Origin of the sequence: Pseudidiomarina insulisalsae (assembly GCF_003987065.1) — a bacterium.
Taxonomy (GTDB): domain Bacteria; phylum Pseudomonadota; class Gammaproteobacteria; order Enterobacterales; family Alteromonadaceae; genus Pseudidiomarina; species Pseudidiomarina insulisalsae.
Window position 1 is genome coordinate 1 of sequence record NZ_PIPY01000011.1, and the last position, 57671, is coordinate 57671.

Genomic DNA, 57671 nt, shown 5'->3' on the forward strand with positions numbered 1-57671 from the left:
GATCTCGGGGAGCACTTCATCCTACCAATGAGGAGAACCGAACGAATTTATCCACGAGAAGTGCGATCCAAGCAGGTCAAATACCCCGTAAAAAAAATGCCAGTCAGCTCTTAACTGACTGGCATTACGCTACTGCGGGTTTTTTTTGTTATTCATCTCGTTCAATCTTAGTCTTTGCTGCGCGGACGCATGTGCGGGAACAACAGCACGTCACGGATCGAAGGTGAGTCGGTTAACAGCATGACCAGGCGGTCAATGCCAATTCCTTCGCCGGCAGTTGGTGGCAGGCCGTGCTCAAGCGCTGTAATGTAATCTTCGTCAAAGAACATCGCCTCATCGTCACCGGCTTCTTTTTGCTCCACCTGATGCTGGAAGCGTTCTGCCTGATCTTCTGCGTCGTTTAGCTCCGAGAAGCCATTTGCCAGCTCACGGCCGCCGACGAAAAACTCGAAACGATCGGTCACGAAAGGATCTTCATCGTTACGACGGGCCAGTGGCGAAACTTCTGCCGGATAGGCTGTAATGAAGGTTGGCTGAATGAGTCGATGTTCCGCCACTTCTTCAAAAATTTCAATTTGTACCTTACCCAGTCCCCAGCTTGGCTTGACTTTGATGCCCAGGCTTTCTGCCAGTGCCGTGGCGGCTTCAAGTGTGGCCAGTTGCTCAGCGGTTGCCTCTGGTAAGTATTTCAGAATCGCTTCGTTCACGCTCATGCGCGTAAATGGCTGGCTGAAGTCGTAGTCAACGCCCTCGCTCTGAAAGGTGCTGGAACCCAGAATCTCCTGGGTCATGCCGCGTAACATATCTTCGGTCAAATCCATCAGATCACGATAGTCCGCATAAGCCCAGTAGAACTCAAGCATGGTGAACTCTGGGTTGTGCCGGGTCGACAGGCCCTCGTTACGGAAGTTACGGTTAATTTCAAAGACTTTCTCAAAACCACCGACAACCAGGCGTTTCAGATAAAGCTCCGGCGCGATACGCAAATACAATTCCATATCCAACGCGTTATGATGAGTGACAAACGGCCGTGCCGCAGCGCCGCCTGGAATGGTTTGCATCATCGGCGTTTCAACTTCCAGAAACTGCTTTTCAGTCAGGTAACGACGGATGTAATCAACCACTTTCGAGCGCACAATAAACGTGCGGCGTGAAGCGTCATTAGTGATTAAATCAAGATAACGCTGGCGATAGCGGGTTTCCTGATCGGCCAGACCATGAAACTTATCCGGTAATGGGCGCAGCGCTTTGGTCAGCAGCCGCACGTCGTCTACCTGAACGCTAAGCTCACCGGTGCCGGTAATAAACAAGGTTCCGGTCGCGCCGACGATGTCACCAAGATCCCACTTTTTAAATTCCTGGTTATAAAAGCCTTCCGGCAGATTATCGCGGGCAACATACAACTGAATACTGCCACTCATATCTTTAATGGTTGCAAAGCTGGCTTTACCCATGATGCGCCGGGTCATCATACGACCGGCGACAGCCACCCGAATGCCCTTCTCCGCCAGCTCTTCCTTTGCCACATCATCATACTCAGCATGCAAATCGGCAGCTAAATGCTCACGGCGAAAATCGTTCGGGAACGCCACACCGCGCTCGCGCAAGGCTTTAAGTTTGGCCTTTCGCTGAGCTATTTGTTCATTTACATCAACAACTTCGGTGCCTTGCGTTTGGTCTGTCATGGTTGGTTTCCTATCTTTACAATTACTTCAGGACGCCGGGTTTACAGGCCCGACTTTAAACTTGCTTCAATAAATGGATCGAGGGCGCCATCTAACACGGCCTGCGTATTCCGGTTTTCCACGCCTGTGCGCAGATCTTTAATGCGCGCGTCATCCAGTACATAACTGCGGATCTGGCTACCCCAGCCGATATCCGACTTACTATCTTCTAAGGCCTGCTTCTCTGCTAGCTGCTTTTGCAGCTCCAGCTCATACAGTTTTGCCCGCAGCTGTTTCATTGCGGCGTCACGGTTTTTATGTTGCGAACGGTCACTCTGGCACTGCACCACAATGCCCGTTGGCTCATGGGTAATCCGGATCGCAGAATCAGTACGGTTAACGTGCTGTCCCCCGGCGCCCGACGCGCGATAGGTATCAACCCGCAGATCCGCCGGGTTGATCTCAATATCAATGGAATCGTCAATCTCCGGGTACACGAACACCGAAGCAAATGACGTATGGCGACGGTTGCCCGAGTCAAAAGGCGACTTCCGCACCAGCCGATGCACGCCCGTTTCGGTGCGTAACCAACCGTAGGCATAGTCACCCTGAATTTGCACCGTGGCTGATTTAATGCCCGCTACCTCGCCTTCAGATAACTCGGTGATTTCGGCTTTGAAATCATGGCTTTCGGCCCAGCGCAGATACATACGCAACAGCATATTTGCCCAGTCCTGGGCTTCGGTGCCGCCTGAGCCAGCCTGAATATCAAGGTAACAGTCAGCGGCGTCTTGCTCGCCCGAGAACATGCGGCGGAATTCCAGCGTTTCCAGCTGCTGCTCCAGCCCTTCCAGCTCAGCGACGGCTTCGTTATAGGTGTCCTCGTCTTCGGCTTCGACCGCCAGGTCAACCAGACCTTCCACATCGTCCAGGCCCTGTGCCAGGGTCTGCAGGGTTTCAACCACCTGCTCCAGACTGGCGCGTTCTTTACCCAACGCTTGCGCGCGCTCTTGGTTTTCCCATACCGAAGGGTCTTCCATCTCGCGAGTAACTTCTTCTAAACGCTCAACTTTTTGATCATAGTCAAAGATACCCCCGAAGCGCTTCACTGCGCTGGCGCATCTCTTTTATGGCGACATAAGTAGCATTGGTCTCGAACATATAAACTCTCAATTCATCCGCGGTTGAATGCAAAGGGACGGCATTTTACCGTAAAGGTTGTAAATGCTCCACCAACAGTTGCACATTGGTCTGCCCACGAAAGTGATTGAGCTGCAATTTATACAGCAGTCGTGCATTTCGCACGCTGAGATCAGGCCAGGATTCGGTAGCAACGTTAAAGGCAATGGCATCCACGACGATGCCATCAGCATGGCGCAGCACCAGTTTCAGGTGACGCTCTCCCACAATCCGTTGTTGCAGCAGTTCAAATACATCGTCAAAGACCGGCTCGGGAAAGCCTTGTCCCCACGGACCCAGTTGCTGTAACTGCTCGACAAAACCAGTGGTAAAACAGGAAGCATCTAACGCGCCGTCACTTAGTATCTGGCGCTCTAACGCCTGCGGTTCCAGCCAGTCGACAGCAACCGCTGTCGCCGCCTCACGAAATGCCTCCAGGTGTTCTGGTGCCAGTGATAATCCGGCGGCCATGGCATGACCACCGAAACGCTCAATTAAGTCAGGCTGCAGGGTATGTACGCGTTCCAGTAAGTCGCGCATGTGTAAGCCCGGAATAGAACGCGCCGAGCCCTTAAGCAGACCATCATCGCCAGCGGCAAAGGTAATCGTCGGACGGTGAAACTGTTCTTTGACCCGCCCGGCGACGATACCGATCACCCCCTGGTGCCAGTCCGGCTGATGCAGCACCAGCAATGGCGGTAAAGCGTCGCTGTTGAACTGTAACTGCGCGACATAGCTGGCGGCACTTTCGCGCATTTCCGTTTCAATAGAACGACGCTCACTGTTGAGGTCATTCAGTTGCTGTGCCAGACGTCTGGCTTCCTCAATATCATCACTGAGTAAGCATTCAATGCCTATCGCCATGTCATCCAGGCGTCCCGCGGCATTAATCCGTGGCGCAATCGCAAAGCCTAAATCGCTGGCCTGCAGCTGCGCGGGATCACGTTGCGTCACGCTAAGTAAAGCATTAATACCAGGGCGGCAATAGCCACGGCGAATGCGCTGTAACCCTTGCTGCACCAAGACCCGGTTGGTGTCATCAAGCTTTACAACGTCAGCGACAGTGCCCAAGGCGACCAGATCGAGCCAGTCTGCCAGGTTGACTTCTGCCGCGCGATGGCCGGCCTCACGCGCCTGAGCACGCACAGCGAGCAACAGGTAAAAGGCGACGCCGACGCCGGCAATCGCTTTACAGGGAAACTGACAGGCCGGCTGGTTCGGATTCACAATCGCGTAAGCCGGTGGCAGTTCGGCGCCCGCCAGGTGATGATCAGTGACAATCACATCAATACCTGCAGCATTGGCTGCTGCGACACCGGCATGACAGGAAATCCCGCTATCGACGGTGATCAACAGCTCAGCGCCCTGCGCTTTGGCATAATCCACCAGGTTCGGCGATAGCCCATAGCCATCAGTGAAGCGATTCGGCACGCAGAAACTTACATTGCGCGCGCCCATCGCCTCCAACGCCGATACCATCAGCGCTGTTGAGGTTGCGCCATCAGCGTCAAAGTCACCACAAATACAAATGTGTTGCCCGGCCCGCAATGCCTGCATGACCCTGGCGGCGGCGCGCTCACAGTCATGCAGTTGCGAAAAATGGGGTAAATGCTGCAGGCGTAAATCGAGCTGCGTGGTACTGCGAATGCCGCGACGGGCCAGAATCTGGCGCAATACCGCAGGCAATTGCTGCGGCAAGCCGCTTATCTCCACGTCAGCGCGTCGCACAATGGCGACGGGCTCAGCGTGTGCCATGATTTAGCCCTGTTTTAGCATGGTCAGTAAACGACTGGCGTCGACCAGACCCGGAATTAACTCACCGGAAGGCAGTACCATCGCTGGCGTGCCACGCACACCAAATTTATTGCCAAGCGCAAAGTGTTCATCGACCGGGTCATCACAGCTTGCGGCTTGCAAACGTTGATCGCTCTTCGCCGCAGTCATCGCCGCCTGTGGATCAGCAGCGCACCAGACCGCTTTCAATTGCTGGTACGCGCTCCCTTGCAAACCACTACGCGGCCACGCCAGATAACGAATAGTGATACCTTTTTGCAGGTAGTTGTCGAGGTTATTATGTAACTGACGGCAATAGCCGCAGGTGGGGTCAGTGAAGACCGTGACAACGTACTTTTCATCTTCCGCCCGGTAGGTTATCGCCTGCTCGGCAACCGCCGCAATGTCACGCTGGCGCATGCTGCGAATCGCTTGCTCACTTAAATTAACCGGTTCACTGCCGGTAATATCGTAAATACGTCCGCCAATCAGCTTTTTACCGTTATCGGCAACATAAATCAGCCCCTGATCGGTGATCACTTCGTACACGCCAGCAACGGAGGATGGTTCGACCGATTCAATAGCAAATCCCATCTGCTGCAAATAACTACGGTTGAAATCGGCTGAATTTGCTGCCTCTTGTGCTTCCGCCTTTTGCGTGTTTTGCGAGCTTTGCGCTTCACCTTGCCCGGTGCAAGCCAGAAGGGTCAGCAGACTTGCTGCCATTACGAATTGTTTCATAGCGTTCTCGTATGTTTACTGCTGTTAATCATTGGATAGCGCCCAGTGTAACCTGAATTATCTGTTGGCGCAGCCTCTTTGCCTACGCCCGCGGGTGATGTGTCGCATGCAGTTGCTGCAAACGTTCACGGGCAACATGGGTATAAATTTGTGTCGTCGACAGATCGCTGTGGCCAAGCAGCATTTGCAGTACGCGTAAATCAGCCCCATGGTTGAGCAAATGTGTCGCAAACGCATGGCGTAAGGTGTGCGGTGAAAGATGCGAGCGAATATCGGCAACCTTGGCATAAAACTTAATCCGGTGCCAGAACGCCTGCCGCGTCAACGGCCCACCGCGACGGGTCACAAACACAAAATCACTGGCTTGCGAGGTTAGCTGCGGGCGCCCTTGTTCCAGATAAAGCTGCAGCCATTCCAACGCCGTTTCGCCTAATGGCACCAGCCGCTCTTTATTACCTTTACCGACAATACGCACCAGCTCCTGCTGCGTCGACACCTGAGTGAACGTCAGGCCAGTGAGCTCACTGACCCGTAAACCGGTCGCGTAAAGTACCTCCAGCATGGCGCGATCACGTAGTTGCACGGCATCGCTTATTTGTGGCGCGTTCAGTAGTGCTTCGACTTCCGCTTCAGCCAGGCTATGCGGAATGGCCTGTGGCTGTTTGGGTTGGCGCAAGCGAGCGGTGGGATTCTGGCTACACAACCGCTCCTGCACTGCGTAGGCATAAAACTTTTTCAGGGCGCTGATAGCGCGCGCAGTGCTGCGCGGTGACAGGCCCTGTTGCCGACGCCAGAGCAGGTAGTCCTCAATATCCGCCGTGGACGCTTCAAGAAGCGCTGCCTGCTCGCCGCGATGGGCCAGTAAAAACTGCCAGAATTTTTTCAGATCAGTGCCGTAGGCAACACTGGTATGTTTACTGATACCTTGCTTCAGCCACAGCCGGTCAAGGAAGTTGTTTATAATTTCAGCGTATTGTGTCGACAAAGTAAGCAACCTGATCAGAACGGCTTAAAATTCCGCGAGCTTTTATCATAGCGGGGTTTACAGCTTGCCTCAATCTGCTAATATGCCTGCTCTTCGTGGAGGGGTTCCCGAGTGGCCAAAGGGATCAGACTGTAAATCTGACGGCTCAGCCTTCGCAGGTTCGAATCCTGCCCCCTCCACCATTTTCTTACCAGGCCATGACCAGTTTTCCCTGCGTTCGATTTTCACGCATCCGCGTCAGCGCCGTATGCAACTCTGTTACCGGAAAAACCTCGTCGACGATGACCTGACAGTCGCCCGTGCGTAATAACGGCCACAAATTTTGTTCCAGCGCGCGCATGATCCGGCCTTTCACTTGCAATGGCTGATTGCGCAAGGTACTGCCCTGAATACGTTGCCGCTTCATCAGTAACCGCCCGGCATCGATGTTGGCGGTACGTCCGCCCATTAAACCCAGCACCACAATACGACCATCGAGATTCAGTACCTGTTGATCCTGCGCCAGATAGTCGCCGGCCACCGGATCGATAATAACGTCAGCGCCACCCCAGTCCTGCACCGCAGCGACAAAGTCGCCCTGGTGTCGGTTCCAGCCAGCTTCGGCCCCCAGTTGCTGACAATAGCTAATTTTTTCATCACTGCCGGCGGTCACAAACACCGGATTATGATTATGCCGCGCCAGTTGCAGCGCAGCCAGACCCACGCTGCTGGCACCAGCATGTAGCAACAATCGTTCACCGGCCTGCAGCCCGGCAACCTCATACAGATTATACCAGGCAGTAGCATAAGCCTCGCACAGCGCTGCGCCTTGCTCAGCACTTATTTCATCGGGTAATACCGCCACCTGCTGCTCGCTGACGACCACATGGTCGGCATAGCCACCAGCGGCAAGTAACGCACATACACGATCGCCGATTTTTAGCCGACTCACCGCCGGGCCCACCGCTACCACCTCGCCACTGGCTTCCAGGCCAAGAATATCAGAAGCACCGACAGGCGGTGGGTAGTGGCCCGCCAATTGGGCTAAATCAGCCCGGTTCAGGCCAAAATGACTGATCGCGATGACCACCTCATCAAGCTGCGGTGCTTTGATTTCAAATTCACAGGAGCTAGGTACCCCCTGTTCAACGCGAAAACCTGTAGCGAGTTGCGGCATACTTAGCTCCTCTTTTACGCTAACCGGTCAGGCGACCGCGCTGATAGTCATCGATCGCCTGCTCGATTTCAGCCTGAGTATTCATCACAAACGGCCCGTACTGAGCCACCGGCTCACCAATCGGTTGCCCGGCCAACAGCAGGATGCCAGCCGCAGCCGTCGAGCGCAACGTCAACGCTGCATCAGGCGCTAAACGAGCCAGCTCACCGCGGCGCAGCAATTGGTCATTAATTGCCACCTCGCCCTGATAAACATAGGCCAGCCGCGTTTGTTGGCTGATTGCAGTCTGCTGCCAGGAAGCAGGCCCGGTAAAGCGCAGATCCAGCATCTGAAAGCTCTGTTCAGGTTGCTGGACCGGTCCACGAAAACGCTCGCTGTCGTGCTCATACTCACCCGCTACCAATCGTAGCGTCAGGTTTTCCAGTTCAATTTCGGGAATCTTATCCGCCGGGTGGTCCGCCCACTGTGCCGGACTCATTTTGTCCTTCGCCGGCAGGTTCAGCCACAACTGAAAGCCCCACATCAGGCCTTCTTCCTGTTTGGGCATCTCGGCGTGAATAATCCCCCGGGCCGCTTTCATCCACTGCGCGCCGCCAGCCTCGACAACGCCGGTATTGCCCTCTGAGTCCTGATGCTCCATGCGCCCCGCCAACATATACGTCAGGGTGACAAAGCCACGGTGCGGATGGGGCGGAAAGCCAGCGATATAATCATTGGGATTGTCGGAGCGGAATTCATCCAGCATCAGGAATGGATCCTGATAACGTAGCGACGGTTGATTGATAACGCGGGTCAGCTTTACACCGGCGCCGTCTTGCGCTGGCATTCCGCGATGTCGGCTTAGTATTGGGTTCATAATACCTCTCCGCGGCTATGCGCCGCATTAAAATCAAGTTCGGGCCCACGCGGCACAATTTGGGTCGGGTTAATCATGGTATGGCTGGCATAATAGTGAGTTTTAATATGGTCCATCACGACCGTTTCCGCGACTCCCGGCACCTGATACAAAGCCCGCACATAGTCCCACAGGGCCGGGTAATCAACCAGGCGTTTGTGATTGGTCTTAAAGTGGCTGTAATACACGGCGTCAAAGCGCACCATCGTGGTAAACAAACGCCAGTCAGCTTCGGTCACCTGATCACCGGCCAGAAAGCGTTGCTGCGATAAGCGCTGCTCGAGCTTCTCCATCGTGTCGAACAAGGCATCAAAGGCTTCCTCGTAGGCCTGCTGCCCGGTAGCAAAACCGCATTTATAAACACCATTATTAAGGTTGTGATAAACCTCATCGTTAATACTGTCTATCTCGCTCTGTAACCCCTGCGGATAAAAATCGTAGTGATTTCCGGTAACCTCATTGAACGCGCTATTGAACATGCGAATAATATCGGCAGATTCGTTACTGACAATGGTCTGCTCCTGTTTATCCCATAGCACCGGTACCGTTACCCGGCCGCTGTAGTCAGGATCAGCTTTTAAGTACAACTGATAAAGAAAGTCGTGGCCGTATAAGGGGTCATGCAATGGACTATTTATGTCACTGCTGAATTCCCAGCCATTTTCCAGCATCAGCGGTTGCACCACTGAGACACTGATATGCTCTTCAAGCCCTTTGAGTTTACGGAAAATAAGAGTGCGGTGTGCCCACGGACAGGCAAACGACACATACAAATGGTAACGGCCGCTGACCGCCGGAAATTCGCTGTCCGGATCGGCGCTGAGCCAGTTGCGAAACTGTGACTCACTGCGCTTAAAGCGACCACCATGCTTGTCGGTATCGTACCACTTGTCCTGCCACTCACCATCGACTAAAAGTCCCATGTCACACCTCTTTGCTTAAAAACGATGATTACAGTATAGGACGAATTAAATCGATTGATGAGTGCGAAAAACGGGAGGAACTTTTCGAAAAAATAGAATTATTTAGTCGTTTGCGCTAACTGCAATGCCACTTTTGCACTGACCGCATCGGCATTCCGCTGCAGCGCACGGTGCAGTTCTGTGAAGCGATCCAGCAACTGGCCATGCTGCGCAGCGTCAAGTTGCTGCTCCAGCGCGTCGGCTAACTGGTCCGGGGTAACTTGTTGCTGCACCAGCTCAGGCACCAGTGGCGCATCGGCCAGCAAATTAGGCAGGCTGAAATACTTTGCTTTAAACATACGTTTGATTAACTGATAACTTAGCCAGTTAAAACGATAAGCAACCACCATCGGGCGTTTAATCAGCATCGCTTCCAGCGTCACCGTCCCTGAGGTCAGTAACAGGCCATCTGCTGCGGCCATGGCGGTTCGTGACTGTCCATCGATAAGTTGCAGGGGCAAATCAGGTGCCAGTTGTTGCTGCAACTGCCGAAACTGTTGCGCCCGCGCGGCGGAAATCATCGGACTGATAAATTCGCTGTCGGGATGCCGGCGCAGAAACTCCGCCGCCGCGGCGAGAAAAATCGGCCCCATGCGGGCAATTTCACCGCTGCGACTACCTGGCAGCAACGCAATACGACGCTTGGCCGCACTTAACTTCAGCTCATCCCGCGCTGCTTGCTGATCCCAATGCATAGGAATGGCGTCAGCCAGTGGGTGTCCGACAAAAGTGGCCGGCAAGTCATGTTCATCGTAAAAAGCCTTTTCAAAGGGCAATAAACATAACACATGATCAACGCTGGCCTTAATGCCTTTAATACGGCCCTGGCGCCAGGCCCATACACTTGGGCTCACATAGTGCATGGTCGCAATGCCCCTGGCTTTCAGACGCTTAGCGATGGTTAGGTTAAAATCCGGTGCATCAATACCAATAAAAACATCGGGACGACGCTCTATCAACGCATTGACGATATGTCTGCGGTGGCGTAACAGGGTCGGCAGTCGGCTTACCACTTCGGCAATGCCCATCACTGCCAGATCATCCATCGGTACCAGGCTGTGCAGCCCTTCAGCAGTCATCAGCGGACCGCCAACACCAATGAATTCGACTTCACCATGCTGCGCCCGTAGCTCACGCATTAAGCCGGCACCGAGCAGATCACCCGAGTGTTCACCGGCTAAGACGCCAATCACTAATGCGGGTTTGGTCGCCATGGTTCAGCGAATAATACCGCGCGAGCTGGTCTGCACAAAGCGGATAAGATCAGCGAGTTCAGGCGCCTGCCAACCTTCCATCTCGGCGACCGCTTCATCGACCGTCAGACCTTTGCGGTAGAGTGTTTTAAAGGCACGCTTGATGGTCATTACCTGCTCTTTGCTAAAGCCACGGCGCTTAAGCCCTTCACTATTAATAGTGCGTGGCACGGCATTGTGACCTTGCGCCATGATATAGGGTGGAATGTCCTGCACCACCACGGAGTTCACCGCGGTAAAGGCATGGGCGCCAATATGGCAGAACTGATGCACGCCGGTAAAACCACCCAGAATCGCCCAGTCCCCCACATGCACGTGACCCGCCAGAGTGGTGTTATTCGCCAGTATCACGTTGTCGCCGACCATACAGTCATGGGCGACATGCACATAAGCCATCAGCAGGTTATGACTGCCAATACGAGTTAAACTCTGGTCCTGTACCGTACCGCGATGGATCGTGACGCACTCACGAATAACGTTATGGTCACCGATTTCGAGCCGGGTCGGTTCACCGTTATATTTTTTGTCCTGACAGTCCTCACCTACCGACGCAAACTGAAAGATCTTGTTGCCTTTGCCGATGACCGTCGGCCCTTTAATAACCACATGGGGACCAATCCAGCAGTCGTCGCCAATAACCACGTCAGGCCCGACAATACTGTAGGGCCCGATGGCGACATTACTGCCTAACCTGGCATTTGCATCGATGATCGCTGTTTCGTGTATCACTGATTAGGTTTCTCTTCTTGCGCAAATAATATCGGCACTACAAGCCAGCTCACCGGCTACTTCCGCACGGCCTTTAAAGACCCAGATACCACGCCGTTCTTTTTCAAAACTAACATGTAAATCCAGTTGATCACCAGGAATCACCTGCCGTTTAAAGCGTGCGTTATCAACGCCTGCAAACAAGTATAGGTCATTGGCTCCGGGCTTGCTTTCAGTGATTTTAAAGCCTAATAAGCCTGCCGCCTGAGCCAGCGCTTCCAGAATTAAGACACCCGGGAAAATGGGATTATTGGGAAAATGTCCGGTAAACAGATTTTCGTTTACGCTAATATTTTTCACCGCATGAATATGTTTTTCTGCGTCACAGCTCACCACTTTATCTACCAGCAAAAACGGATAGCGGTGCGGCAGCAGACGCATAATTTCATGAATATCGAAGGCGGAGTCAGATGCTGACAAAATTGAATCTCCGTAAGTAATTAAACGTCGAGTCGCTTCTCGATTTTCTTCACCCGCTGGAACAAGTCGTCCAACTGACGGAAGCGGGCACCGTTTCGGCGCCACTCGCGATGAGGAGCCGCAGGAATTCCTGAGGCATAAACGCCAGGTTCGGTAATCGCTTTAATGACCATCGAAAACCCGCTGATCTGCACATCGTCACATATTTCAATGTGGCCATTAATTGCCGTGGCGCCACCGATCAGGCAACGCTTACCGATGCGACAACTGCCGGCAAGAACCGTACAGCCTGCAATGGCGGTGTCTTCGTCAATAAAGACGTTATGGGCAATTTGACATTGATTATCAATAATACAGCCGCTGGAAATGATGGTGTCATCTAACGCGCCGCGGTCTACGGTGGTATTCGCGCCAATTTCAACACGGTCATGAATGACCACCCGGCCTAACTGGGGAATTTTCACCCATTTACCGTTTTCATTGGCCCAGCCAAAGCCGTCAGCGCCAATTACCGCGCCGCTGTGTAACAGACAGTCACGACCCACAGCGCAATTATGGTAAATCACCACCTGTTGCCAGATCTTGGTGTTGGCACCAATTTGCACCCCGGGGCCAATATAACAGCCCGCGCCGATTTGTACGTTATCGCCAATCACGGCATTATCGGCAATAATTGTCAGCGATCCAATTGCAACGTTGGCGCCCAGGCGAGCCGTGGTCGACACTTGTGCACTGGCGGCGATGCCTTCGGCTGCGTCGGGGGTGGTGTCTAACTGCTGGGCAATTTTAGCAAAGCCAGCATAGGGATTTTTAGTTACCAGCGCGGCCATTCCTGCTGGCAATTCGACATTTGGCGCAACAATCACCGCGCTCGCCTGCGTCATTTCCAACTGCGCGCGATATTTTTCATTGGCCAGAAATGCAATTTGCCCCGACTTCGCCGAGGCAAGCGTTGCAACGCCGGTGATGCTCAATGCGCCATCACCGACCCATTCGGCGTCAATCACTGACGCCAACTGTTGCAGAGTCATTGCATGCATCAGACTTAGTTTCCGCCTGTCATTTTAGCAACAACAGCGTCGGTCAGATCAAGGTTTTCACCAGCATACAGAACTGATTGACCGTTGATGACCAAATCAAAACCCTGATCACGGGCAACTGCTTGTGCTTCGCGCGCAATTTCCATCATCAGACGGTTACGCTCTTCATTCTGACGACGCTCGCTGTCTTCACGCAAAGCTTTATATTTCAACTGACGACGGGTTTCGAGCAGTTCAATTTCACGGCTAAGCTCAAGACGCTCTGAAGGTGACATGATTTGTGCGTCACGCTCAGCTTTTTCTTGCAACGACTGCAATTCAGCGGTCATTTTATCCAGCTCGGCAAAGTCGTCTTTAAACTCTTCCTGCAGGCGCGTTGAAATTTCCTGAGCTTGTGGCAGCTGCTGGAAAATATTCTGCAGGCTGACAACGCCAACTTTCTGCTGTGCTTCAGCAGCATTGGCAAAAACTGCAGAGGCTAGCACTGCTGCTGCTACGGTGGTTTTCATTAATGCTTTCACTTAACTACTCCTGTTATTCTGAATTTTGTTGTGCAACACAGCTAAGACTCTGGTCTTAGAAGGTTGTTCCAAAGTTGAAACTAAATGTTTTCGCACGGTCACCTTCATAATCCTTGATTGGACGACCAAACGCAAATGTCAGTGGGCCCATAGGCGACAACCATTGCACCGCGATACCCGCAGATGCGCGATACAGATCCGGCGAACTAAAGTCTTCCAGACGGTTATTCAGGTTACCCACCTGCTGCAGGTTACGGTACTTATCGTACTGGAACTCAGTGTCCCAGACACTACCGATATCAAAATAAACGCTGGTGCGCACCGAGTTCTTCGCCTCTTCTTTGATAAATGGCGTTGGCACAATCAGCTCAATACCGCCGGCATACATGGCGTTACCGCCTACCGAGTATTGGCTTACAGCGACAGTATCAGCGCCCGGACCAACGGGCAATTCACCTGGCACGCCACCAAAACCCGGAGGGCCGATAATGCTGTCAGGGTAACGATAAATGGCGCGTGGACCAATGGTGTTCGGCTCAAAGCCACGTAAATCGTCACTGCCACCAATACGGAAGTTCTCATAGAACGGGAAGATATAATCGTTACCGTCATCGTCGCTACCGTAGCCATTACCGTAGCCGACCTTGAGTCGGGTCAACAGCACAAAAGTGTGGTCCTGGGTCAGTGGCCAGTAATGTTTGAAGTCATAGTTGACCCGGAAATAGCGCACATCACTGCCCGGAACTGTCACCTCAGCATTCACCCGATTCATGGTACCGGCGGTCGGGAAAGTACCACGGTTGAGCGTCACCCGGTTCCAGCCGGCTTCCAGCGAGACCATATCGAAGGCGACACCGGAATTCGGATCCTGGTTATCAATGAAAGGCTGATAGAAGCGTTTCACCTGCTCGTAACCTTCAACATTCGTGATTTCTTCACGGCGCACCATGGCACCGAAGTTAATGCTGCTGATTTCGTTAATCGGGAAGCTGACATTCGAGCCAATACCGACACGCTTGGTATTGTAACGGATCAGGTTTTCCTGACGACCGGCATCGAATTCATTTAAGAACACCTGACCCGACAAGTTCACGCCGTCTTTGGTGAAATAACGATCCATGTAAGACAGGCTCAGCGTACGGTTAAAGCGGTTGGTATTGATATTAATTGCGGCTCGGTTACCGGTACCTAAGAAGTTATCCTGTGAAATCCCTACCCCAATCTGCAGCTTGGAGTAATCGCCATAGCCCAGTTGGAAGTTAAATGAACCCGACGGCTGTTCTTTCACGACGTATTCAATGTCAACCAGATCGTCGCGGCCATTCACGCGATTGGTTGAGGTTTCCACGGTTTCAAAGAAGCCCAGGCGCTCAAGGCGTAATTTACCCTGCTCAACCATTTCATCGTTTAACGGGGCACTCTCAAACTGCCGCATTTCGCGACGCAGCACTTCGTCCTCAGTAACAATGTTACCGCGGAACTTAATGCGGTTGACGTAAACCCGCTTGCCCGGATTCACCGAGAAAACCAGATCGACCTGCTTGGTTTCTTCGTTAATTTCCGGAATGGCACGAACTTCAGGATAAGCATAGCCATAACGACCATAGAGTTTCGCTACCAGCTCTTCCAGATAGGTGACTTGCGATGCGCTGTACTGGGTACCGGCTTCAATTTTGGTCAGCCGTTCGACAACTTCACCCTGACCGCGTAAGTCACCCATAACCCGGGTTTCATTGACGGTAAAGATCTCACCTTCATTAATATGAATGGAGATATACACACCAGAACGATCCGGCGTCATGCTGACCTGTACTGACTCAATCGCAAAAGTCAGATAACCACGGTCCTTGTAGTAAGACTCAAGGGTTTCCAGATCGCCGCTTAACTGTTGCTTCTGATAGGTCCGTGCGCCAATAAAGTTCCACCACGGTAGTTTATCTTTCAACTCGAAGTTAGCCAGCAACTGGTCATCACTGAACACCTTGTTGCCGACAATGTTAATCTGCTGAATTTCAGCTGACTCACCTTCTTCAAAATCAATCTCAAGCCGGACGCGATTGCGCGGCAGGCGAATAATATTCACTTCAACCTGGGCATTATATTTACCGATGGAGTGGTAAAAATCTTCCAACCCGGTTTCAATGCTTGAAATAGTGGTTAAATCAAGCGGTTCACCTTCAATAATGCCCTGATCGGTCAGGCTCTGGGTCAACTGCTCGTCTTTAATGTCGCTGTTGCCTTCAAACTCAATGGCACTAATAGTGGGACGTTCGGTAACTTCAAACACCAGCGTATCGCCAATGCGCTTCACCACAATGTCGTTAAAGTGCGTCGAGGAATAAAGCGAGCGAACGGAAGCCTGGATATTTTCACTGTCGACGGAGTCGCCCACCCGAATTGGAATGTAAGTGAGCGCGGCACCTAAAGCGACCCGCTGCAAACCACGTACGCGTATATCTTCTACGACAAATTCGTCAGCACTGTAGGCTGGTAAGGCAGCACCCGCCATGAGGGCACTTAAAAATAGCTTTTTCAACGTCATTCTGTGCTACTTATTTGTTTGTTATAAATGTAATCTCACTGCAGCAGCCGCAATACATCATTACTGATTGCAATTGCCATCAGTGCAAAAATCAGCGCCCCGCCAATGCGGTAACTTATCTCTTGCACCCGCTCTGAAACCGCCTTCTTGCGCACACCCTCAATACCGAGGAACAACAGGTGTCCTCCGTCGAGCATCGGCAATGGTAACAGATTAATGATACCGAGATTAACACTGATTAGCGCGAGAAACCCTAAAAAGTAAACCAATCCATAGCTTGCTGAAACACCTGCTCCTTCGGCAATCGCGACCGGACCACTGAGGTTGGTCACGGACACGGTTCCGGTGATCAGCTTACCAATCATTTGCACACTGAGAACCATCAGGTTCCAGGTGCGCTCCGCACCTTTCACTAGGCCATCGACTATACCGTATTGCTGTACAAACCGATAGGCCTCCGGATAAGCTTCGCGACGCGGTTCAACGCCAAGATAACCATAACGCTCGCCTTCTACGACGCGCTCGCCCATCGTCACCGGCACCGTTATCTCATTGCCTTGCCGCAGAATTTCAACATCGACACGCTGTCCTGGTGCCGCCATGATCGCGTCTCGTATTTGAGACCATTCAGCTAACAGAGTTCCGTCAAGTCCAAGAATTTTATCGCCAACCTGCAAGCCAGCTGCTGCGGCCGGCGAGCCTTCCTGCACGTAGGCAAGCTCGGTATAGATGGCCGGTTGGTAAGGCTCAAATCCCAGTGCGGTAAACGTCGGTACCTGTTCATTACCTAAGCGCCAGTCACTGATATCCAGCGTGTAGGTGCGCTGACGTTGCTGTGGGTCCAATACCGTAAGCGTCGCACGCTCATCGCCCAGCGCTGCTGCGAACGCCAGATTTACCTGTTGCCAGTCTTCGGTAAGACGACCATTGACCGAGACAATTTCAGCGGGTGTCGGCAGCTCAACCTGAGCGGCGACAGAATTTGGCGTCACCTCACCAACCACGGGTTTTACCGAAGGCACGCCAAGCAAAAACATGCCCCATAACACCACCACGGCCAACAAGAAGTTGGCCACTGGCCCTGCGGCAACAATAGCGGCGCGTTGTTTGACTGATTTTGAATTAAAACTCAGATGGCGCTGGTTTTCGGGAACGTCATCAACCCGTTCGTCGAGCATGCGCACGTAGCCACCCAGCGGAATGCGGCTAACCTGGTAACAGGTGCCGTCCTTGCCGCGGCGTTGCCAGATCGCTTTGCCGAAACCGACCGAGAACGTCAGTACCTTGACCCCGCATTTGCGGGCCACCCAAAAGTGACCAAACTCGTGGAACGTCACCAGGACTCCCAAAGTGACAATAAAAGCGCCTAATGACCAGATAATTTCTAACATGTGATGGTTTGCTCAATAAATTCATTCGCGCACTGTCGCGCATGCTCATCAAGTGACAAAATTGCATCAATAGAGTTCAATGACAAAGCGCTGTAATCCGCTTCCAGGGTTGTCACAACATGCTGACAGACTCTGGCGATATCGGTAAAACCTATGCCCTCGGCTAAAAATCTGGCCACTGCCACTTCATTGGCCGCATTCAGTGCAGTGGTTGCCCACTGGCCACGCCAGCACGCGTCAATGGCAAGCGCCAGACAGGGATAACGCGCGGCCTCCGCTTCGGCAAAGGTCAAGTTCTGCAAGGCCATAAAATCAAGCGGCTCGACGCCACTATGAATTCGCTCCGGGAAGCTCAGACAGTGTGCGATCGGGGTGCGCATATCCGGACGTCCCATTTGCGCCAACACCGAACCGTCGGTGTAACTGACCATCGAGTGGATCACGCTTTGCGGGTGCAAGACAACTTGTAACTGGTGTTGCTGGCAATTAAATAACCAGCGCGCCTCGATATATTCCAGCCCCTTATTCATCATCGTGGCGGAGTCGACCGAGATTTTTTGACCCATCTCCCAATTCGGATGCGCGCAAGCGGCGGCCGGGGTTTGTGTCGCCAGCTCTGCCAGCGGCAGCTCGCGGAAAGGCCCACCCGAACCGGTGAGAATAATTTTCTCGATACCAGCCTCTGCCAGCTCGCAACTGCCAAGTTGCTGCGTTTCACGCGGCAAACACTGAAAAATCGCGTTGTGTTCGCTATCTACCGGCAAAATCTCAGCGCCACTTTGCCGGGCAGCATCCATAAACAACTGCCCCGACATCACCAACGCTTCTTTATTGGCCAATAACACCCGCTTACCGGCATTCACCGCAGCCAGCGTCGGCGCCAGACCTGCCCCGCCGACAATGGCCGCCATCACGGTATCACTCACTGACGCAGCCGCAACCTGCTGTAACCCATCGCGACCGCTGAGCACCTCAGTGACACAGTGCGGTTGTGCTTGCTGCAGCTGACGTGCCAGTGTCGCGGCGGCTTGCGCATCGACCATGACAACCTGATCCGGATGAAACTCAAGACACAGCTCAAACATTTTCTCGACATTACTGTGCGCAGTTAATGCTGCCACGCGGAACGCCTGCGGATTTTCCCGCACCACCGCCAGGGTGCTCAGACCAATAGAACCGGTCGCACCAAGAATACATAACTTCCGCAGGGTCATAGCAGTAACCAAAGATAGGCCAGAGTAAAGACGGGTAAAGCAGCCGTCAGGCTGTCAATGCGATCCAGCAGGCCACCATGGCCGGGCAATAATGCACCGCTGTCTTTGACGCCAGCGCAACGCTTAAACATGCTCTCTGTCAGGTCGCCAAAAACCGAAACCACGACGGTTAACAAACCGGTAAAGTAAAAGCCACTGTAGAGTTCAGCCGGTACCCGTATCCACTGCGCGACGACCATCATCACCACAAATGCCAGCGCCATGCCTCCACATAGTCCTTCCATGGTTTTGCCCGGGCTTACCGCCGGCATTAACTTGTTGCGCCCATAGCGCACGCCGGCGAAATAGGCACCGACATCGGCCGCCCACACCAGTAGCAAAATAAACAGCAGCACAAAGCCGCCAAATAATGGGTCGCTGTTATAGTCCAGGGAACGGACGGCAAAAAAGCCTGCCGCGGCGGGTATCAGTGTCAGGTAGCCGAATACGCCGGCAATCGAGCGCGTGCGTGACCATAAGCGGCGACTTGAGGGGTAATTAAGCACCAGTAGCGTTGCCACCGCCCACCAGATGCCGCCAGCGACGAGAATCCAGAAATAGAGCGGGTGCAGTTCTTTGCCCTGCCAGATTTGGTCCACCGGCAGGAACCATTGCATGGTTACCAATATGGCGGCGACGGAGAGCGTATAGAGCGCGCGGCTACGCGTCCGGCGCAGCCCCATAATCGGCGACCATTCCCAGGCCGCTCCCAGCATCACCACTGTGATCACCGCCGCGAACCATTCCAGGGCCAGGCCGAAGACACAATAAAGCGCCAGGGGTAGTAGAATCAGTGCTGTTATTAGACGTTGTTTTAACACGTTACTCCCCAGAAGTTACATCAGTATCGAGGATTGCTTGTTGTACCTGCTCACTGGTCAGTCCGTAACGACGTTCGCGACAGCTGAAGTCCGCAATCGCACGGGCAAAAGCGGTATCATCAAAGTCAGGCCATAATACATCGGCGAAATAAAACTCAGCATAGGCCAGCTGCCATAACAAAAAGTTACTGATGCGATGTTCACCACCGGTACGAATCAATAAGTCGGGCACCGGCTGATCTGCCAGGCTCATGCAGGCCGCAAGCTTTTCCTCACTCAGTTCATCAGCCTTAAGCTTACCCTCTTCAACCGCTCGCGCCAACTGCTTTGCAGCATTGACGATGTCCCACCGTCCGCCGTAATTAGCGGCGATATTCAACGTTAGCGCCGAGTTGCCGGCGGTCAGCTCTTCAGCACCGCGGATGCGCTGCTGCAGTTTTTCCGAGAAACCGCTTTTGTCGCCAATAATCTGCAATTTTACATTATGTTTATGCAGTTTTTTGACTTCGCGCTGTAACACGGTGAAAAACAACTCCATCAGCACCGAAACTTCTTGCTCCGGACGCTTCCAGTTCTCGCTGCTGAAGGCGAAGAGTGTTAATGACTGAATGCCCTTTTGCCGGGCAAAAGTGACGGCGCGGCGCACCGCTTCTGCGCCTGCTTTATGACCAAAGGTGCGGTGTTTACCGCGTAACTGCGCCCAACGTCCGTTACCGTCCATAATAATGGCGACGTGTTTGGGCAACCTGATTTTGTCGAACGAAATGCTATCCATGTGCACTGCCGTAAAATGAAAAACGCCGTGCGAGTGTAACCGAACACGGCGCTTAGAACCAATGAGATCACTTCAGACGGTTTAGATTTCCATCAAGTCTTTTTCTTTTTCTGCCAGGGCTTCATCAATTTTGGCAATGTAAAGATCGGTCAGCTTCTGAATCTCTTCAGTTCCGCGACGTTCCTCGTCTTCGGTGATTTCCTTTTCTTTTAAAAGCTCTTTTAAATCATTGTTGGCATCACGGCGAATATTACGCACCGCAACACGACCTTGTTCGGCTTCAGCGCGCACCACTTTAACCAGGTCACGGCGACGCTCTTCAGTCAACGGTGGCAAGGGAATGCGAATCACGGTTCCGGCTGCTGCCGGGTTCAGGCCCAGATCGGAAGTCATGATCGCCTTTTCAACTGCCTGACTCGATGACTTGTCAAAAACGGTCAGTGCCAGCGTACGCGAGTCTTCCACGTTAATGTTGGCTAACTGCTTTAACGGTGTTTCGACCCCGTAGTAGTTCACCATTACGCTGTCGAGCAGACTGGGGTGAGCACGACCGGTGCGCACCTTAGCTATTTGTGAGCGCAACGCATCTACAGATTTTTCCATACGTTGCTTGGCGTCTTGTTTGATTTCGTTAATCACGTTGCTTTCCCTTTTTAATTCTTTACTTAAAGCTTCTCGAGCATTTCTTCGCTAGCGATTAAAGTGCCCTCTTCGGTACCCATAATGACTGAACGTAAGGCACCAGGCTTATTCATATTAAAGACGCGAATCGGCAATTTATGATCACGCGCCAACGTGAAGGCAGCTAAGTCCATCACCTTTAATTGCTGTTGCAAGACATCATTATAACTGATTTGGCGGTAGAGTTGTGCATTTGGTTCTTTATTTGGATCGGCCGAATAGACACCGTCAACCTTGGTGCCTTTAAGTACCAGCTCTGCCTCAATCTCAATACCACGCAGACAAGCTGCGGAATCGGTGGTAAAAAACGGGTTACCGGTACCGGCACAGAAGATCACCACGCGGCCCGATTTGAGCAAGCTGATCGCGTCAGCCCAGTTGTAGCTGTCACAGACACCATTGAGTTCAATTGCTGACATCAGTCGCGCGTTTACAAACGCACGATGCAGTGCGTCGCGCATCGCCAGGCCATTCATGACCGTCGCCAGCATCCCCATATGGTCGCCGACCACACGGTTCATGCCGGCTTTTGCCAGGCCTTCACCGCGGAACAAGTTACCACCACCTATGACCAGGCCGACCTGAACACCCAGCTCAACCAGTTCTTTAATTTCATGTGCCATGCGATCAAGCACTTTGGCATCAATACCAAATGGCTCGTCGCCCATTAATGCTTCGCCACTAAGTTTCAATAAAATGCGCCGGTAGGCTGGTTTAGTCATTGCCGTCATTTTGTGGTTGCTCCCTGTGCAGCATAAATGGTGAATATAAAAGTTGCGTAGTCTCACTCTACGCGAAAAAAAACCGCATCCCAACCTTGTGGGATGCGGTTTTCTTATTTCTGACTCTGCGTCGTCGTTCGCGACATTGGCATTACGCCTTTTTCGCAGCAGCCATTTGTGCTTGTACTTCAGCAGCGAAATCTTCAGATTTCTTCTCGATGCCTTCACCTACTTCGAAACGAACGAAAGTAAGAACATCGGCATTTTTCTGCTTCAGCAATTCGCCAACAGTGATCGAAGGATCTTTCACGAAAGCTTGACCAGTCAGGCTGATCTCGCCAGTGAACTTACGCATACGACCTTCAACCATCTTCTCAGCGATTTCCTGTGGCTTGCCACTTTGCATCGCGATATCAAGCTGAATTTGACGCTCTTGGTCAACAACTGCAGCATCAACGTCTTCTGGCTTCACAAACTGTGGCGCGCTCGCCGCAACGTGCATTGCCAGGTCTTTCGCAAGCTCCAGGTCGCCACCGTTGATAGCAACCAGAACGCCGATACGACCACCGTGAACGTAAGCTTCAACCATGTCGCCACCTTCAATGGTGATCACACGACGTACGTTCATGTTTTCGCCAATTTTCGCGACCAGGTTTTCACGAACTTCTTCAACAGTACCGCCGTCGATAGCAGTCGCTTTCAGCTTCTCAACGTCAGTTTCTTTGTTTTCGAACGCTGCGTTAATTACTTTCTCGCCGAACGCCAGGAAGTTCTCGTCACGGGCTACGAAGTCAGTTTCACAGTTCAGTTCAACCAAAGTACCTACGTTGCCTTCAGTCTTGGTTAAGATCACGCCTTCGGCAGCAACACGACCAGCTTTCTTAGCTGCTTTCGCTTGACCGCTCTTACGCATGTTCTCGATTGCTGCTTCGATGTCACCATTGGTTTCTTGCAAAGCTTTTTTGCAATCCATCATGCCAGCGCCAGTGCGCTCGCGCAGTTCTTTTACCAGAGCTGCTGTAATAGCCATGTGTCAGTATCCTCTTGTTGGATGTCTTATTCAGTTTCTTCCGCTTCAACGAAGTCGTCAGCTTTACCTTCAGGAACAACGCCACGGGCGTCGTTTACGGCAGCTGCGGCAGCGTTCAGGTACAACTGTACCGCACGGATCGCATCGTCGTTACCAGGGATCACGTAGTCAACGCCATCCGGGTTTGAGTTGGTATCAACAACTGCGATAACTGGAATCCCAAGGTTATTCGCTTCTTTAATCGCGATGTGCTCGTGATCAGCATCGATAACGAACAGTACGTCTGGCAGACCAGCCATATCTTTGATACCGCCAAGGCTCTTCTCGAGCTTTTCCATTTCGCGGGTATTTACCAAAGCTTCTTTTTTGGTCAGCTTCTCAAAAGTACCGTCCTGGCTCATCGTCTCAAGCTCTTTCAGGCGCTTGATTGACTGACGCACAGTTTTCCAGTTGGTCAACATACCGCCTAACCAACGGTGGTTCACGTAAAACTGGTTGCAGCTCTCAGCAGCTTCTTTCACTGAGTCAGCAGCGGCACGCTTGGTACCAACAAACAGGATCTTACCTTTGCTGGAAGCAACGTGTTGCAGGTAGTTCAACGCGTCGTTGAACATAGGCACAGTTTTTTCCAGGTTGATGATGTGGATCTTGTTACGAGCGCCGAAAATAAATGGCTTCATTTTCGGGTTCCAGAAGCGGGTTTGGTGGCCGAAGTGCACACCAGCTTGCAGCATATCACGCATTGATACGTTTGCCATGATTCTCTTTCCTTTTTAAGGGGTTATGCCTCCATACATCCCATAGTTCGACCCTCAGCTAAAGCTTCAGGCACCCCGACCTATGTGTCGATGTATGTGTGTGGTTGTTTAAAGTTAATTCTCTGCAATCGAAATTGCGGGCGCTTTATACCACAAAAAGCCTTGCCCACGCAAGTTTTTATGGTCGTTTTTGGCTTCCACGACGGGCCCCTAAATGCTATCCTTGGCGCCATAACTGACCGTTAAAGAATGAGAGATAGGACAAGGCATGAGTATTAGTATTAAGACGCCTGATGAAATCGAAAAAATGCGCGCCGCCGGCCGGCTTGCTGCATCCGTACTGGAAATGATCGAGCCGCACATTCAGGCCGGAGTGACCACCGCAGAGCTGGATAAAATTTGTCACGACTACATTATCGCGCACAACGCCTATCCGGCGCCGCTGAATTATCATGGCTTCCCGAAGTCCGTCTGCACCTCGTTAAATCACGTGGTATGTCATGGCATTCCTAATGATAAGCCACTTAAGAAAGGCGACATTCTTAACCTCGATGTCACCGTCAAGCTTGATGGCTACCATGGCGATACCTCGAAAATGTTTGTTGTGGGCGAGCCCAGCATTCTGGCCGACCGCCTGATTCGTGTCACGCAGGAATGTCTGTACCAAGCCATCAAAATGGTCCGTCCGGGTCTGCGTACCGGTGACTTCGCCGCGGTCATTCAAAAGCACGCTGAACAGCATGGCTATTCGATTGTGCGTGAATACTGTGGCCACGGTATCGGCGCGGTCTTTCATGAAGAGCCACAGATTCTGCATTATGGCACCCCGGGTACCGGTGATGTGCTTGAAGCTGGCATGTGTTTCACCATTGAGCCTATGGTCAACGCCGGTAAGCGGCATACCAAACTGATGCGTGATGGCTGGACCGTGTTGACCAAAGATCGCAGTCTAAGTGCGCAGTGGGAACATACTCTGTTAGTGACCGAAAATGGCGTTGAAGTACTGACGCTGCGTAACGACGAAGACCTGCCGCGCGTGATTGAGCACGCCGAAGCCTCTTAATGAGTGAGTCAGTCTCTGACATTCAATGGCCCAGCCCAATTACCGTTGCGGCTGGGCGCGACTGCCTGGAACGCTACCAGCAGTGGTCTGCCGAAGCCTTCGTTACTGCCGACATTGAAAGTCTGCTGACCGATCGCTCGGCGTTCATTGACAGCCTGCTAAGCCAACTCTGGCAAGAACTCGGGCTACCCACCACCGAACTGGCACTGATCGCCGTGGGCGGCTATGGCCGCGGCACCTTGCATCCGCATTCCGATATTGACCTGTTATTTCTGTATCAGGACAAGCTTTCGCCAGCCGCGGAACATAGTATTGCGCAGTTTATTCAGCTGCTGTGGGACCTGCGCCTTGACGTCGGCCATAGTGTGCGCACCATTGCCGACTGTGAACGGGAAGCCAAAGCGGATGCCAGCGTTGCCACCAGTTTGCTTGAGCAGCGCTTTATCAGCGGTAATGCCGACTTAGAGCAGGCGCTGCGCCAGTTTTTGCACACTGAATTTCCCTGGAGCAGTGATCAGTTCTATCAGGCCAAGCTGAACGAACAGAATGAGCGCCATCAGCAGTATCACAGTACCGCGTACAACCTGGAACCGAATATTAAAGGCAGCCCTGGTGGCCTGCGCGACATTCAGACCATTGGTTGGATCGCCAAGCGCCACTTTCATACGCAAAGCGACGAGAGCCTGGTGCAATACAACTTTATCAGTGCTGCAGAACTGCTGGAATTACGCGAATATCAGGAGTTTCTCTGGCGTATTCGCTTTGCCCTGCATCTGGAAGCTGATAAAAAAGAAGACCGCCTGCTGTTTGACTATCAACCGGCGGTAGCGGCGCGTCTGGGCTATCGTGAAACCGGTAAAGCAGCCGTCGAAGCCATGATGAAAGACTACTTCAATGCAGTAGTCGGCGTCAGTGAGCTTAATGACATGTTACTGCAGTTCTTTGCCCAGACCATACTCAGTGACGCCAAAGATCTCGATAGCTATGTCATCAATGACAAATTTAAAGTGCTGGGCGAAAGCATTGCGGCGCAAAATGATCAGGTTTTTCACGAGCCGACGGCGATCCTTGATTTTTTCCTGGCCATCGCTGAACACCCCAAGATCCGCTATGTGCGAGCGCACACCATTCGTCTGCTACGCAATGCCCGGCGCGACTTGAATTTCCCGTTAAGCGACATTGCCGCCTGCCGTGAGCGCTTTATGACGCTGCTGCGTCATCCCCGCGGCTGTGGTCTGGCCTTCGAACTCATGCATAAGCACAAAATACTGGCGCACTACCTGCCGCAATGGGCACAGATTGTCGGGCAAATGCAATTCGACCTGTTTCATGCCTATACGGTCGACGAGCATACCTTCCGTCTGGTGCGTAACCTCTACCGCTATAACAGCCCTGTTGCAGAAGAAGAGTTCCCGCTGTGCGCGAAAATCGTTGCGGCAATGGACAAGCCGGAATTACTTTATCTGGCCGGCATCTTTCATGATATTGCCAAAGGCCGTGGCGGCGATCATTCCGAATTGGGTGAACGCGACGCCCGTAACTTTGGTTTGCAGCACGGTCTTACTGAAGCCGACACCGATCTCATCGCCTGGCTGGTGCGCCGGCATCTGTATATGTCGGTCACCGCGCAAAAACGCGATATTCACGATCCGGAAGTCATCGAAGAATTTGCCAATAAAGTTGAGACCCAACAACGGCTGAATTATCTGTACTGCCTTACCGTTGCCGATATTCGAGCCACCAACAGCAGCTTATGGAATAACTGGAAAGCCACCCTGTTGGAAAACCTTTACCTGGCCACGCACCGTTATTTGCAGCAACAGCAACCGTCGCCGCAGCGTGAAATGCGCCAGCGCATACACCAGCATCAGTCGCACGCCATGGCCTTGCTGTTAAGTGCCGGCTATCAGGCGCAGGAAGTACAGGAGTTGTGGTCCCGTTTTACCGCCGACTACTTTATCCGCCACCAGCCAGAACAAATCGCCTGGCATTCACAATACATCATGAATGTCACCGACGAAGAACTGTTGCCGCTGATTCTGGTCGGCGACGAGAACCGTCAGGGCACTACTGAGATTTTTATTTACCACCTTGAGCACGAGCACTTGTTTGCGGAGGTCGCCGCCGTGCTTGATCATCAGAACCTGAGTATTCACGACGCCCAGATCCTCGCCACCCGTGACGGCTTTGTCATGGACACCTTTGTAGTGCTGCAAGAAGATGGTGAACCGTTAACCGACGCGCGGCGCATTGAAAGCCTCAAGCAGGAGCTGCACGACGTGCTGCGCGGCCGCCGCTGCGCGCCAAATACCCAACGTCGTCTGCCGCGGCGCTTGCGTAGCTTTAATGTGCCAACCAAAGTTGAGTTTGTTCCCTCGCGGAATGCGCGACGCACGGCCTTCGAGCTGACTGCGCTCGACCGCCCGGGACTGGTCGCCCAGGTTGCGCGGGTGCTGCAGCAACTGGATCTGAACATCCTGACGGCAAAAATTACGACCGTTGGCGAACAAGCCGAAGATTTATTCATTGTTGCGACCGAAGCGAATACCGCGCTTGATGAATCGCAGTGCAATTTGTTACGTGAGCAGATTATCGAATCGCTCGACAGCGTCTGACTCCGACGCCCACCGATAACTTTGTCAGTAGTTAAGGAATACTTATGACCGAATTACAAACTCGAATTGAAACCGCATTTGACCAGCGTAACGAATTTTCACCGAAGCAGGTGCCGGCTCAATTGCGTCAGGATCTGCAACAAGTCATTGAAGCGATTGATAGTGGCGAGTTGCGGGTTGCCGAAAAGCGCGATGGCCAATGGGTGGTTAATGAGTGGCTGAAAAAAGCTGTTTTACTTTCGTTCCGCACCAACGACAATCATATGATGAACGGCGGCGAGACCCGTTTCTTTGATAAAGTCGACAGCAAATTCATTGGTTATGACGATGCCCGCTTCCGTGCTGAAGGCATGCGCGTGGTGCCGCCGGCTATGGTGCGTAAGGGCGCATACATCGGCCGCAATGTGGTGCTGATGCCATCCTATGTCAACATCGGCGCTTACGTCGACGAAGGCACCATGGTTGATACCTGGGCCACCGTCGGTTCATGCGCGCAAATTGGCAAGAACGTCCACCTGTCGGGCGGCGTCGGTATTGGTGGCGTACTCGAGCCACTGCAGGCCAACCCGACGATTATCGAAGACAACTGCTTTATCGGTGCCCGTTCCGAAATTGTTGAAGGCGTGATTGTCGAACAAGGCGCGGTCATTTCAATGGGCGTTTACATTGGCCAGAGTACCCGCATTTACGACCGCGAAACCGGTGAGATTCATCGTGGCCGGGTACCGGCCGGCGCGGTTGTCGTGCCAGGCTCACTGCCCAGCGAAGATGGCAGTCATAGTCTTTATGCCGCGATTATCGTGAAAAAGGTTGATGAAAAAACCCGCGCTAAAGTAGGCGTTAACGAGTTACTGCGCAGCGTCGACTGACATCGCGTCCGGCGCCCGGAAGGCGCACAGAAATGACTCCGGAACAGGCAGTTGCAAGTCAACTGCCTGTTGCGTATGGGGGTGCTGAAAACGCAGTGCGGTGGCAGCTAATAGCAAGCGCTGCACACCAAAATGCTCGCGGAAAAACCGGTTGTGCCGGCCGTCACCGTGGTGACTATCGCCAACAATCGGGTGGCGTAAATGCGCCATATGCCGACGGAGCTGATGTTTACGGCCGGTGCTCGGTGTTAACTCCATCAGTGAGTAACGCGTCGTGGCGTGCTTTTTACTGACCGCATAGGGAAGCTCAACGCGCTGTAAACAACGGTAACTGGTGTGGGCCTGCTGTGCCGCTTTGTCCTGATCGGCAAACTTATCGGCAATCTTATCTAACTCTTCACGCAACGGATAATCCAGGTCGCCGTCGCCCAGATAACCACGTACAACGGCATGATATCGTTTCGCCACGCGGCGCTCAGTGAAAGCAGTGGTCAGTGCGCGTGCGGTAGCGGCGTCTTTGGCGAACAACAGCAGGCCTGAGGTTGGCCGGTCAAGCCGGTGCGCAGGATACACCCGCTGACCAATCTGGTCGCGTAACATCTGCAAAGCAAATTCGCGGGCGTCTTTAGCCAGCCAGCTACGATGCACTAACAAGCCGCTGGGCTTGTCGATAGCAATCAGGCTGTCGTCTTCAAAAACAATGGTCAGCTCAGACATCTTCAGCAAGTGGATCGGCACCACTTAACAACACATCAAACTCACGCAAAATGGTAATCAGGCCTTCGTGGTTTTCCAGCTCATGCCGATAGACATGCGCCGCCATCGGGCTGACCGCGATATTTTGTGGCAACGGATGTTCGCCGTCGATCATATCCCACATGCGCGGCAACATAATAAACTGTAACCACTGGTGAAAATCGAGCTTATCAACGGCAAAAGGCTCGCTGCTCTGTAACTGATGCGGTGCCGGGCACTCGCTCTGCCATAACCCCAGGCCGTTCAGTTCAGCCTCGAGTCGCTCGAGCAACCGCGCAGCGCGTTGTCGTTGGTCCATTACTACCTCCACGACCATTTAAACGTTATAATGGCGCACATCTTTCAGCAAAATGGCCTTTGATGCAAGTCTAATGAGCATTTCGACCCTCTCGCAACTTCTTCGCCAAAGTAATAGTGACTTCCTTTGTTATGATCTTGGTCGCCGGGTGCAACCGATCAGTGCCACCGAGTTTGCCGCTATTGAGAACCAGCAAGCGCCCTACCCTTACCCGGTGCAAGGCCATGCCTGTATTGCGCTGGTATTTTGGCCGCAGTTAAGTGATGCAGGTGTCGAGCCGTTTTTGTGGTTTCTGAAGTTTCCGGTCGACGAGCGCGGTCTGTTAGAACAAAGTACCGTCCAGGAGTTTATCACTTCGGTCATTACCCTGCTTGGGCAACAGGTCACCCATGCCCTGATTGAAGAACAGGAACAGCAATTGCAACAAAGCCCCTACCTGTTCACTCCAGCGGAAGAAAAACGCGCGGCGCTTCACGCCCGGTTGAGTCGACGCTGGCAACGCCCGCCTTCCGTGCACTTTGAGCTGGCGCAAACTGCGCTGGCAGACCCCGAACACTGGCAACAGGTTGGCGTGCAAGGTTTACATGACGTCGCCGCCCGGCTGGCTGACGATACCTCCACCATCAGCGCCATTAGCCAACAGTTCACTCGCTATCCCGAGCCTTTACGTCAGGCGCTGGCCATCGCGCTGGAGCATCAGCCCATCCCCGCTGAGCTTGCCAACCAACTGGCGCGCCAACTACAGCAGCAGCCAGCCGCTGAGTTGCGCGCCGATTTGCTGCGCAGTCTTGCCGGTGCCACGCGTGAAGCTGAGGTCAGCAAGGCCATTGAACATGTATTAGAGGACGCCAGTGCCGACGAATGTGTCATTTGTTGCGCGCGGCTGTGGAGCGCTTTTGATCCTCTATGTACGCCGCATGTACCGTTATTGCCCCTGCTCCGGGCACTGGCGCGGCAGCCCGCTACGATCTTTGCGGCACTGGTGACTGACCTGCTACGCATACCGACACTGCGCCCGCACGTGCTGGTGACCCTACAACGTGACGACTTGCCGGCTGGCGTGCGTGAAGCCTGGCATAACTTTATCGGTGGAGCGCGCTGATGCTCGGTGATGCGATTTTACTGCTGGCGATTGGCTTTATTGGTCTTTTATTCTGGCAAGGACGGCGTCAGGCGGAGCTCGCCCGTATGCATGCAAAGCGCTATTGCGAGCGCAATCAACTACAGTTTCTGGACATTGCCTGGCAAGGCGGCAAACTGGCACGCAGCGGCCGTCATTGGGGCTGGCAGAGCCACTACCAGTTTGCGTTTAGCAGCGATCGTGAACACCGCTACGAAGGTGATTTACATATGCTCAACCTGCGGCTGCAGCATATTGAGACGCCGGTCTATCGCTTACCTGAGTGAGACTTACTGCCACTAAATAAACCACGCCAGAAGTCAGCGTACATCACCCAGTCTCCCAGCAACGAGTACCAGGGGTGCTTGAACGTCGCCGGCTTATTGTGTTCAAAAAAGAAATGGCCAACCCAGGCGAAGCCATAGCCGACCACCGGTACCCACAATAACCACACCCATTGCTGCTGGACCACGGCAGCGGCAATGATAAGTAACACCAACGTACTGCCTATATAATGCAAAGCGCGACAGCGTGGGTCGGCATGCTCAGCCAGATAATGTGGGTAAAATTCGCGAAATGACTGATATTCCTTAGCCATTAGCAGCTTCCTCCTGTTGTTGCTGCGCTTGCTGTTGCGACTTACAGAACAGCAAATCACCACTGACATCGCCGATCTGCAACTCGGTCACCTGCTGGTACCCATGGCCAAGAAACAGCTCCATGTGCTGCGGTTGGGTAATCAGTACGGCAATCCCTTCTGACTGCGGTGCATCCTGCAAGGCCTGACGCGCGGCACGTACCAGCATATCGCCCCAACCACGGTGCTGATAGCGTGGATTGACAGCAATGAAAGCCAGCATATGATAATTTTCCAGACCTAGTTCCTGCTTCACCGCAGACTGAATAATTTCTTCTTTTTCCACCAGCTGCCGGGTACTGACGTAACCAGCGGTTAGCAGCATTTTCAGCCGCCAGTGCCAATACCGCCCCGGGCCAAAACTCTTACCCGGTTCGGTCAGGCAGACCACGCCCAGCAAACTGGCACCGTCAAACAGGCCAATCATTGGCTGCTGGGCTTCCCAAAAGGCGTTCAGCTCTTCACGAATGGCAGCACGTAAGCGTTTTTCGTAGTCCACTTTATGTGCCTGAAACAAGCTCATCAGCAAGGCATCGTCGTGATAGGCCTGATACAGCAGCGAAGCAGCAAGCTTCAGCTCTTCAGCAACTAAATAGCGGAGTTCGCCGGCAAGGGCGTTATCGGCTGCGGTCGTGGTCATGAAACTACCTTGTTATTAGTGTTATGATGACTACAAATTAGCCGATTACGGCCGGGTTTTCTACCACCCTTGGGGTAGATTTGGCTAAAAATTCTGTCAGCGAAGGCGCGAGTTGTTCATGCTGTTGCTGCCCGACAAACTCAAGACCCACAGCACCGCTGGTATTGTCCAGGGTAATCAGCAAATCATCCGATTCTTCTGCGAGCCCCAGAAATAGTGTCACCGGCTGCTTCAAACGGCGTTTCATCAGCACGTGGCCGGCCTGATTTGCCAGCATGCGCTCAGCGTCTTCATCGCAGTGCATATGCAGCAGCCACAACGGGTGCTGCTGCCAGTCAACGGCGAGGTCAGCGCTGAACCAACGTGAAAAATAGGCTTTGAAGTCATCGTGAAACGGCTCCTCTAAAGCATTCATCAAGGCACTGAAATCAAGCCCGCTTTGCTGCCTGACTGGTTGCCAGCGCACCATCTCATTTTCGTCCACAGCGCCCAGATAAATCGGTGCCTGCCAGTCGCCGTTGGCCTCGGTCACTAAGGGGACGCCGGCACTTGCATAAGCGGCAGTGTAGCGTTGCAGCAAATCATCTAAAGCTTCAGTGATCATCATAATTTCATCTCGCGTAATTAAAGGCCGTGCCGGACCGGCAAAGTCGGCGCTCATGCTGGCATCTGCCCGACGCTAACGGTACAATGTCCGACTGGCTGGTGAAAAGTTCGCCAGCAGTGCTGCGGGCTATCGATGCGGCAGGCACGTAAGTAGTGAAGTTTAACAAGGTAAAGCAACGCAATGAAGCAAAGTTCTGCTGAACACTCTCTAGCCCACTTGAGTTTAGGGCAAGCAACCCATTATCCGGAGCATTACGACGCAAGTCTTTTGCAGCCTGTGCCGCGACAACTGAATCGCACCCCTATTGGTATTGCCGAACAGGCGCCTTTACCCTTTCATGGCACAGATTTCTGGACCGGCTACGAGTTGTCCTGGTTAAATCCGGGCGGCATGCCGCAGGTTGCCATCGGCTATTTTCAGGTTCCGGCGACGAGCCCGAATTTAATTGAGTCAAAATCATTCAAGCTTTATCTGAACAGCTTCAACGCGACAAAATGGCAAAGCTGGCAAGAAGTGGAAGAACGCCTGGTGAGTGACCTGACCAGCTGTGCCGGCGCGCCGGTTCAGGTACAATTGCGCGCACCCGACGCCGCAGGCCATGAAGTGGGACGATTATCAGGCAGCTCGCTGGATGATCAGCAGATCAGCATCAGTAGCTATGACTACAACCCTGAGCTGTTACAGCACGCCAGTAACGAACATGTCACAGAGCGCCTGTACACTCACCTGTTAAAGTCGAACTGTCTGATCACCAATCAACCCGACTGGGGCTCGTTAGCCATTCATTATCACGGACGGGCCATCGACCACGGCGCATTGCTACGCTATATTGTTTCGTTTCGTAATCATAACGAGTTTCATGAACAGTGCGTGGAACGCATTTTTATGGATCTCACCCAGCGTCTGGACATTGACAAACTAAGTGTCTACGCACGCTATACCCGACGGGGCGGCCTCGATATCAATCCGTTTCGTTCGAACTTTGAGACGGCTCCGGAACTGACAAGATTGAGTCGTCAGTAAGAAAAGATAAGAAGAAAGAAGGAACTAGAATGAGAATTACTATTTCTCCCCGTGGCAGCATGAGTTTGCTGTCGCAACTGGAAATTGACCGTCTACAGGAATCAAGTGACGAGCAACTCTACCGGCTTTTCCGTAACTGCTGTCTGGCGGTACTCAATGCCGGCAGTAATACTGACAGTAGTGAAGAGATTTTTAATAAGTACGAAGATTTCGACGTTAACGTCTTAAAAACTGAGCGCGGCGTACAGCTGGAGCTGGTGAACCCGCCGGCCGAAGCTTTTGTCGATGGCAAACTCATTGTCGGTATGCAAGAGCTGGTGGAAGCCGTTCTACGCGACATTTTATTCACCGGTGAACGCTATCAGGCACAAACCCTTGATAGCGCCGATACCCATACCCTGACTCACGTGGTATTTGATATCTTGCGTAACGCGCAGGTGGTACAGCCTAATATCGATCCGAATATTATTGTCTGCTGGGGCGGCCACTCCATTAATGAAATTGAGTATAAATACACCAAAGAAGTTGGCTATCAGTTAGGTCTGCGTGCACTCAATATCTGTACTGGTTGCGGTCCTGGCGCCATGAAAGGGCCAATGAAAGGCGCCACCATCGGCCATGCCAAACAACGTATCCCCGACGGTCGTTATCTGGGCTTCACTGAGCCGGGTATCATTGCTGCTGAACCCCCCAACCCGATCGTTAACGAACTGGTGATTATGCCGGATATTGAAAAACGCCTGGAAGCTTTTGTGCGTTGCGCCCACGGCATCGTTATCTTCCCGGGCGGCGCCGGCACCGCCGAGGAGCTGCTGTATATTCTCGGTATCCTGATGCACCCTGCCAACGAAAAACAAGTCTATCCGATTGTGTTGACCGGGCCGTCCAGCAGTCAAAGCTACTTTGAGGCGATTGACGACTTTATTGCTGCCACCCTCGGTGAAGAGGCGCTCAAACTCTATACCATTATCATTAATGATCCCGTTGCCGTGGCGCGCCACATGAAAGAAAGCACTCAGGAAGTGAAAGACTATCGCCGCGAGACCGGTGACTCCTACTGCTTTAACTGGACGCTACACATCGACGAGCCGTTTCAACGGCCGTTCTCACCCACTCACGAGAACGTTGCCAACCTGAACCTGCACCGCGATCAGGAGTCACAATTGCTGGCCGCTGACCTGCGGCGGGCATTTTCTGCCATTGTTGCCGGTAACGTGAAAGAAGAAGGCATTCGTGCCATTCGTGCCAAAGGTGTATTCGAAATTCACGGCGAACGCGAGATGATGCGGAAACTCGACGTATTGTTACAGGCGTTCGTCGAACAAGGCCGGATGAAACTGCCAGGTTCAGTGTATTATCCCTGTTATCGTGTTATTACCGATTAACATTCGGTTGCAGTCAAAGAAAGAGGCGCTGTTATGTCAAAAATGATGAAAATCATTTTAATTGGATTTGTGGTCTATCTGGGCATCACGGCGCTGATTCTTGCTCTGTATAAGGCTGATCCCGAGAGCATGAGCTGGCAGGAACGTGAAACGTTCAATCTCAAGCAGATTGGCCGTCTTGATCTGGGAATTCCTAAAGAAGATGTCATTCGCCTGCTCGGCTCACCGGATATCAGTGAAGCCAAAGCAACCAGCAATGGTGAAGAAGTGCTGATTCTGTTTTATCGCACGCACCATGTGAAATCAGACGGCATTACCACTCGCGATGAATGCACGCCTTTACTATTTAAAAACGGCGACCTGATTGCCTGGGGCGCTGACGCGTACCAGGACTATCAGGAGTTTTAAATTCACAGCCAGCGAATATGTACGGTGATCTCTTCACGATCGTGATAGAGCTGTTTCGCCTGTAACTCGAATTTACCACGGCCCTGCTCCTGCAGGGTTTCTTTAATGTGTTGCAGGTACTCAGAAACCGCCGCATAACGCCGTTTCATCGGCAGTTTGAGGTTGAAAATAGCCTCTTTGCAGTCGCCAGCCAGCAACCAATCCGTCATTAACTCACCGACCCGCGCCGGCTTTTCTACCATATCGCAAACCAGCCAGGTCACATTTTTCTTTTTCGGACGGAATTTAAAGCCGTCTTCCTGAATGTGCTTCACCTGCCCGGTTTCCATCAGCGCTTCCGCCATGGGACCATTATCAACCGCCTGTACCATCATGCCACGGCGCACCAGCTGATAGGTCCAGCCGCCAGGCGCTGCGCCTAAATCCACCGCGTTCATACCCGAGCTGATCCGCTCCTCGCGCTCATGCGCAGGAACAAACACCTGAAATGCCTCATCGAGTTTCAGGGTCGAGCGACTCGGCGCGTCACCCGGCATGCGCAAACGTGGTATACCCATCAACCAGGGCGATTGGTTAAAGCTGTACGAAAAACCCAGCACCACATGCTGATTCGAGATAAAAAAGGCATGCAACGTCGGCCGCCGGTCACTTTCTTTATCCGTCATCCAACCCGCCTGGCGTAAGCCCTGGCGCAGCGGCACGGTAAATTTACGGCAGAACTTTGACAGCTCTTTACCTTCGTTGGTGTCAGGTGTTTCCACTCGTAGTGAACCGGCAGGCTTAATGCCGGCGAAATTTTCATTCACCGTTTCATCAAGTAACGCCAGCTGCAACGCCGATACCCGATCCTGCGTCGGTAAGTCGCTCACCTCGGCGACAATAGCGATAAACTGGCGGGTAAATACCAGCTCATTAAGCGCCAGTTTCTTCGCTAAATGCTCCGCTTCTTCGGCCGCGCAACGGTAGATCACATAGCCCTGCCCGCTCTGAGTCTGACAATAACCATAACTGCCCAGTAACGCGGTTTTGTCCTGTAACTCGGCGGCACAATCGCTTTCAAAGCCAGGACGGCAATAAGCAATTAATCCGTTCAACATAAATTCGTCCTTTGCTTAAGAGGTTGCCTGGCGGCTGGTGACAAAATCGACGACCTTATCAATGGCACTCTGCCACATCGCGCGCCGCTCAATTCCACTACGTTTGGTCGGTTCAAAGCTATGGTCCGCGTGCTTTAACCAATGCAACTGAACATTCTCAGGTAAACGATAACCCGCTACTTCAGCAGGTTTACCAAAGCCATCGCGCTCGCCCTGAAGGATCAGGTTGGCCGCACAGTGGTTGGCCAGATCGTCAATACGTAACTTGTCGGGCTTGCCCAGCGGGTGGAAGGGAAAACCCAAACCAATGGCGCCTTGCGCACCTACTTCGTCGGCAACGCGAAAGGCGACCCGCGCGCCCATCGACTTACCCATGACAAACAGTGGCCGGTCATCGTCAAATTGCGCAGCGACGGTACGCATGCAGTGTTCGAGTTGCGGCATTGGGTTCGGTGGCCGGCGTACACCGCTGTCCATAAACTTCTGCCAGTACGGGAAGTTAAACCGCACAATATCAATATCATGCAACGCCAGCCCAAGGGAAAAAAATTGCATGAAGTCGCTTTGCAGTCCAGCGCCGGCACCATGGGCAAACAGAATGCGTATGGCACCTTCAGGATTATCGCGCTGAATCGCCACCCGCTGTGCGTCACTCATAGGCGTCTTCTTCCTCTTCAACTACTTTCAGCAGCCAGTTGCGAAAGGTGGCGATTTTACCGATTTCTGCCTGAGAGTCACGACAAACCAGATAAAAAGCTTTCTCGCGCGGTAATACTTCAGGGAATATCTGAATTAAGTGCCCGGCATCAATTTCCGGTTTGACCAGCACGTTATTCGCCAGCGCAATACCCTGCCCGTGCACCGCTGCTTTTAACGCCAGATTCGAATGGCTGAAAATGGGACCGTTATCACCTTTATTTTTATCAATCCCCACTAACTTGAACCAGTCTTTCCAGGCGTTGCGCGTTTCATCATGCAATAGCGTGTGATTCAACAGATCTTTGGGCTCGCGTAACGGTTTTGAACCATTTAATAAAAGCGGTGAGCAAACCGGCAACAAGTACTCATTATGCAGCTTGTAGGCTTTAAGACCGGGCCATTTGCCGGCACCATAATAAATTGCGACATCAACATCGTCGGTCAATGAGCCATCGACTTCGTCGACCGCGCGAATGCGCACATCAATTTCGGGATAGGCTTCGCGAAAGCGGCTCAGGCGAGGCACGAACCATAAGATGGCGAAACTCGGTGGTAAGCTAATGGTCAGCGAGCCGCGCTCCGAGGCACTTTTCAGGCGTTCCGTAGCCTGGACTAAGTGATCGAAGATCTCTTTCAGTTCAAGGTAATAAGTCTGGCCTTCGGGGGTCAGCAACAACGAGCGGTTGCGGCGGATAAAAAGTTTTACCCCCAAAAAATCTTCCAGGCCTTTGACCTGGTGACTCACTGCTGCCTGCGTGACAAAAAGTTCATCCGCAGCACGGGTGAAACTTAAATGTCGCGCGGCAGCTTCAAAGGCCTTTAATGCATTTAATGGGGGTAATTTTCTCATTGCAGTCGGTTAGAGTCGGACGCCTCCGTCTATTTCTACCACACGACCGCTGAAAAAGTCATTCTCAATAATGTAGCGTGCGCTGTGCGCAATTTCATCCGGCTGTCCCCAACGGCGTAGCGGTACCATGCTCAACGCACGTTCAATAGCTTCCGGCTTCATTGCTGCTGTCATGGGTGTTTCGATAAAGCCAGGTGCAATAGCACCACAACGAATACCAAACCGACCCAATTCGCGCGCCCAGGTAACGGTCATCGCGACCACACCAGCTTTGGTCGCGGCATAGTTGGTCTGGCCGATATTACCCGCACGGGCAACACTGGAAATATTAATAATGACCCCGCCGTTACCAGCTTTGGCCATATGTGCCGCGGCCTCACGACCACACAGGAAGCTACCGCTCAGGTTCACGTCAAGCACTGACTGGAATTGCTGCAGCGGCATTTTATGCGTAATTTCGCCGTCTTTGCATTTGATCAGCATGCCATCACGTAAAATACCGGCGTTATTGATCAGTACGTTAATTGCGCCAAAGTCCTCAACGATGTCGTTGAATACACCTTCCACCGCTGGCTCGTCGGTCACGTTTGCGACGTAGCCTTTGACTTTGCTGGCGCCTTTCTCGCGGCACAGTGCTTCGGCTTCATTCAGCGTTTCCTGATTCATGTCGATCAGCGCCAGCGCCGCACCTGCGGCAGCAAAATGCTCGGCCATGGCACGGCCTAGCCCTTGTGCGCCACCGGTAATAACGATTGTACTCGTTGCGATATCCATCCAATGCTCCTACTTCTTAGTTTGCGGCGTAACATACTTGAAAATGCTGGAAAAGTCTTCCCGGCCATGACCCAGTTGTGCCCAACTACGATAAAGATTCAACGTCAGCGAGCCCATGGGCGTACTTGCGCCGCTACGCAGCGCCGCCTGCTGCGCCAGGCCCAGGTCTTTGGCCATCAGGTCGACCATAAAACCGCCCTGGTAGCCGTTGCTCGATGGCACGTTTTCCATGACATCCGGACACGGGTTGTAGACTTCCAGCGTCCAGTTACGGCCCGAGCTTTGCAGCATAATTTCTGACAGCACTTTCGGGTCCAACCCATGGGCAATGCCCAGTTGCAACGCTTCTGAAGTGCCGGCCATTAACACCGAAAGCAGCATGTTATTGCAGATCTTCGCGACCTGCCCCGCACCAGCGTCGCCGGCACGAAAGACATTTTTGCCCATGGCATTCAGTACATCGCGGGCTTTATCAACAGCTGCTTCATCGCCACCACAGATAAAGGTCAGAGTGCCGGCTTTCGCGCCGCCAACGCCGCCCGATACCGGTGCGTCGATAAAGCTGATTTGGCTGGCAGCCAATTCTTTACTGAGCTTACGCGCGGTTTCGGCACTGATGGTGCTGCAGTCAATGACCAAAGTTTTGGTATCCAGCACCTTATGCAGGCCTTTGTCACCCAGATACACGCCTTCAACGTGATGATCGGCAGGTAGCATCGAAACTACAAAGTCTGCGCCGGTGGTCACGTCAGTGAGCTCACTAGCGACACTACAACCGGCTTCACGCGCCTGTTGCAATGCTGCCTCTGACAAATCATAAACTGTCACCGCATGTCCGGCCTTGACCAGATTGGCGGCCATCGGTCCGCCCATATTGCCAAGTCCAATAAAGCCAACTTTTGCCATATCGTGTTCCCTCGTTATTATTGACAGCCTAAATCATTCAGCGGGTGCTCGTCTTTTTCCCACGGCGAGGTAAAAAACACGTCGACTTCTTCGGCATCCACCGCAGCAACATTTTCATGCTGCCATTTCGGCTGTTTATCTTTATCAATCAGTAAGGCGCGGATGCCCTCGGCAAAGTCGCCACGGGTCGCACACTTCACTGACAGGGTCAGTTCTAATTTAAAGCAGTCCGCCAGTTTCAGGTCTTTGCCCAGATGCAACTGGTTCCAGACAATATGTGCCGTCATCGGACAGCCGTTCGCCAGGGTTTTGCTGGCCCGGCTTAACCATTTATCATCTGACTCGTGACTGGTAATCGCATCAACGACCGCCACTACATCATCACCGTCGGTCAGCTTCTTAATCAGATCATGGTGTGGCTCTACCTGAGCGGCAGGACGTAACTTACTGTCGCCCTCGCCAAAGCCTGCCAGCACATCGGTCACTTTCTGCTGATTCAGGCTCGGGGTCTCGCCAAATTGAATATCTGACAATGCCGAAAGTACTTCTTCTTTATTGTCACTGGCGACAAAGTGATCCGCCAGCTTCAGAAACAGCGCATCCGTAGCGTTCATATGCGCGCCGGTTAAACCGAGGAACAAGCCACAACCGTCCGGCATCTGATTGAGAAAATGCGTGGCGCCGACATCCGGGTACAAACCAATGCTAATTTCCGGCATCGCCAACAGTGAATTTTCCGTGACAATACGGTGACTGGCGCCATTCATCAGCCCCATGCCGCCGCCCATTACAATACCGTTGCCCCAGACCACAAATGGCTTGGGGTAACAGTGAATCGTATGGTCAAGCCGGTATTCCTGGCTGAAAAAGTCGGCCACCTCGTCGACCAGTTCACCGGGCTGATCTTTCATTGCTTTGTACATCGCAACAATATCGCCACCTGCACAAAATGCCTTTTCACCAGCACCTTCAAGCCAGACTGCGGCGATGTCATCATCGCCGGCCCACTCGTTCAGTTGCGGCTGCAGGCGCTGAATCATCTCCAGACTCAGCGCGTTAAGTGACTTCTCGGCATTCAACCGGGCAATCCCGATACGCTTACCACAACGAGTTTCACGTTCTTCGAATTGCACTACGCTCATAGGAACTCCTTAACCTTGATTCGTTGGTCTGCCTTACAGAATGGCGCGATCGATGTCTGCAAGTAAGCGCCGGCCGATGATCACCCGCATAATTTCGTTGGTACCCTCGAGGATCTGATGCACGCGCACATCGCGCACATGCCGCTCAAGCGGATACTCTTTAATGTAGCCGTAGCCACCATGAATTTGCAGTGCTTCGTTACAGACCTGGAAACCGACGTCGGTCGCGAAACGTTTTGCCATGGCGCAGTAGGTGGTTTTGTCCGCGTCATTGTTATCGACTTTAAACGCCGCCAACCGCACCATCTGCCGTGCGGCGACAAGCTCGGTAGCCATATCAGCAAGCTTGAACTGCAACGCCTGGAACTGACCAATTTCTTTACCAAACTGGGTCCGTTCAAGCATATAGTTGCGCGCGGTCTCCAGCGCTGCCTGCGCCGTACCGACTGAACATACCGCAATATTAATCCGACCACCATCAAGACCCATCATGGCAAACTTGAAGCCTTCACCTTCAGCACCCAGCAGGTTTGCTGCCGGAATACGTACATCTTCAAAGGTTACCAGGCGGGTTGGCTGGGCGTTCCAGCCCATTTTGGCTTCTTTTTTGCCATAGCTGATGCCCTCGGCATCGGCTGGTACGACAAAGGCCGATACGCCTTTTGGCCCGGCTTCGCCGGTGCGTGCCATGACAACCAGCACGTCCGTGCTGCCGGCGCCGGAGATAAACATCTTAGAGCCATTAATGACGTACTCATCGCCTTCTTTTTTCGCGGTAGTGCGCAGACTGGCCGCATCCGAACCTGCACCTGGCTCCGTCAGACAGTAGGAACCCAGTTTTTCACCGGTTACCAACTCAGGTACCCACTGCTCAATCACTTCGGGCTTAGCGAAGGAGCCGATCATCCAGGTCACCATGTTGTGAATCGTCATCATGGCAGTCGTTGCTGTACAGCCCATCGCCAATTGCTCGAAAATCAGCGCGGCGTCTAAACGGCTCATACCAAAGCCGCCCGCCTCTTCCGGCGTGTACATCCCCATAAAGCCCATCTCGCCGGCTTTACGGAAAACTTCCAGCGGAAAGTGGGAGGTTTCATCCCACTCGCCAGCGTAAGGGGCCAGCTCTTTTTCAGCAAAGGCTTTGGCGGTATCGACAAAGGCCTGTTGATCGTCAGTTAAGTTAAAATCCATGGTTCACCCCTTACTTCAAGTGGATGGTCATATTCGGGCCGCTGGCGTCAGCGATGTCGCTTTCAAACCAACGCGCGGTAATGGTCTTGGTTTCACTGTAGAAACGCACCGCTTGTTTGCCGTAGGCGTGCAGGTCACCAAAGAATGAACCCTTCCAGCCAGTGAACGAGAAGAATGGCAGCGGTACCGGAATCGGAATGTTAATCCCGACCTGACCGACTTCAACTTCATGCTGATATTTACGTGCAGCAGCGCCGCTGGCGGTGAAAATTGAGGTGCCGTTACCAAACGGGTTGGCATTAACCAACTCAATCGCATCTTCCAGTGTATCGGTGCTGGTGGCACAAAGTACCGGACCAAAAATCTCGTTTTTATAGATTTCCATGTCGGTGGTCACGTCACTGAACATGGTGGGGCCAACCCAGTTACCGTCCGGGAAGCCTTCGACTTTGCAGTCACGGCCGTCGACCAGCAGGTTTGCACCTTCTTCCTGACCTTGCTTAATGAAGTCTTCAACACGTTGCTTCGCCTGTGGGCTGATCAATGGACCGAAGGCTGCATCAGCATCGTCCCACGCACCCGGACGCACTTTTTTCAGTTCTGCTGCAACTTCAGGAATCCAGTCTTTCGCCGCACCGACGAACACTGCGACTGAAATCGCCATACAACGCTGGCCCGCAGCACCTACTGAAGCGCCTACCAGATTACTGATGACCTGGCTCTTGTTCGCGTCTGGCATGATCACACAGTGGTTCTTGGCGCCGGCAAAGGCCTGTACGCGCTTCATGTTCTCAGTACCGCGACGATAAATGTATTGTCCAACAGGCACTGAACCCACGAATGAAATAGCACGGATCGCTGGTTCGTCAAGAATGAAATCGACCTGATCTTTGGCGCCATGAATCACCTGTAGTACGCCTTTTGGCGCGCCCGCTTGCTCAAACAACTCAACCAGACGGGTTGGCGTTAACGGATCCTGCTCAGATGGTTTCAGAATAAAGGTATTACCGCAGGCAATTGCCAATGGGAACATCCACAGCGGAATCATGGCCGGGAAGTTAAATGGCGTAATACCGGCACAGACGCCTAACGGCTGAGTAAAGCTGTAGGTATCAATTTTACGGGCAACATTTTCGACCGTTTCACCCATCAGCAATGACGGAATATTGGCCGCATGTTCAACCACTTCAATACCGCGCCAGACGTCGCCTTTGGCATCATCAAAGGTCTTGCCGGTTTCGCTGGCAAGAATTTCGGCAATTTCATCATGATGTTCTTTCAATAACGCCTGATAGCGCATCATGACTCGTGCGCGCTCGGAGACCGGCGTTTCTTTCCAGGTCTGGAAGGCTTTCTTCGCGCTTGCTACCGCGGCTTCCATTTCTTCCTGGGTGGCACAAGGTGCCTGGGCAATCACTTCCTGCGTCGCCGGGTTGGTGACATCAATCCACTTTTCAGACTTGGACTGAACGAACTCACCATTAATATAAAGGGGTACTTTTTTAGTCATGGGATTTACCTCATTGTTCTGACTTTTTTGCTGGCCCGTATTTAAGCACTGTACGGGTCGCTTTAACATTGACGATTTTGCCCCTATAATGGACAAAATTGTTATTTCAACTCTTTCAGGCAGCATTCTTATTATGAGCCAACCCTCCAGCTGGCCCTTGCCACCCGGCAGTTCCCGCGTTGTGTTACCGCTGGAACTGACGGACATGCTGGCCAGTCATCCACTGAGCCAGCATTTTTATCCGTTGGCCTACGGCCATTATCTGGAAGCGCACGGCCATCGGGTGAATCGCGCACGCCACACTGATTATTTGCTTATATTTTGCCATCGCGGGCGCGGTCATTACCGCATTCAGACCCCGCAGGGCAATGTTCAGGGCAGTCTGCAAGCCGGTCAGCTACTGCTATTACCCGCCGGCATGGCGCATGCCTACGAGGCCGACGCGCAACAGCCCTGGAGTATTTACTGGGTTCACTACAGTGGTCAGGCAGCGCCACAAAGCATGGACTTCCTTGGTCTACAGGGGGCCGAACATGAGCCCGGACAATTTGTCCTTACTCTGCACCATTGGCAAAGCCTGCTGCCGGTGGTCACTGATCTACTGAATTTGCAGCATCAGCGCTGGCAGCGCCAGCGAGCCGTGCTTGCCGCCACCTTATTACAACACCTGGTCGCCCAGCTGCCGGAGCTTGCCACCGCAGCACACCAAGCCCATGATTTCGACCTGCTTGCGCTGGAACGGTTCATGCAAGACAATAGCCATCGCGATCTGGACCTCGCTGATTTAGCCGAAGTCGCTGGTCTTTCACGCTTTCATTTTGCCAAAAAATTCAAAGCGGTGACGGGTACTTCGCCCATGCGCTATTTTAATCAGCTGAAAATCAGGCTGGCCTGTGAGCAGCTCGATACCAGCACGGACACGGTACGCACGATTGCGCAGAACCTGGGGTTTGACGACCCCTACTATTTTTCCCGGTTATTCAAAAAAGTCATGGGCGTCGCGCCCAGTGATTACCGCGACAGCCATCAACCACAAATCTAGGAGTCGGACATGTGGATTCTTTGGGCCGTAACCCTGCTCTGGGCTGCCAGCTTTTCCCTGATTGGCGAATTCCTTGCTGGTCAGGTCGACGGTTACATTGCCGTCTTTATCCGTATGCTGCTTGCCCTGGCACTGTTTCTACCCTTATGGCGCCCCAGCCGCTTAGGCTTGCCGCAACAACTTGCCCTGGCCGGTATCGGTGCCATTCAGATCGGCATCATGTACCTGTTGCTCTACCACGCCTTTTTATTCCTCAGTGTTGCCGAGGTCTTGCTGTTTACCATCTTTACGCCGCTTTATGTGACCCTGATTGACGACGTCATATTCCAGCGTAAACACTTGCCCTTACGCTGGTGGGCCGCTGCCGGTTTCGCCGTAGTCGGAGCTGCGGTCATCCGCTTCAACCCACTGAGTGAAAGCTTTCTCACCGGCTTTTTGCTGATCCAGGGCGCCAACCTGTGTTTTGCCGCAGGCCAGGTGTTCTACAAACGCCTGCCACTGGGTGACGCGCGTAATCAACTGCATGTATTTGCGCTGTTTTTCATCGGTGCCACGCTCACCACCGGCCTGGCCATGGCCGCTTTTGCCAACTTCGACCTGCGCCCGGACACGCCGCTACAGTGGGGCGTGCTGATGTGGCTTGGCCTTGGCGCTTCGGGTATTGGCTATCTCGCCTGGAATATGGCCGCCAAGCGCGTCAATACGGCACAGTTGGCGACCATGAACAATATGCTGATTCCGGCGGGACTGCTGGTGAACTTCCTGTTCTGGGGCCAGAACGTCGACTGGCTGCGGCTTGCTATCGGCGCCGCTATTCTGGCCGGCGCCGTCTACCTGGCCTCGCGTCGTCCAGCTGCTTAAAGCATCTCGACAGCGACTGCGACCGCCTCGCCACCACCAATGCACAATGAGGTGACGCCACGTTTCTTCTCGTGGCGCTTCAGTGCATGCAGTAAAGTCACTAACAGACGCGCACCGCTGGCACCGATTGGATGACCCAATGCACAGGCTCCGCCGTGTACGTTCACCTTGGCGTGATCAAGCTGCATTTCCTGCATCGCCAACATCGTTACCATGGCGAAGGCTTCGTTAATTTCCCACAGATCAACCTGATCTTTGTCCCAGCCAATGTTGTCCAGTAATTTGTTCATCGCGCCAATTGGCGCCACGGTAAACTCAGCCGGTGCCTGCGAGTGAGTGGCATGGCCCACGACCCGCGCCAGTGGCGTTAAGCCACGCGCCTGCGCTTCACTTTCACGCATCAGCACCAGCGCTGCAGCGCCGTCGGAGATTGAACTTGAATTGGCCGCAGTAATGGTACCTTCTTTAGCAAAAGCGGGACGCAAGCTAGGAATTTTTTCCGGCATGCCTTTGCCCGGCTGCTCGTCAATGCTGACCGTCACTTCACCTTTACGGGTACTGTAGGTGACGTCCACCGTTTCTGCGGCGAACGCACCTTCGGCAATGGCGTTCTGAGCACGCGTCAGCGACTCAATGGCAAACGCATCCATCGCTTCACGATCCAATTTGTATTCATCGGCCGTGCCCTGTGCATAAGTGCCCATGGCCTTACCCTCGTACGCGTCTTCAAGACCGTCGAGCATCATATGATCGTAAATGGCATCATGGCCCATGCGATAGCCAGCGCGTGCCTTTTTCATTAAGTAAGGAGCATTGGACATGCTCTCCATACCACCGGCCACGACGATATCCGCAGAACCCACTTTCAGCAGGTCATGGGCAAACATCACCGCTTTCAAGCCCGAACCACAAACCTTATTAATGGTGGTTGCGCCCGCACTTTGTGGTAATCCGGCATACAACGACGCTTGTCGCGCCGGCGCCTGACCCAGCCCGGCCGGCAGCACGTTACCCATAATGACTTCACCCACATCTTCCGGCTTCAGACCGCTCTCAGCAACCACGGCTTCAATAGCAGCAGCGCCCAGGCGGGTCGCATCCACAGCACTCAGGTTCCCCTGGAAACCGCCCATAGGGGTACGCTTAGCAGCAACAATCACAACAGAATCAGACATAAAAACTCCTTTAAAGGCGAAAGCGTTATTGGTTATCGATTACTGGATATTGAAAACCTAAAGCGTTATTGGTTATTGGATGTTAGTTATTTCAAAGCAGTAACCAATATCTAATATCCACTAACGCCTTCGCAGTTCTTACCTTTACGTTAACGTCAACTTGATTTAAGCTTAACGCTCTAACCGGACACAATGCAAGTACAAATGAACGATATCACCACCTACAGCATCGGCGAATTAGCCCGCGAATTCGACATTACCACGCGCAGTATTCGCTTTTACGAAGACCAGGGCCTGCTGACTCCCTCGCGGCAGGGGCAGACGCGTCTGTATACCAATAAAGACCGGGTGCGCCTGAAACTCATTTTGCGCGGCAAACGGCTGGGCTTTTCGCTGGCCGAGACCAAGCGTTTGTTTGATCTGTACGACGTCGAAAACAGTAGTGTCCGACAGTTACATACGGTCCTTGAGCTGATTGATGACAAACGCGCGTCACTGCATCAGCAGCTTGAAGACATTAAAGTTTTATTAGTTGAGCTGGGGAATTTAGAAGAACGCTGCCGCGATGAGCTGAATGAGTTACAAAGCGCCGCCCCCAAATCTGTAGAAGTTAGTCAGGAGTAAATATGATCAGCCAATTTAGTAGTTTAAATTTCGGCCTTGGCGAAACCGCCGATATGATTCGTGAAACCGTCAATGCGTTCGCACGTGATGAGATTGCCCCGCGTGCGGCAGAAATTGATGAAACGAATGACTTCCCTGCTGATCTCTGGCAAAAATTCGGTGAGCTTGGCCTGCTGGGCATGACGGTTCCGGAAGAATACGGCGGCTCGGGCCTGGGTTATCTTGAGCATGTGATTGCCATGGAAGAGATCAGCCGCGCGTCGGCGTCGGTGGGCCTAAGCTACGGTGCCCACTCCAACCTTTGTGTCAACCAGATTGCCCGTAATGGTACTGAAGAGCAAAAACAAAAATACCTGCCTAAGCTATGTAGCGGCGAGCATGTTGGCGCATTGGCAATGAGTGAGCCAAACGCCGGTTCTGACGTGGTCAGCATGAAGCTGCGCGCTGACAAGCAAGGCGATCATTACGTGCTGAACGGTAACAAAATGTGGATCACCAATGGTCCGAATGCCGACGTGTTGGTGGTCTATGCCAAAACCAGCCCGGAGCGAAACTCGCGCGGTATCACTGCTTTTATCATTGAAAAAGACTACCCGGGTTTTCGTACCGCACAGAAGCTCGACAAGCTGGGCATGCGCGGCTCCAATACCTGCGAGCTGGTCTTTGAAGACTGCAAAGTGCCTGCAGAGAATATCCTCGGCGAACTCGATCGCGGTGTCGAAGTGCTGATGAGTGGTCTGGATTATGAGCGCGCGGTGCTGGCAGCAGGCCCGTTAGGTATCATGCAAGCCTGTTTAGACGTTGTCGTCCCTTACATTCATGATCGCAAGCAGTTCGGCCAGAGTATCGGTCAGTTCCAGCTGATTCAGGGTAAAGTGGCTGACATGTACACCCGTACCAATGCTGCCCGCGCTTATGTTTACGCGGTAGCGCAAAGCTGCGACCGTGGTGAAACCACCCGTAAAGATGCCGCCGGTGCAATTTTGTATGCAGCCGAGCTGGCGACGCAATTGGCGTTAGACGCTATTCAGTTACTCGGTGGTAACGGTTACATCAACGAATACCCTACCGGACGTCTGCTGCGCGACGCCAAACTCTATGAAATTGGGGCGGGAACCTCAGAAATTCGCCGCATGCTGATCGGTCGTGAACTGTTCAGTGAATCAGTCTAAACAGGAGTCTGATTGTGACGGTATTAACCAGCTCGATTAATCCAAAAGACGAGACTTTTCTCGCCAATACCAAAGCTATGCAGGAGGTCGTTGACGACCTCTACAGCAAGGTTGAGACCATCAAACAAGGTGGCGGTCCGAAGTATCAGGAGCGTCATCTGGCGCGCGGTAAGTTACTGGCCCGCCAGCGTATTGAGAAGTTGCTCGACAGTGGCTCGCCGTTTCTTGAAGTCGGTCAGTTTGCAGCATGGGACTGTTACGAAGATGACGTACCTGCCGCCGGCGTAGTTGCTGGTATCGGCACCGTCGAAGGCGTGCAGTGTATGATCGTCGCCAACGACGCTACGGTGAAAGGTGGTACCTACTACCCTTTGACCGTGAAAAAGCATCTACGCGCGCAGGAAATCGCCGAGCGCTGCCAACTGCCATGTATTTATCTGGTCGACTCGGGCGGCGCTTTTTTGCCACGCCAGGACGAAGTTTTTCCTGATCGCGACCACTTTGGCCGCATCTTCTACAATCAGGCCAATATGTCAGCTAAAGGCATCCCGCAAATTGCTGTGGTGATGGGCCTTTGTACCGCTGGCGGTGCTTACGTTCCGGCGATGGCTGACGAAAGCATCATCGTCAAAGAGCAAGGTACTATTTTCCTTGCCGGCCCGCCGTTGGTGAAAGCTGCTACCGGCGAAGAAGTCTCGGCCGAAGAGCTTGGCGGTGCAGACGTGCATACCCGTGTCTCGGGCGTTGCCGACCATTATGCCATGAATGATGAGCATGCTCTGGCACTGGCGCGCCGCTCTGTCGCCCGGCTGAACTACCAGCCCGCGCAGCCGTTGCAACCGGCAGAGGTCAAACCGCCGCGTTATGACAGTAATGAGTTATATGGCATTGTCGGTACTGACCTGCGCAAACCTTATGATGTGCATGAAGTGATTGCCCGTATCGTCGATGACTCTGATTTTGATGAATTTAAACAGAATTACGGTACCACCCTGGTGACCGGCTTTGCCCGTATCCACGGTTACCCGGTGGGGATTGTCGCCAACAATGGTATTCTGTTCTCAGAGTCCGCGCAAAAAGGCGCGCACTTTATTGAGCTCTGTGCGCAGCGCAAAATTCCGCTGCTGTTCCTACAAAATATTACCGGCTTTATGGTGGGTAAAAAGTACGAAGCCGAAGGTATTGCCAAGCATGGCGCGAAAATGGTGACCGCGGTCAGTTGTGCGCAGGTACCGAAATTCACAGTGTTGATTGGCGGTAGCTATGGTGCCGGTAACTATGGCATGTGCGGTCGCGCGTACGATCCAACCTTAATGTTCATGTGGCCGAATGCCCGCATTTCTGTCATGGGTGGCGAGCAGGCTGCGGGAGTCATGGCGCAGGTAACCAAAGACAACCTCGCCCGCAAAGGCGAAACCATGTCGGCCGAAGAAGAGCGAAAACTGAAACAGCCGATCATTGAGCAATACGAAAAACAAGGGCACCCCTACTACGCCTCAGCACGGCTGTGGGACGATGGCATCATCGATCCGGCGCAGACCCGTACGGTACTGGGCCTGAGTCTGGCGGCTGCGAACAATGCCCCGATTGCCGAAACGAAATTCGGCGTATTCCGCATGTAAACGGAGGATATTATGGATTATCGCTATATTACACTCAGTCATGCGGACGGCGTTGCGACACTTACTCTCAACCGGCCTGACGTGCACAATGCCTTCGATGACGTGATGATCAATGAACTGATTGATGCGCTTAAGCGCGTTGATCAGGACAGCAACAGCCGCGTGCTGGTGCTACGCTCAAACGGTCGCAATTTTTCAGCTGGCGCTGATCTTAGCTGGATGCGCTCCATGGCGGATAAAAATTACGCCGAGAACCTGGCCGACGCCGGTGAGCTGGCACGCCTGATGGCCACGCTCGATGATTTATCCAAACCGACCATCGCGCTGGTACAGGGCGCCGCATTTGGCGGGGCGGTCGGACTGGCTGCCTGTGCCGATCTGGTTTTAGCAGAGCCGCGCAGCAGCTTTTGTCTGAGCGAAGTTAAAATTGGCCTGATTCCGGCCGTCATCAGCCCGTACGTCATGCGCGCCATCGGCACCCGACAGTCACGTCGGTATATGCTCACCGCTGAACGTTTTAGCGCCGGGCAGGCACAGCAGATGGGTCTGGTGCACGAGGTGGTTGACGATCTGGACACCGCCCTGCCCGACTTTCTGGCGATTTTCATGGCGAACAGCCCTGCCGCTGTCAGCGCCTGTAAGCAGCTGATTGCTGACATCGATCAGCAGCCGATTGGTGAGCAAAGTCAGCAGCTGACCATTGAGCGTATTGCCAAAATTCGCGTTTCCGACGAAGGTCAGGAAGGTTTATCTGCGTTTCTTGAAAAACGCAGCCCGAAGTGGAAAAAGGATTCGCAATGATTACTAAATTGCTAATTGCAAACCGCGGCGAGATCGCTTGTCGCATAATGCGTACCGCCCGTGCGATGGGGATTAGTACGGTCGCAGTCTATTCCGACGCGGACCGTCACGCCCAACACGTGCAACTGGCTGACGAGAGCATCCATATTGGTCCTTCAGCGAGTGCTGAAAGCTACCTGGTGATTGACAAAATTATTGCCGCGGCAAAACAAACCGGCGCCGATGCGATTCACCCGGGCTACGGCTTTTTGTCGGAAAACGAGCAGTTTGCCGATGCCTGTGCCGACAACGGCCTTATTTTTGTCGGCCCGCCGACCAGCGCGATCGCTGCGATGGGCTCAAAAAGTGCCGCCAAGTCCATCATGAGTGAAGCCGATGTGCCTTTGGTGCCGGGCTATCATGGTAATGAACAGAGCGCTGAAAAACTGGCCGCAGAAGCCGACACCATTGGCTACCCGGTACTCCTGAAAGCTGCCTATGGTGGCGGCGGAAAAGGTATGCGCGTGGTCGAGTCGGCAAAACAGTTCAACGAGGCCCTGCAGTCGGCCAAGCGCGAGGCGAAAGCGGCGTTCGGCAACGACAAAATGCTGGTTGAAAAATACATTACCCGGCCCCGTCACGTTGAGATCCAGGTGTTCTGTGATGAGCATGGTAACGCTGTTTATCTGGCCGAGCGTGACTGCTCAGTGCAACGTCGCCATCAGAAAGTCATTGAAGAAGCCCCGGCACCGGCGTTAAGTGAGCGCACCCGGCAGGCGATGGGTGAAGCTGCAGTACGCGCGGCGCAGGCAATTGACTATGTCGGCGCTGGCACGGTGGAGTTTTTGCTCGATACCGATAACAGCTTTTATTTCATGGAAATGAACACCCGTCTGCAGGTCGAACACCCGGTCACCGAAATGGTCACCGGACAAGATCTGGTGGAATGGCAGTTACGGGTTGCCAGTGGCGAAACACTCCCGCTGGCGCAAGACCAGATCAGTCTCAGTGGTCACGCGTTTGAAGCGCGTATTTACGCCGAAGATCCTGACAACGACTTTCTGCCCAGCACCGGCACCCTGCACCACCTGCGCACACCTGCCAGCTCGGCGGTCATTCGTATCGACAGCGGTGTGGTCGAAGGTGACGAAGTCAGTGCATTCTACGATCCGATGATCGCCAAACTGATTGTCTGGGGCGAAGACCGTACCATCGCGCTACGGCGTTTGCTGCGCGCGCTTGACGACTATCGTATTGCCGGTGTGCGCACCAATATCGACTTTTTACGCGCCATCGGTCGTCATCCCGACTTTCAGCGCGCTGAGCTGACCACCCGCTTTATTGAAACGCACCATGACGCGCTGTTCGTTGAGCAAGAGGCGCAGACAATTGAAGATTATGCGGTGATGGCGGCGCTGGCTGAAAATCTGATTGAGCAAGCGGCAGAACATGATGTGTGGCGCCATGCCCGCAATTTCCGTCTAAACCAGCCAGCGCAGTTTAGCCTGCAGCTACAACACGGCGACACTGACTATGTGGTCAACCTGAGCGCCAGCGGCAACGGCTGGAAGAGTTCGTTCAGTGACGCGATCTGGCAGGCCCAACTGCAAGGTGATCAACTGCAGGTCAGCCGTGGCGAGCATCGCTTTAGTGTGTATGTCATGCACACCGAGCATGACATTACGGTGTTCTCACAGCAGCGCAGCGTGCGCTTCGCTCGTCATCTGGTGGCCGATACGCTGGCACAGGAAGGTCCGGCGGGCTCAATGACCGCGCCCATGAACGGCACCATTGTTGAAGTGCTGGTACAGCCGGGCGACCAGGTTGAAGCGGATCAAGCCGTGGTCATTATGGAAGCCATGAAAATGGAATACACCATTCGCGCGGCCTACGCCGGTGAGGTTGATCAGGTGTTTTATGCCGCGGGTGATCTGGTCAGCGACGGTGCAGAACTGATAAGCATTACAGCAGACGAGGCCTGACTATGACAGCAACACCGATCAAATTGGTTGAGGTAGGTCCGCGCGACGGTCTGCAAAACGAACAGGCGGTCACCACTGCGGATAAAATTCAGCTGGTCAATGACCTGACCGCCGCCGGTGTCAGCTACATTGAAACCGGCTCCTTTGTCAGTCCGAAATGGGTGCCGCAAATGGCCGACAGTGCCGACGTATTTGCCGGCATCCAGCGTAAAAGCGGTGTGACCTACGCCGCATTAACGCCGAACCTTAAAGGTTTCGAAGCAGCGCTGGCCGCCAGCGCCGATGAGGTGGCAATTTTCGGTGCCGCCTCAGAAGGTTTCAGCCAGAAGAACATTAATTGCTCCATTGCCGAGAGTCTCGAGCGTTTCGCCCCGGTGGTAGAGGCGGCGCGCGCCGCCGACATTCGCGTACGTGGTTATGTCAGCTGTGTCTTAGGCTGTCCCTACGATGGTGAAATTGCCCCTGAACAGGTGGCCTGGGTGGCAGAAAAACTGCATCAGATGGGCTGCTATGAGGTTTCCTTAGGCGACACTATCGGCGTCGGTACACCGGTGAAAGCGCAGCAAATGCTGGCCGCCGTCGCAGCAAAAGTGCCGATGGAGCAGCTTGCCCTGCACTTTCACAATACCTATGGTCAGGCATTAGCCAATATCGCCAGTTGTCTGCCAATGGGGGTACGTACCATCGACAGTGCCGTGGCCGGACTCGGCGGCTGCCCCTATGCGAGAGGCGCCAGCGGCAATGTGGCCAGCGAAGACGTCGTCTATATGTTGCAAGGCATGGACTACACTACCGGTATTGATCTGGCGGCACTCATTCGCGCCGGTCAGCGCATCTGTTCCGCCTTAGGACAACAGCCACGTTCCAATGTCGCCATTGCTGAACTGGCCAAACAAGCGAGTTAACTGGGAGCCCGAAAATGACAACGAAAATGCTGTGGCAACCGAACGCCGATATCATCGCCAACGCGCGTATCACCCATTTCATGCAACGCGTCAATCAGGACTTTGAACTGGCGCTGGCGAATTATCACGATCTGCACCAGTGGTCTGTTGAACACAGTGCCGATTTCTGGCGCTACGCCTGGGACTACCTTGAGGTGATCGGCGATGCTGGCGAGCGCACTGTCGAGGACCCACACAAGTTACCGGGCGCCCGTTGGTTTCCCGACGCGCGGCTGAACTTTGCCGAGAACCTGATGCGTCATCAGGATCATCGTGCGGCACTGGTATTTCGCGGTGAGAACGGCACCCGCAAAGAGATCAGTTACCATGAACTGCACCGCCAGGTTGCCCTGGTCGCGCAGCACCTGAAAGAACTCGGCATCACCAAAGGCGACCGCGTCGCGGCGATGATGCCAAACTGTTGCGAGACCATTGTCGCGATGCTCGCGACCGCCAGTTTAGGCGCTATCTGGTCCTCCTGTTCGCCGGACTTTGGCGTGCAAGGCGTACTGGACCGTTTCGGCCAGATCGAACCGAAGCTGCTGGTCACCGTAGATGGGTACTTCTATAACGGTAAAACGCTGGATATCAAAGAAAAAACCGACGCCATTCGTGCCGAGCTACCGACGCTTGAACATACCTTGTATGTTGACTTCGCGAACTTAACACCGGCGTTACCAGAGCGCAGTGCCTGGTGGCATGACGTCATTGCCGACAGCAAGGACACGCCAGCGCTTAACTTTGTCGCTACTGACTTCAATGATCCGCTGTACATTATGTTCAGTTCCGGCACCACAGGCGTACCCAAATGCATCGTCCATGGCGCCGGTGGTACCCTGCTGCAACATCTGAAAGAGCATGCCCTGCATACCGACTTGCAGCGCGACGATGTGTTTTTCTACTTTACGACCTGTGGCTGGATGATGTGGAACTGGCTGGTCTCCGGCCTGGCACAAGGTGCAACCTTAGTCCTGTTTGACGGTTCGCCGTTTTACCCGGCGCCGGAGATTCTCTGGGATATTGCCGATGAAGAAGGCATCAGTGTATTCGGAACCAGCGCGAAATACCTCTCGGCGCTGGAAAAAGCCGAAGCAAAACCGCGTGAAAGCCATGATCTTGAAGATTTACGTGCCATTCTGACCACAGGTTCGGTACTGGCACCGGAAAGCTTTGACTATGTCTACCGCGACATTAAAGAAGATCTTTGTCTCTCTTCCATCTCCGGTGGTACCGATATTATTTCCTGCTTTGCGCTGGGTTGTCCTGTTTTACCTGTGTACCGGGGCGAACTGCAGTGCCGCGGCCTGGGTCTTGATGTACAGATCTTCAACGAGCAAGGTGAGCCGGTACGCAATGAAAAAGGTGAACTGGTATGCCGCAACAGCTTTCCATGCATGCCTATCGGCTTTTGGAATGACGCTGACGGGCAACGTTACTTCAACGCCTACTTCGATCGTTTCGAGAACACCTGGGCCCATGGTGACTACGCTGAGCTGACCGATCATGACGGCGTGATTATCTATGGTCGCTCTGACGCTGTGCTGAATCCCGGTGGCGTGCGCATTGGTACCGCCGAAATTTACCGTCAGGTCGAAAAGGTCGACGCAGTACTTGAAAGTATCGCGGTTGGCCAACGCTGGCAGGACGATGAACGCGTGGTGTTGTTTGTCAGGCTACGCCCGGGGGTTGAGCTGGATGACGAGCTGCAGCAGCAGATCCGCAAAACCATCCGCGCCAATGCTACGCCGCGCCACGTGCCTGCGGTGATAGCTCAGGTCAAAGACATTCCGCGTACCATTAGCGGAAAAATCGTCGAGCTTGCAGTGCGGCAGGTGATCCATGGCGAGCAGGTAAAAAATACCGACGCCCTGGCAAACCCTGAAGCCTTAGCAGAGTTTGCCGATCGCCCTGAGCTGCAGAATTAAGAGACCTGGCAATGCAACGGCGCTGGCAACTGGTTCGCAACCTTCTTCTGATCACCGCAGTGGGCGTGTTACTGACAATTATTTCGACGCGCTTTATTCTGCACTCAGAAGAGCAAACCATCCGCCAGCGCCTGGCTATGGACACTCAACAACTTGAGCATCAGTTTCGACAACGGATGCTCAGTTACGCCTTTGTTACTGAACTGACCGCCCGCAACGTTGAACGTGACGCTGACAACGCGCTGGCGAATCTTGCGGACGAAGCCAGGGCGTTATTTCTTTACTACCCGTCAATTGAGCGGGTACTGGTATTGGATGAGAATTTTCAGCTGCAATTTCAGCGCTTCAGTTCACGCGCTGAGTTGCTTGATGCGACCTCATTTATCGACACGCCCATAGCACCCCTACTGAGCGAGGCTGGTGACGCTCCGCACGCCCTTAGCGCTCCGGCAGCCGCGCTGTCAAATTCAAACTCAGACGTGGTGATTGCCAAGTCATTTGCCACTGCTGAGCAGCGTCATTACCTGCTTTTAGTCATCGATGTACATCATCTGTTTGACTCGGTGGTACGTAGTGAAATCACTGAAGGTTACCAGGTTGCCATACGACTCGATGAACAAACCATCTACCGCTTCGCTGGCAATGATGCCTTACGTGACGACTGGAGTAGCGAGGTACCGTTAAAGTTTGCCTCCAATCTTTGGTATCTGGAGCTTTGGCCGACCCAAGAGCGCCTCGACGCCATGTATTCCGTCAGTGCCGAGCTGGTATTTTTTGGCGGACTGGCACTGACCATGGGTGGCCTGCTGTTGGGCTGGCGCTCGCATCGCTTACGTGACCTGCTACAACAACGCCTGAGCCAGGTGAAACGCGCGGGTGCCGAGCTGCAAAAACTGCATGCCACCGAGGCTAAACTGCTGTTTCTGTCTGATCATGACGCGCTGACCGAACTTGCGAACCGCAATGGGCTGGAACATTATCTGAACGAGCAGTTGCCGCTGGCACAAGAACAACACAGTAAATTGGCGCTGCTAACCATCAGTATTGATTCATTTCGCGAGCTGAATCATGCCTTGGGTCACCCTTTTGGTGATGAAATAGTGAAACGTATTGCCCTGCGCATTAATAAGGCATTGCCACAAGATGCCTACCTGGCGCGCTCGGGCATCGACACTTTTATCGCGCTGGTGCAGGTCACTGATCCTGGCAATGATCCTGAGCGATTGGCCGTCGCGATTCGGGAAGCTATCAGTCCGCAGCTATTTATCGAGCAACACGAAATCTACTGCTCCGTTTCTATTGGCATCGCCCTTGCGAAGGATGCCAACTACGAGCAGGAGCAGCTGCTGCATCATGCCGACACAGCGCTTTACTGGGCCAAGCAGCAGGGCTTTTTTGGCATCGCCACCTATCATCCCGACCAGCAGCTGGCACTGAAACAGCGACGAGAACGCTTGCATGAACTGCGCCTGGCGCTGGAAAAACAACAGATTGAACTGCATTATCAGCCGATTATTCACCTGCGCGAGCATCGCGCCTATGGCGTCGAGGGACTGCTGCGCTGGCGTACCAGCGATCAAAGAACCTTAGCCCCGGCGCAATTTCTAAATTTAATGGAGCAGACCGGCCTGGTCTTTTCAGTGACCGAATTTATAATCAAGTCAGCCTGTCAGCAGCTCCGGCACTGGCATAAGCAACTGCAACGCCCATTACTGATGAGCCTTAATTTCTCGCTGCGACAACTGACCATGCCGGAATTAAGTGAACTGATTCACCAGCATCTACGACGCGCGCAATTACAGCCGGAACATTTGCAGATAGAAATCGAAGAGAGCGTTTATCTGCAGCTATGCCAGAGCCACCATAGTACCGTAGAAAAATTGAAAAAATCCGGTGTACGCATTTGTGTAACGCTAAGCGGCGTATCAAACTGTCTGTTAAAAGCGATGCAACAGTGTCCGCCCCACTGTTTTAAAATATCACCGGAACTTGTGGCGGATATGCCAAGCCAGGCAATCCCCACAGAATTAGTTGAAAGCATCATCCGACTTGCGCAGAATTCGCATAGTCAGGTGATCGCAGTAGCCGTTGAACATCAACAGCAAATTGATTTTCTATTACAACGAGATTGTGTTTTAGCGCAGGGGAATTATTTTGCCTCTGCATTACCTGCAGAACAATTAGGTGAGCGACTAACAGCGACCTTAGCAGGTCACTAGTTACTCGCTTACAGCAAAAACAGGAGTCCACTATGCAACGCGAAAGTATGGAATTTGATGTGGTGATCGTCGGCGCCGGTCCGGCCGGACTGGCCACCGCCATTCGCCTGGCGCAACTCGCGCAGGAGCAGGAACAGGAGCGCATGATCTGCGTGGTCGAAAAAGGCTCTGAGGTCGGTGCCCATATTCTTTCCGGCGCAGTGTTTGAGACTCGCGCACTGGATGAACTCTTCCCTGACTGGAAAGATAAAGGCGCGCCGCTGAATACGCCGGTAACCGAAGATCATATCTTTTATTTCAAAGACGCTGACTCGGCCCGTCGTCTGCCCAACTTCATGGTACCGAAAACGTTTCACAATGAAGGCAACTACATCACCAGCATGGGCAACCTTTGTCGCTGGTTAG

55 protein-coding genes and 1 tRNA gene (1 of these 56 running past the window's edge) are annotated in these 57671 nt (G+C 53.2%); 20 read left to right on the top strand and 36 right to left on the bottom strand.

What is annotated here, in order from left to right:
* Positions 1-167 precede the first annotated feature (167 nt).
* From lysS to xerD, 5 genes are all read right to left on the bottom strand, one after another.
* A complete protein-coding gene (gene lysS, locus CWI71_RS10235; protein ID WP_126755179.1) occupies positions 168-1685 on the bottom strand; it encodes a lysine--tRNA ligase in 1518 nt (505 codons plus the stop codon).
* Between the two features lie 41 nt (positions 1686-1726).
* A protein-coding gene (gene prfB, locus CWI71_RS10240; RefSeq protein WP_126755180.1) for a peptide chain release factor 2 occupies positions 1727-2825 on the bottom strand; the annotation gives its coding sequence in 2 pieces (ribosomal slippage) (positions 1727-2749 and positions 2751-2825; 1098 coding nt in all).
* A gap of 45 nt (positions 2826-2870) precedes the next feature.
* On the bottom strand, positions 2871-4598 hold the full coding sequence (recJ, locus tag CWI71_RS10245; protein WP_126755181.1) for a single-stranded-DNA-specific exonuclease RecJ: 1728 nt from the start codon (positions 4596-4598) through the stop codon (positions 2871-2873).
* 3 nt (positions 4599-4601) lie between these two features.
* Complete coding sequence (dsbC, locus tag CWI71_RS10250; RefSeq protein WP_126755182.1) at positions 4602-5357, bottom strand: bifunctional protein-disulfide isomerase/oxidoreductase DsbC; 756 nt, start codon at positions 5355-5357, stop codon at positions 4602-4604.
* An 82-nt stretch (positions 5358-5439) separates the two neighbouring features.
* Positions 5440-6351, bottom strand: coding sequence for a site-specific tyrosine recombinase XerD (gene xerD, locus CWI71_RS10255; RefSeq protein WP_420849304.1), 912 nt, complete (start codon positions 6349-6351; stop codon positions 5440-5442).
* A gap of 88 nt (positions 6352-6439) precedes the next feature.
* Here xerD and CWI71_RS10260 point away from each other — a divergent pair.
* Positions 6440-6524: transfer RNA gene (locus CWI71_RS10260), tRNA-Tyr, on the top strand.
* 5 nt (positions 6525-6529) lie between these two features.
* Here the strand turns inward: CWI71_RS10260 and CWI71_RS10265 are convergent.
* From CWI71_RS10265 to rpsB, 17 genes are all read right to left on the bottom strand, one after another.
* The gene (locus tag CWI71_RS10265) at positions 6530-7498 is read right to left on the bottom strand and encodes an NAD(P)H-quinone oxidoreductase (RefSeq protein WP_126755184.1); all 969 of its coding nucleotides are present in this window, start codon (positions 7496-7498) and stop codon (positions 6530-6532) included.
* 19 nt (positions 7499-7517) lie between these two features.
* Positions 7518-8354: a pirin family protein gene (locus tag CWI71_RS10270; protein WP_126755185.1), complete on the bottom strand. Its 837-nt coding sequence runs from the start codon at positions 8352-8354 to the stop codon at positions 7518-7520.
* Entirely contained in the window at positions 8351-9316 is a 966-nt protein-coding gene (locus CWI71_RS10275; protein WP_126755186.1) for a glutathione S-transferase family protein, read from the bottom strand. The genes CWI71_RS10270 and CWI71_RS10275 overlap by 4 nt, the downstream gene beginning before the upstream one ends.
* Before the next feature lie 98 nt (positions 9317-9414).
* A complete protein-coding gene (lpxB, locus tag CWI71_RS10280; RefSeq protein WP_126755187.1) occupies positions 9415-10569 on the bottom strand; it encodes a lipid-A-disaccharide synthase in 1155 nt (384 codons plus the stop codon).
* Positions 10570-10572: 3 nt separating this feature from the next.
* Complete coding sequence (lpxA, locus tag CWI71_RS10285; RefSeq protein ID WP_126755188.1) at positions 10573-11337, bottom strand: acyl-ACP--UDP-N-acetylglucosamine O-acyltransferase; 765 nt, start codon at positions 11335-11337, stop codon at positions 10573-10575.
* Between the two features lie 3 nt (positions 11338-11340).
* Complete coding sequence (gene fabZ, locus CWI71_RS10290; RefSeq protein ID WP_126755189.1) at positions 11341-11796, bottom strand: 3-hydroxyacyl-ACP dehydratase FabZ; 456 nt, start codon at positions 11794-11796, stop codon at positions 11341-11343.
* A 20-nt stretch (positions 11797-11816) separates the two neighbouring features.
* Positions 11817-12836, bottom strand: a complete 1020-nt coding sequence (gene lpxD / locus CWI71_RS10295) for a UDP-3-O-(3-hydroxymyristoyl)glucosamine N-acyltransferase (protein ID WP_126755190.1) — start codon at positions 12834-12836, stop codon at positions 11817-11819.
* Positions 12837-12841: 5 nt separating this feature from the next.
* Entirely contained in the window at positions 12842-13357 is a 516-nt protein-coding gene (locus CWI71_RS10300; protein ID WP_126755191.1) for an OmpH/Skp family outer membrane protein, read from the bottom strand.
* Between the two features lie 55 nt (positions 13358-13412).
* Positions 13413-15899 carry an outer membrane protein assembly factor BamA gene (gene bamA, locus CWI71_RS10305; protein ID WP_126755192.1) on the bottom strand — a complete coding sequence of 829 codons (2487 nt, stop codon included), beginning with the start codon at positions 15897-15899 and terminating at the stop codon, positions 13413-13415.
* Positions 15900-15934: 35 nt separating this feature from the next.
* Positions 15935-17290, bottom strand: a complete 1356-nt coding sequence (gene rseP, locus CWI71_RS10310) for a sigma E protease regulator RseP (protein WP_126755193.1) — start codon at positions 17288-17290, stop codon at positions 15935-15937.
* A complete protein-coding gene (gene ispC / locus CWI71_RS10315) occupies positions 17284-18498 on the bottom strand; it encodes a 1-deoxy-D-xylulose-5-phosphate reductoisomerase (protein WP_126755285.1) in 1215 nt (404 codons plus the stop codon). The genes rseP and ispC overlap by 7 nt, the downstream gene beginning before the upstream one ends.
* Positions 18499-18500: 2 nt before the next feature.
* On the bottom strand, positions 18501-19364 hold the full coding sequence (locus CWI71_RS10320; RefSeq protein ID WP_126755194.1) for a phosphatidate cytidylyltransferase: 864 nt from the start codon (positions 19362-19364) through the stop codon (positions 18501-18503).
* A gap of 1 nt (position 19365) precedes the next feature.
* Positions 19366-20139 (bottom strand): polyprenyl diphosphate synthase, encoded by a 774-nt coding sequence (gene uppS, locus CWI71_RS10325; protein WP_126755195.1) that lies wholly within the window; start codon positions 20137-20139, stop codon positions 19366-19368.
* Positions 20140-20220: 81 nt separating this feature from the next.
* Complete coding sequence (frr, locus tag CWI71_RS10330; RefSeq protein ID WP_420849310.1) at positions 20221-20742, bottom strand: ribosome recycling factor; 522 nt, start codon at positions 20740-20742, stop codon at positions 20221-20223.
* Between the two features lie 62 nt (positions 20743-20804).
* Positions 20805-21551 carry a UMP kinase gene (pyrH, locus tag CWI71_RS10335; RefSeq protein ID WP_126755197.1) on the bottom strand — a complete coding sequence of 249 codons (747 nt, stop codon included), beginning with the start codon at positions 21549-21551 and terminating at the stop codon, positions 20805-20807.
* Positions 21552-21693: 142 nt separating this feature from the next.
* Positions 21694-22572: a translation elongation factor Ts gene (gene tsf / locus CWI71_RS10340; protein WP_126755198.1), complete on the bottom strand. Its 879-nt coding sequence runs from the start codon at positions 22570-22572 to the stop codon at positions 21694-21696.
* Between the two features lie 26 nt (positions 22573-22598).
* Positions 22599-23330, bottom strand: coding sequence for a 30S ribosomal protein S2 (rpsB, locus tag CWI71_RS10345; protein ID WP_126755199.1), 732 nt, complete (start codon positions 23328-23330; stop codon positions 22599-22601).
* A 268-nt stretch (positions 23331-23598) separates the two neighbouring features.
* On the opposite strand from rpsB, the gene map reads away from it, so the two are divergent.
* From map to dapD, 3 genes are read left to right on the top strand one after another with little or no spacing between them, the layout of a single operon-like run.
* On the top strand, positions 23599-24393 hold the full coding sequence (gene map, locus CWI71_RS10350) for a type I methionyl aminopeptidase (protein ID WP_126755200.1): 795 nt from the start codon (positions 23599-23601) through the stop codon (positions 24391-24393).
* Positions 24393-27008, top strand: coding sequence for a [protein-PII] uridylyltransferase (gene glnD, locus CWI71_RS10355; protein ID WP_126755201.1), 2616 nt, complete (start codon positions 24393-24395; stop codon positions 27006-27008). The genes map and glnD overlap by 1 nt, the downstream gene beginning before the upstream one ends.
* 44 nt (positions 27009-27052) lie before the next feature.
* Positions 27053-27877: a 2,3,4,5-tetrahydropyridine-2,6-dicarboxylate N-succinyltransferase gene (gene dapD / locus CWI71_RS10360; protein WP_126755202.1), complete on the top strand. Its 825-nt coding sequence runs from the start codon at positions 27053-27055 to the stop codon at positions 27875-27877.
* On the opposite strand, the gene truC is transcribed toward dapD, so the two are convergent.
* Together truC and CWI71_RS10370 are read right to left on the bottom strand one after the other, a co-directional pair.
* A complete protein-coding gene (gene truC, locus CWI71_RS10365; protein ID WP_126755286.1) occupies positions 27857-28594 on the bottom strand; it encodes a tRNA pseudouridine(65) synthase TruC in 738 nt (245 codons plus the stop codon). The genes dapD and truC overlap by 21 nt on opposite strands.
* Positions 28587-28931: a YqcC family protein gene (locus CWI71_RS10370; RefSeq protein ID WP_126755203.1), complete on the bottom strand. Its 345-nt coding sequence runs from the start codon at positions 28929-28931 to the stop codon at positions 28587-28589. Before CWI71_RS10370 ends, truC begins: the two co-directional genes overlap by 8 nt.
* Positions 28932-29004: 73 nt before the next feature.
* Here CWI71_RS10370 and CWI71_RS10375 point away from each other — a divergent pair, with 73 nt between their 5' ends.
* Positions 29005-30033, top strand: a complete 1029-nt coding sequence (locus tag CWI71_RS10375; RefSeq protein ID WP_157981092.1) for a DUF3549 family protein — start codon at positions 29005-29007, stop codon at positions 30031-30033.
* Entirely contained in the window at positions 30033-30338 is a 306-nt protein-coding gene (locus CWI71_RS10380; protein WP_126755205.1) for a DUF3301 domain-containing protein, read from the top strand. Before CWI71_RS10375 ends, CWI71_RS10380 begins: the two co-directional genes overlap by 1 nt.
* Here the strand turns inward: CWI71_RS10380 and CWI71_RS10385 are convergent.
* Genes CWI71_RS10385 through CWI71_RS10395 form a run of 3 tightly spaced genes read right to left on the bottom strand, consistent with a single transcriptional unit; the run spans position 30320 to position 31989 of the window.
* The gene (locus CWI71_RS10385; protein ID WP_126755206.1) at positions 30320-30649 is read right to left on the bottom strand and encodes an Mpo1-like protein; all 330 of its coding nucleotides are present in this window, start codon (positions 30647-30649) and stop codon (positions 30320-30322) included. The two genes, CWI71_RS10380 and CWI71_RS10385, sit on opposite strands and share 19 nt — an antisense overlap.
* Positions 30642-31328 (bottom strand): GNAT family N-acetyltransferase, encoded by a 687-nt coding sequence (locus tag CWI71_RS10390; protein WP_126755207.1) that lies wholly within the window; start codon positions 31326-31328, stop codon positions 30642-30644. Before CWI71_RS10390 ends, CWI71_RS10385 begins: the two co-directional genes overlap by 8 nt.
* A 37-nt stretch (positions 31329-31365) precedes the next feature.
* Positions 31366-31989, bottom strand: a complete 624-nt coding sequence (locus CWI71_RS10395; RefSeq protein ID WP_241967713.1) for a SecY-interacting protein Syd — start codon at positions 31987-31989, stop codon at positions 31366-31368.
* Positions 31990-32115: 126 nt separating this feature from the next.
* Here CWI71_RS10395 and queF point away from each other — a divergent pair, with 126 nt between their 5' ends.
* The 3 genes from queF to CWI71_RS10410 are packed head-to-tail and all read left to right on the top strand — an operon-like array spanning position 32116 to position 34751.
* Positions 32116-32958: an NADPH-dependent 7-cyano-7-deazaguanine reductase QueF gene (gene queF, locus CWI71_RS10400; protein ID WP_126755208.1), complete on the top strand. Its 843-nt coding sequence runs from the start codon at positions 32116-32118 to the stop codon at positions 32956-32958.
* 29 nt (positions 32959-32987) lie between these two features.
* Entirely contained in the window at positions 32988-34343 is a 1356-nt protein-coding gene (gene ppnN / locus CWI71_RS10405; RefSeq protein WP_126755209.1) for a nucleotide 5'-monophosphate nucleosidase PpnN, read from the top strand.
* 33 nt (positions 34344-34376) lie between these two features.
* Positions 34377-34751 (top strand): DUF3192 domain-containing protein, encoded by a 375-nt coding sequence (locus CWI71_RS10410; protein WP_126755210.1) that lies wholly within the window; start codon positions 34377-34379, stop codon positions 34749-34751.
* A gap of 2 nt (positions 34752-34753) precedes the next feature.
* Here the strand turns inward: CWI71_RS10410 and rlmM are convergent, their stop codons facing one another.
* From rlmM to CWI71_RS10450, 8 genes are read right to left on the bottom strand one after another with little or no spacing between them, the layout of a single operon-like run.
* Entirely contained in the window at positions 34754-35848 is a 1095-nt protein-coding gene (gene rlmM / locus CWI71_RS10415; RefSeq protein WP_126755211.1) for a 23S rRNA (cytidine(2498)-2'-O)-methyltransferase RlmM, read from the bottom strand.
* Positions 35849-35863: 15 nt separating this feature from the next.
* Positions 35864-36505, bottom strand: a complete 642-nt coding sequence (locus tag CWI71_RS10420; protein WP_126755212.1) for an alpha/beta family hydrolase — start codon at positions 36503-36505, stop codon at positions 35864-35866.
* Entirely contained in the window at positions 36498-37397 is a 900-nt protein-coding gene (locus tag CWI71_RS10425) for a transcriptional regulator GcvA (RefSeq protein ID WP_126755213.1), read from the bottom strand. The genes CWI71_RS10420 and CWI71_RS10425 overlap by 8 nt, the downstream gene beginning before the upstream one ends.
* 9 nt (positions 37398-37406) lie before the next feature.
* Positions 37407-38171: an SDR family oxidoreductase gene (locus CWI71_RS10430; RefSeq protein WP_126755214.1), complete on the bottom strand. Its 765-nt coding sequence runs from the start codon at positions 38169-38171 to the stop codon at positions 37407-37409.
* Between the two features lie 9 nt (positions 38172-38180).
* Positions 38181-39077 carry a 3-hydroxyisobutyrate dehydrogenase gene (mmsB, locus tag CWI71_RS10435; protein ID WP_126755215.1) on the bottom strand — a complete coding sequence of 299 codons (897 nt, stop codon included), beginning with the start codon at positions 39075-39077 and terminating at the stop codon, positions 38181-38183.
* A 17-nt stretch (positions 39078-39094) separates the two neighbouring features.
* Positions 39095-40219: an enoyl-CoA hydratase/isomerase family protein gene (locus CWI71_RS10440; protein ID WP_126755216.1), complete on the bottom strand. Its 1125-nt coding sequence runs from the start codon at positions 40217-40219 to the stop codon at positions 39095-39097.
* A 33-nt stretch (positions 40220-40252) separates the two neighbouring features.
* Entirely contained in the window at positions 40253-41410 is a 1158-nt protein-coding gene (locus CWI71_RS10445; RefSeq protein ID WP_126755217.1) for an acyl-CoA dehydrogenase family protein, read from the bottom strand.
* 10 nt (positions 41411-41420) lie between these two features.
* Positions 41421-42920 carry a CoA-acylating methylmalonate-semialdehyde dehydrogenase gene (locus CWI71_RS10450; protein WP_126755218.1) on the bottom strand — a complete coding sequence of 500 codons (1500 nt, stop codon included), beginning with the start codon at positions 42918-42920 and terminating at the stop codon, positions 41421-41423.
* A 133-nt stretch (positions 42921-43053) separates the two neighbouring features.
* Between CWI71_RS10450 and CWI71_RS10455 the strand changes: the two genes are divergently transcribed.
* Entirely contained in the window at positions 43054-43962 is a 909-nt protein-coding gene (locus CWI71_RS10455; RefSeq protein WP_126755219.1) for a helix-turn-helix transcriptional regulator, read from the top strand.
* A gap of 9 nt (positions 43963-43971) precedes the next feature.
* Positions 43972-44823, top strand: a complete 852-nt coding sequence (locus CWI71_RS10460) for an EamA family transporter (RefSeq protein WP_126755220.1) — start codon at positions 43972-43974, stop codon at positions 44821-44823.
* Here the strand turns inward: CWI71_RS10460 and CWI71_RS10465 are convergent.
* Complete coding sequence (locus CWI71_RS10465; protein WP_126755221.1) at positions 44820-45998, bottom strand: acetyl-CoA C-acyltransferase; 1179 nt, start codon at positions 45996-45998, stop codon at positions 44820-44822. The two genes, CWI71_RS10460 and CWI71_RS10465, sit on opposite strands and share 4 nt — an antisense overlap.
* A gap of 204 nt (positions 45999-46202) precedes the next feature.
* Between CWI71_RS10465 and CWI71_RS10470 the strand changes: the two genes are divergently transcribed.
* The 9 genes in view from CWI71_RS10470 to CWI71_RS10510 are tightly spaced (at most 32 nt apart) and all read left to right on the top strand, a layout consistent with a single transcriptional unit that may run on beyond the window.
* Complete coding sequence (locus tag CWI71_RS10470) at positions 46203-46622, top strand: MerR family transcriptional regulator (RefSeq protein WP_126755222.1); 420 nt, start codon at positions 46203-46205, stop codon at positions 46620-46622.
* Between the two features lie 2 nt (positions 46623-46624).
* Positions 46625-47794, top strand: coding sequence for an isovaleryl-CoA dehydrogenase (locus CWI71_RS10475; RefSeq protein WP_126755223.1), 1170 nt, complete (start codon positions 46625-46627; stop codon positions 47792-47794).
* Between the two features lie 14 nt (positions 47795-47808).
* Positions 47809-49416 carry a carboxyl transferase domain-containing protein gene (locus CWI71_RS10480; RefSeq protein WP_126755224.1) on the top strand — a complete coding sequence of 536 codons (1608 nt, stop codon included), beginning with the start codon at positions 47809-47811 and terminating at the stop codon, positions 49414-49416.
* 12 nt (positions 49417-49428) lie between these two features.
* Positions 49429-50217 (top strand): enoyl-CoA hydratase-related protein, encoded by a 789-nt coding sequence (locus tag CWI71_RS10485; protein ID WP_126755225.1) that lies wholly within the window; start codon positions 49429-49431, stop codon positions 50215-50217.
* Positions 50214-52178: an acetyl/propionyl/methylcrotonyl-CoA carboxylase subunit alpha gene (locus CWI71_RS10490; RefSeq protein WP_126755226.1), complete on the top strand. Its 1965-nt coding sequence runs from the start codon at positions 50214-50216 to the stop codon at positions 52176-52178. The genes CWI71_RS10485 and CWI71_RS10490 overlap by 4 nt, the downstream gene beginning before the upstream one ends.
* A 2-nt stretch (positions 52179-52180) precedes the next feature.
* On the top strand, positions 52181-53083 hold the full coding sequence (locus CWI71_RS10495; protein WP_126755227.1) for a hydroxymethylglutaryl-CoA lyase: 903 nt from the start codon (positions 52181-52183) through the stop codon (positions 53081-53083).
* Positions 53084-53097: 14 nt separating this feature from the next.
* Positions 53098-55047, top strand: coding sequence for an acetoacetate--CoA ligase (locus CWI71_RS10500; RefSeq protein ID WP_126755228.1), 1950 nt, complete (start codon positions 53098-53100; stop codon positions 55045-55047).
* 11 nt (positions 55048-55058) lie between these two features.
* On the top strand, positions 55059-57266 hold the full coding sequence (locus CWI71_RS10505) for a putative bifunctional diguanylate cyclase/phosphodiesterase (protein ID WP_126755229.1): 2208 nt from the start codon (positions 55059-55061) through the stop codon (positions 57264-57266).
* Positions 57267-57298: 32 nt separating this feature from the next.
* Positions 57299-57671, top strand: the beginning of a protein-coding gene (locus tag CWI71_RS10510) for an electron transfer flavoprotein-ubiquinone oxidoreductase (protein WP_126755230.1). It continues 1271 nt past the right edge of the window; 373 of the gene's 1644 nt are visible here — the first part of the coding sequence; its start codon is at positions 57299-57301; its stop codon lies beyond the right edge, outside the window.

What these genes read in the sequence shown, in the direction of transcription:
- lysS (WP_126755179.1), bottom strand. Translation starts at nt 1,685, where the DNA reads ATGACAGACCAAACGCAAGGCACCGAAGTTGTTGATGTAAATGAACAA.
- recJ (WP_126755181.1), bottom strand. Translation starts at nt 4,598, where the DNA reads ATGGCACACGCTGAGCCCGTCGCCATTGTGCGACGCGCTGACGTGGAG.
- dsbC (WP_126755182.1), bottom strand. Translation starts at nt 5,357, where the DNA reads ATGAAACAATTCGTAATGGCAGCAAGTCTGCTGACCCTTCTGGCTTGC.
- CWI71_RS10265 (WP_126755184.1), bottom strand. Translation starts at nt 7,498, where the DNA reads ATGCCGCAACTCGCTACAGGTTTTCGCGTTGAACAGGGGGTACCTAGC.
- CWI71_RS10270 (WP_126755185.1), bottom strand. Translation starts at nt 8,354, where the DNA reads ATGAACCCAATACTAAGCCGACATCGCGGAATGCCAGCGCAAGACGGC.
- CWI71_RS10275 (WP_126755186.1), bottom strand. Translation starts at nt 9,316, where the DNA reads ATGGGACTTTTAGTCGATGGTGAGTGGCAGGACAAGTGGTACGATACC.
- lpxB (WP_126755187.1), bottom strand. Translation starts at nt 10,569, where the DNA reads ATGGCGACCAAACCCGCATTAGTGATTGGCGTCTTAGCCGGTGAACAC.
- lpxD (WP_126755190.1), bottom strand. Translation starts at nt 12,836, where the DNA reads ATGCATGCAATGACTCTGCAACAGTTGGCGTCAGTGATTGACGCCGAA.
- bamA (WP_126755192.1), bottom strand. Translation starts at nt 15,899, where the DNA reads ATGACGTTGAAAAAGCTATTTTTAAGTGCCCTCATGGCGGGTGCTGCC.
- rseP (WP_126755193.1), bottom strand. Translation starts at nt 17,290, where the DNA reads ATGTTAGAAATTATCTGGTCATTAGGCGCTTTTATTGTCACTTTGGGA.
- uppS (WP_126755195.1), bottom strand. Translation starts at nt 20,139, where the DNA reads ATGGATAGCATTTCGTTCGACAAAATCAGGTTGCCCAAACACGTCGCC.
- frr (WP_420849310.1), bottom strand. Translation starts at nt 20,742, where the DNA reads ATGGAAAAATCTGTAGATGCGTTGCGCTCACAAATAGCTAAGGTGCGC.
- pyrH (WP_126755197.1), bottom strand. Translation starts at nt 21,551, where the DNA reads ATGACGGCAATGACTAAACCAGCCTACCGGCGCATTTTATTGAAACTT.
- tsf (WP_126755198.1), bottom strand. Translation starts at nt 22,572, where the DNA reads ATGGCTATTACAGCAGCTCTGGTAAAAGAACTGCGCGAGCGCACTGGC.
- rpsB (WP_126755199.1), bottom strand. Translation starts at nt 23,330, where the DNA reads ATGGCAAACGTATCAATGCGTGATATGCTGCAAGCTGGTGTGCACTTC.
- map (WP_126755200.1), top strand. Translation starts at nt 23,599, where the DNA reads ATGAGTATTAGTATTAAGACGCCTGATGAAATCGAAAAAATGCGCGCC.
- glnD (WP_126755201.1), top strand. Translation starts at nt 24,393, where the DNA reads ATGAGTGAGTCAGTCTCTGACATTCAATGGCCCAGCCCAATTACCGTT.
- dapD (WP_126755202.1), top strand. Translation starts at nt 27,053, where the DNA reads ATGACCGAATTACAAACTCGAATTGAAACCGCATTTGACCAGCGTAAC.
- truC (WP_126755286.1), bottom strand. Translation starts at nt 28,594, where the DNA reads ATGTCTGAGCTGACCATTGTTTTTGAAGACGACAGCCTGATTGCTATC.
- CWI71_RS10370 (WP_126755203.1), bottom strand. Translation starts at nt 28,931, where the DNA reads ATGGACCAACGACAACGCGCTGCGCGGTTGCTCGAGCGACTCGAGGCT.
- CWI71_RS10375 (WP_157981092.1), top strand. Translation starts at nt 29,005, where the DNA reads ATGAGCATTTCGACCCTCTCGCAACTTCTTCGCCAAAGTAATAGTGAC.
- CWI71_RS10380 (WP_126755205.1), top strand. Translation starts at nt 30,033, where the DNA reads ATGCTCGGTGATGCGATTTTACTGCTGGCGATTGGCTTTATTGGTCTT.
- CWI71_RS10385 (WP_126755206.1), bottom strand. Translation starts at nt 30,649, where the DNA reads ATGGCTAAGGAATATCAGTCATTTCGCGAATTTTACCCACATTATCTG.
- CWI71_RS10390 (WP_126755207.1), bottom strand. Translation starts at nt 31,328, where the DNA reads ATGACCACGACCGCAGCCGATAACGCCCTTGCCGGCGAACTCCGCTAT.
- CWI71_RS10395 (WP_241967713.1), bottom strand. Translation starts at nt 31,989, where the DNA reads ATGAGCGCCGACTTTGCCGGTCCGGCACGGCCTTTAATTACGCGAGAT.
- queF (WP_126755208.1), top strand. Translation starts at nt 32,116, where the DNA reads ATGAAGCAAAGTTCTGCTGAACACTCTCTAGCCCACTTGAGTTTAGGG.
- ppnN (WP_126755209.1), top strand. Translation starts at nt 32,988, where the DNA reads ATGAGAATTACTATTTCTCCCCGTGGCAGCATGAGTTTGCTGTCGCAA.
- CWI71_RS10410 (WP_126755210.1), top strand. Translation starts at nt 34,377, where the DNA reads ATGTCAAAAATGATGAAAATCATTTTAATTGGATTTGTGGTCTATCTG.
- rlmM (WP_126755211.1), bottom strand. Translation starts at nt 35,848, where the DNA reads ATGTTGAACGGATTAATTGCTTATTGCCGTCCTGGCTTTGAAAGCGAT.
- CWI71_RS10420 (WP_126755212.1), bottom strand. Translation starts at nt 36,505, where the DNA reads ATGAGTGACGCACAGCGGGTGGCGATTCAGCGCGATAATCCTGAAGGT.
- CWI71_RS10425 (WP_126755213.1), bottom strand. Translation starts at nt 37,397, where the DNA reads ATGAGAAAATTACCCCCATTAAATGCATTAAAGGCCTTTGAAGCTGCC.
- CWI71_RS10430 (WP_126755214.1), bottom strand. Translation starts at nt 38,171, where the DNA reads ATGGATATCGCAACGAGTACAATCGTTATTACCGGTGGCGCACAAGGG.
- mmsB (WP_126755215.1), bottom strand. Translation starts at nt 39,077, where the DNA reads ATGGCAAAAGTTGGCTTTATTGGACTTGGCAATATGGGCGGACCGATG.
- CWI71_RS10440 (WP_126755216.1), bottom strand. Translation starts at nt 40,219, where the DNA reads ATGAGCGTAGTGCAATTCGAAGAACGTGAAACTCGTTGTGGTAAGCGT.
- CWI71_RS10445 (WP_126755217.1), bottom strand. Translation starts at nt 41,410, where the DNA reads ATGGATTTTAACTTAACTGACGATCAACAGGCCTTTGTCGATACCGCC.
- CWI71_RS10450 (WP_126755218.1), bottom strand. Translation starts at nt 42,920, where the DNA reads ATGACTAAAAAAGTACCCCTTTATATTAATGGTGAGTTCGTTCAGTCC.
- CWI71_RS10455 (WP_126755219.1), top strand. Translation starts at nt 43,054, where the DNA reads ATGAGCCAACCCTCCAGCTGGCCCTTGCCACCCGGCAGTTCCCGCGTT.
- CWI71_RS10460 (WP_126755220.1), top strand. Translation starts at nt 43,972, where the DNA reads ATGTGGATTCTTTGGGCCGTAACCCTGCTCTGGGCTGCCAGCTTTTCC.
- CWI71_RS10465 (WP_126755221.1), bottom strand. Translation starts at nt 45,998, where the DNA reads ATGTCTGATTCTGTTGTGATTGTTGCTGCTAAGCGTACCCCTATGGGC.
- CWI71_RS10470 (WP_126755222.1), top strand. Translation starts at nt 46,203, where the DNA reads ATGAACGATATCACCACCTACAGCATCGGCGAATTAGCCCGCGAATTC.
- CWI71_RS10475 (WP_126755223.1), top strand. Translation starts at nt 46,625, where the DNA reads ATGATCAGCCAATTTAGTAGTTTAAATTTCGGCCTTGGCGAAACCGCC.
- CWI71_RS10485 (WP_126755225.1), top strand. Translation starts at nt 49,429, where the DNA reads ATGGATTATCGCTATATTACACTCAGTCATGCGGACGGCGTTGCGACA.
- CWI71_RS10490 (WP_126755226.1), top strand. Translation starts at nt 50,214, where the DNA reads ATGATTACTAAATTGCTAATTGCAAACCGCGGCGAGATCGCTTGTCGC.
- CWI71_RS10495 (WP_126755227.1), top strand. Translation starts at nt 52,181, where the DNA reads ATGACAGCAACACCGATCAAATTGGTTGAGGTAGGTCCGCGCGACGGT.
- CWI71_RS10500 (WP_126755228.1), top strand. Translation starts at nt 53,098, where the DNA reads ATGACAACGAAAATGCTGTGGCAACCGAACGCCGATATCATCGCCAAC.
- CWI71_RS10505 (WP_126755229.1), top strand. Translation starts at nt 55,059, where the DNA reads ATGCAACGGCGCTGGCAACTGGTTCGCAACCTTCTTCTGATCACCGCA.